50 protein-coding genes (2 of these 50 running past the window's edge) are annotated in these 57671 nt (G+C 72.7%); 25 read left to right on the forward strand and 25 right to left on the reverse strand.

The window, feature by feature from the left end; translation table 11 throughout:
* From CMN_RS08005 to CMN_RS08025, 5 genes are all read left to right on the forward strand, one after another.
* A protein-coding gene (locus CMN_RS08005) for a proteasome assembly chaperone family protein (protein WP_015490322.1) crosses the window boundary here: on the forward strand, window positions 1–906 show its 3' portion. It extends 15 nt beyond the left edge of the window; only the last 906 of its 921 coding nucleotides appear in the window; the start codon falls outside the window, past its left edge; its stop codon occupies window positions 904–906.
* A 73-nt stretch (window positions 907–979) separates the two neighbouring features.
* Complete coding sequence (locus CMN_RS08010) at window positions 980–2302, forward strand: MFS transporter (protein WP_015490323.1); 1323 nt, start codon at window positions 980–982, stop codon at window positions 2300–2302.
* Between the two features lie 247 nt (window positions 2303–2549).
* Window positions 2550–4007 (forward strand): RNA polymerase sigma factor, encoded by a 1458-nt coding sequence (locus CMN_RS08015; RefSeq protein WP_015490324.1) that lies wholly within the window; start codon window positions 2550–2552, stop codon window positions 4005–4007.
* Between the two features lie 3 nt (window positions 4008–4010).
* Window positions 4011–5291 (forward strand): Mur ligase family protein, encoded by a 1281-nt coding sequence (locus tag CMN_RS08020; protein ID WP_015490325.1) that lies wholly within the window; start codon window positions 4011–4013, stop codon window positions 5289–5291.
* The gene (locus CMN_RS08025; protein WP_015490326.1) at window positions 5288–6022 is read left to right on the forward strand and encodes a type 1 glutamine amidotransferase; all 735 of its coding nucleotides are present in this window, start codon (window positions 5288–5290) and stop codon (window positions 6020–6022) included. Before CMN_RS08020 ends, CMN_RS08025 begins: the two co-directional genes overlap by 4 nt.
* A 102-nt stretch (window positions 6023–6124) precedes the next feature.
* Here CMN_RS08025 and CMN_RS08030 read toward each other — a convergent pair whose 3' ends face one another.
* Window positions 6125–6352 carry a DUF7455 domain-containing protein gene (locus tag CMN_RS08030; protein ID WP_012038337.1) on the reverse strand — a complete coding sequence of 76 codons (228 nt, stop codon included), beginning with the start codon at window positions 6350–6352 and terminating at the stop codon, window positions 6125–6127.
* Window positions 6353–6566: 214 nt separating this feature from the next.
* Between CMN_RS08030 and CMN_RS08035 the strand changes: the two genes are divergently transcribed.
* Window positions 6567–8645 (forward strand): DNA gyrase/topoisomerase IV subunit B, encoded by a 2079-nt coding sequence (locus tag CMN_RS08035; RefSeq protein ID WP_015490327.1) that lies wholly within the window; start codon window positions 6567–6569, stop codon window positions 8643–8645.
* Between the two features lie 81 nt (window positions 8646–8726).
* Here the strand turns inward: CMN_RS08035 and CMN_RS08040 are convergent, their stop codons facing one another.
* The gene (locus tag CMN_RS08040; protein WP_015490328.1) at window positions 8727–11273 is read right to left on the reverse strand and encodes a DNA gyrase/topoisomerase IV subunit A; all 2547 of its coding nucleotides are present in this window, start codon (window positions 11271–11273) and stop codon (window positions 8727–8729) included.
* An 85-nt stretch (window positions 11274–11358) separates the two neighbouring features.
* Here CMN_RS08040 and CMN_RS08045 point away from each other — a divergent pair, with 85 nt between their 5' ends.
* Window positions 11359–12498: an alkaline phosphatase family protein gene (locus tag CMN_RS08045; RefSeq protein WP_015490329.1), complete on the forward strand. Its 1140-nt coding sequence runs from the start codon at window positions 11359–11361 to the stop codon at window positions 12496–12498.
* 60 nt (window positions 12499–12558) lie between these two features.
* Here CMN_RS08045 and sepH read toward each other — a convergent pair whose 3' ends face one another.
* The gene (sepH, locus tag CMN_RS08050; RefSeq protein WP_015490330.1) at window positions 12559–13749 is read right to left on the reverse strand and encodes a septation protein SepH; all 1191 of its coding nucleotides are present in this window, start codon (window positions 13747–13749) and stop codon (window positions 12559–12561) included.
* A 325-nt stretch (window positions 13750–14074) separates the two neighbouring features.
* On the opposite strand from sepH, the gene CMN_RS08055 reads away from it, so the two are divergent.
* Window positions 14075–14368, forward strand: a complete 294-nt coding sequence (locus tag CMN_RS08055; protein ID WP_012038342.1) for a DUF4193 domain-containing protein — start codon at window positions 14075–14077, stop codon at window positions 14366–14368.
* A 49-nt stretch (window positions 14369–14417) separates the two neighbouring features.
* On the opposite strand, the gene CMN_RS08060 is transcribed toward CMN_RS08055, so the two are convergent.
* A complete protein-coding gene (locus CMN_RS08060; protein WP_015490331.1) occupies window positions 14418–14867 on the reverse strand; it encodes a DUF3093 domain-containing protein in 450 nt (149 codons plus the stop codon).
* A 38-nt stretch (window positions 14868–14905) separates the two neighbouring features.
* On the opposite strand from CMN_RS08060, the gene dut reads away from it, so the two are divergent.
* The 5 genes from dut to dxs all read left to right on the forward strand — a co-directional run bounded on the left by dut (window position 14906) and on the right by dxs (window position 21952).
* A complete protein-coding gene (gene dut, locus CMN_RS08065; RefSeq protein WP_015490332.1) occupies window positions 14906–15376 on the forward strand; it encodes a dUTP diphosphatase in 471 nt (156 codons plus the stop codon).
* Window positions 15373–16062: a DUF3710 domain-containing protein gene (locus tag CMN_RS08070; RefSeq protein WP_015490333.1), complete on the forward strand. Its 690-nt coding sequence runs from the start codon at window positions 15373–15375 to the stop codon at window positions 16060–16062. The genes dut and CMN_RS08070 overlap by 4 nt, the downstream gene beginning before the upstream one ends.
* A gap of 2 nt (window positions 16063–16064) precedes the next feature.
* The gene (locus tag CMN_RS08075; protein WP_015490334.1) at window positions 16065–16856 is read left to right on the forward strand and encodes a DUF3159 domain-containing protein; all 792 of its coding nucleotides are present in this window, start codon (window positions 16065–16067) and stop codon (window positions 16854–16856) included.
* A 215-nt stretch (window positions 16857–17071) separates the two neighbouring features.
* On the forward strand, window positions 17072–19885 hold the full coding sequence (acnA, locus tag CMN_RS08080) for an aconitate hydratase AcnA (protein ID WP_015490335.1): 2814 nt from the start codon (window positions 17072–17074) through the stop codon (window positions 19883–19885).
* A gap of 114 nt (window positions 19886–19999) precedes the next feature.
* Window positions 20000–21952, forward strand: coding sequence for a 1-deoxy-D-xylulose-5-phosphate synthase (gene dxs / locus CMN_RS08085; protein ID WP_015490336.1), 1953 nt, complete (start codon window positions 20000–20002; stop codon window positions 21950–21952).
* A 63-nt stretch (window positions 21953–22015) separates the two neighbouring features.
* Here dxs and CMN_RS08090 read toward each other — a convergent pair whose 3' ends face one another.
* The 7 genes from CMN_RS08090 to CMN_RS08120 all read right to left on the reverse strand — a co-directional run bounded on the left by CMN_RS08090 (window position 22016) and on the right by CMN_RS08120 (window position 29697).
* Entirely contained in the window at window positions 22016–24145 is a 2130-nt protein-coding gene (locus CMN_RS08090; RefSeq protein WP_015490337.1) for a 3-hydroxyacyl-CoA dehydrogenase NAD-binding domain-containing protein, read from the reverse strand.
* Window positions 24142–25350 carry a thiolase family protein gene (locus CMN_RS08095; protein WP_015490338.1) on the reverse strand — a complete coding sequence of 403 codons (1209 nt, stop codon included), beginning with the start codon at window positions 25348–25350 and terminating at the stop codon, window positions 24142–24144. The genes CMN_RS08090 and CMN_RS08095 overlap by 4 nt, the downstream gene beginning before the upstream one ends.
* A gap of 71 nt (window positions 25351–25421) precedes the next feature.
* Entirely contained in the window at window positions 25422–26918 is a 1497-nt protein-coding gene (locus CMN_RS08100; protein WP_015490339.1) for a ribonuclease D, read from the reverse strand.
* Window positions 26915–27511: a DUF3000 domain-containing protein gene (locus CMN_RS08105; RefSeq protein ID WP_015490340.1), complete on the reverse strand. Its 597-nt coding sequence runs from the start codon at window positions 27509–27511 to the stop codon at window positions 26915–26917. The genes CMN_RS08100 and CMN_RS08105 overlap by 4 nt, the downstream gene beginning before the upstream one ends.
* A gap of 94 nt (window positions 27512–27605) precedes the next feature.
* Entirely contained in the window at window positions 27606–28352 is a 747-nt protein-coding gene (locus tag CMN_RS08110; RefSeq protein ID WP_015490341.1) for a dihydrofolate reductase family protein, read from the reverse strand.
* Window positions 28349–28789, reverse strand: a complete 441-nt coding sequence (locus CMN_RS08115) for a SufE family protein (protein WP_015490342.1) — start codon at window positions 28787–28789, stop codon at window positions 28349–28351. Before CMN_RS08115 ends, CMN_RS08110 begins: the two co-directional genes overlap by 4 nt.
* Complete coding sequence (locus tag CMN_RS08120) at window positions 28786–29697, reverse strand: sulfurtransferase (protein ID WP_015490343.1); 912 nt, start codon at window positions 29695–29697, stop codon at window positions 28786–28788. Before CMN_RS08120 ends, CMN_RS08115 begins: the two co-directional genes overlap by 4 nt.
* Window positions 29698–29865: 168 nt before the next feature.
* On the opposite strand from CMN_RS08120, the gene zapE reads away from it, so the two are divergent.
* From zapE to CMN_RS08160, 8 genes are all read left to right on the forward strand, one after another.
* A complete protein-coding gene (gene zapE / locus CMN_RS08125) occupies window positions 29866–30930 on the forward strand; it encodes a cell division protein ZapE (protein ID WP_015490344.1) in 1065 nt (354 codons plus the stop codon).
* A 253-nt stretch (window positions 30931–31183) separates the two neighbouring features.
* Complete coding sequence (locus CMN_RS08130) at window positions 31184–32470, forward strand: ammonium transporter (protein WP_015490345.1); 1287 nt, start codon at window positions 31184–31186, stop codon at window positions 32468–32470.
* A gap of 238 nt (window positions 32471–32708) precedes the next feature.
* Window positions 32709–33548, forward strand: coding sequence for an aldo/keto reductase (locus tag CMN_RS08135; protein ID WP_015490346.1), 840 nt, complete (start codon window positions 32709–32711; stop codon window positions 33546–33548).
* Window positions 33549–33743: 195 nt separating this feature from the next.
* Window positions 33744–34175, forward strand: coding sequence for a winged helix DNA-binding protein (locus tag CMN_RS08140; RefSeq protein ID WP_015490347.1), 432 nt, complete (start codon window positions 33744–33746; stop codon window positions 34173–34175).
* 243 nt (window positions 34176–34418) lie between these two features.
* Window positions 34419–35030: a methyltransferase gene (locus CMN_RS08145; RefSeq protein WP_309485172.1), complete on the forward strand. Its 612-nt coding sequence runs from the start codon at window positions 34419–34421 to the stop codon at window positions 35028–35030.
* Between the two features lie 187 nt (window positions 35031–35217).
* Window positions 35218–36474: an endo-1,4-beta-xylanase gene (locus CMN_RS08150; protein WP_015490348.1), complete on the forward strand. Its 1257-nt coding sequence runs from the start codon at window positions 35218–35220 to the stop codon at window positions 36472–36474.
* Between the two features lie 170 nt (window positions 36475–36644).
* Entirely contained in the window at window positions 36645–38642 is a 1998-nt protein-coding gene (locus tag CMN_RS08155) for an endo-1,4-beta-xylanase (protein WP_015490349.1), read from the forward strand.
* A gap of 143 nt (window positions 38643–38785) precedes the next feature.
* A complete protein-coding gene (locus CMN_RS08160; RefSeq protein WP_080605995.1) occupies window positions 38786–39193 on the forward strand; it encodes an NmrA family NAD(P)-binding protein in 408 nt (135 codons plus the stop codon).
* A 53-nt stretch (window positions 39194–39246) separates the two neighbouring features.
* Here the strand turns inward: CMN_RS08160 and CMN_RS08165 are convergent, their stop codons facing one another.
* From CMN_RS08165 to CMN_RS08175, 3 genes are read right to left on the reverse strand one after another with little or no spacing between them, the layout of a single operon-like run.
* On the reverse strand, window positions 39247–39720 hold the full coding sequence (locus CMN_RS08165) for an NUDIX hydrolase (RefSeq protein WP_015490350.1): 474 nt from the start codon (window positions 39718–39720) through the stop codon (window positions 39247–39249).
* The gene (locus CMN_RS08170; RefSeq protein WP_015490351.1) at window positions 39717–41804 is read right to left on the reverse strand and encodes a S9 family peptidase; all 2088 of its coding nucleotides are present in this window, start codon (window positions 41802–41804) and stop codon (window positions 39717–39719) included. Before CMN_RS08170 ends, CMN_RS08165 begins: the two co-directional genes overlap by 4 nt.
* Window positions 41805–41843: 39 nt before the next feature.
* Window positions 41844–42623 carry an SDR family oxidoreductase gene (locus CMN_RS08175; protein WP_015490352.1) on the reverse strand — a complete coding sequence of 260 codons (780 nt, stop codon included), beginning with the start codon at window positions 42621–42623 and terminating at the stop codon, window positions 41844–41846.
* 177 nt (window positions 42624–42800) lie between these two features.
* On the opposite strand from CMN_RS08175, the gene CMN_RS08180 reads away from it, so the two are divergent.
* Genes CMN_RS08180 through CMN_RS08190 form a run of 3 tightly spaced genes read left to right on the forward strand, consistent with a single transcriptional unit; the run spans window position 42801 to window position 44326 of the window.
* Window positions 42801–43115, forward strand: a complete 315-nt coding sequence (locus CMN_RS08180) for a hypothetical protein (protein WP_015490353.1) — start codon at window positions 42801–42803, stop codon at window positions 43113–43115.
* Window positions 43112–43900 (forward strand): glycerophosphodiester phosphodiesterase family protein, encoded by a 789-nt coding sequence (locus tag CMN_RS08185; protein WP_015490354.1) that lies wholly within the window; start codon window positions 43112–43114, stop codon window positions 43898–43900. The genes CMN_RS08180 and CMN_RS08185 overlap by 4 nt, the downstream gene beginning before the upstream one ends.
* Before the next feature lie 60 nt (window positions 43901–43960).
* Window positions 43961–44326: an RNA polymerase-binding protein RbpA gene (locus tag CMN_RS08190; protein WP_012038371.1), complete on the forward strand. Its 366-nt coding sequence runs from the start codon at window positions 43961–43963 to the stop codon at window positions 44324–44326.
* A gap of 81 nt (window positions 44327–44407) precedes the next feature.
* Here CMN_RS08190 and lnt read toward each other — a convergent pair whose 3' ends face one another.
* The 9 genes from lnt to CMN_RS08235 all read right to left on the reverse strand — a co-directional run bounded on the left by lnt (window position 44408) and on the right by CMN_RS08235 (window position 54826).
* Window positions 44408–46006 (reverse strand): apolipoprotein N-acyltransferase, encoded by a 1599-nt coding sequence (gene lnt / locus CMN_RS08195; RefSeq protein WP_015490355.1) that lies wholly within the window; start codon window positions 46004–46006, stop codon window positions 44408–44410.
* Window positions 46003–48474 carry a DEAD/DEAH box helicase gene (locus CMN_RS08200; protein ID WP_015490356.1) on the reverse strand — a complete coding sequence of 824 codons (2472 nt, stop codon included), beginning with the start codon at window positions 48472–48474 and terminating at the stop codon, window positions 46003–46005. Before CMN_RS08200 ends, lnt begins: the two co-directional genes overlap by 4 nt.
* A gap of 95 nt (window positions 48475–48569) precedes the next feature.
* Complete coding sequence (gene tatC / locus CMN_RS08205) at window positions 48570–49322, reverse strand: twin-arginine translocase subunit TatC (protein WP_015490357.1); 753 nt, start codon at window positions 49320–49322, stop codon at window positions 48570–48572.
* A gap of 54 nt (window positions 49323–49376) precedes the next feature.
* Window positions 49377–49724 carry a Sec-independent protein translocase subunit TatA gene (gene tatA, locus CMN_RS08210; protein ID WP_015490358.1) on the reverse strand — a complete coding sequence of 116 codons (348 nt, stop codon included), beginning with the start codon at window positions 49722–49724 and terminating at the stop codon, window positions 49377–49379.
* Window positions 49725–49922: 198 nt separating this feature from the next.
* Window positions 49923–50912, reverse strand: coding sequence for a helix-turn-helix transcriptional regulator (locus CMN_RS08215; RefSeq protein ID WP_015490359.1), 990 nt, complete (start codon window positions 50910–50912; stop codon window positions 49923–49925).
* Window positions 50909–51916, reverse strand: a complete 1008-nt coding sequence (locus CMN_RS08220; RefSeq protein WP_015490360.1) for a helix-turn-helix transcriptional regulator — start codon at window positions 51914–51916, stop codon at window positions 50909–50911. The genes CMN_RS08215 and CMN_RS08220 overlap by 4 nt, the downstream gene beginning before the upstream one ends.
* Before the next feature lie 48 nt (window positions 51917–51964).
* Window positions 51965–53008 (reverse strand): FKBP-type peptidyl-prolyl cis-trans isomerase, encoded by a 1044-nt coding sequence (locus tag CMN_RS08225; protein WP_015490361.1) that lies wholly within the window; start codon window positions 53006–53008, stop codon window positions 51965–51967.
* Between the two features lie 61 nt (window positions 53009–53069).
* Window positions 53070–54134 carry a tRNA (adenine-N1)-methyltransferase gene (locus CMN_RS08230; RefSeq protein ID WP_015490362.1) on the reverse strand — a complete coding sequence of 355 codons (1065 nt, stop codon included), beginning with the start codon at window positions 54132–54134 and terminating at the stop codon, window positions 53070–53072.
* A complete protein-coding gene (locus CMN_RS08235; RefSeq protein ID WP_015490363.1) occupies window positions 54131–54826 on the reverse strand; it encodes an HAD family hydrolase in 696 nt (231 codons plus the stop codon). Before CMN_RS08235 ends, CMN_RS08230 begins: the two co-directional genes overlap by 4 nt.
* A 92-nt stretch (window positions 54827–54918) precedes the next feature.
* Between CMN_RS08235 and CMN_RS08240 the strand changes: the two genes are divergently transcribed.
* On the forward strand, window positions 54919–55869 hold the full coding sequence (locus CMN_RS08240; RefSeq protein ID WP_015490364.1) for a PAC2 family protein: 951 nt from the start codon (window positions 54919–54921) through the stop codon (window positions 55867–55869).
* A 27-nt stretch (window positions 55870–55896) separates the two neighbouring features.
* Here CMN_RS08240 and mshC read toward each other — a convergent pair whose 3' ends face one another.
* Both mshC and CMN_RS08250 read right to left on the reverse strand, forming a co-directional pair.
* Window positions 55897–57180, reverse strand: coding sequence for a cysteine--1-D-myo-inosityl 2-amino-2-deoxy-alpha-D-glucopyranoside ligase (gene mshC / locus CMN_RS08245; protein WP_015490365.1), 1284 nt, complete (start codon window positions 57178–57180; stop codon window positions 55897–55899).
* A gap of 4 nt (window positions 57181–57184) precedes the next feature.
* Window positions 57185–57671, reverse strand: partial view of an undecaprenyl-diphosphate phosphatase gene (locus tag CMN_RS08250; protein ID WP_015490366.1) — the 3' portion only. The gene runs 332 nt beyond the window's last position; the window shows 487 of its 819 coding nt (coding positions 333–819); its start codon lies off the right edge, out of view; the stop codon is at window positions 57185–57187.

Genomic DNA, 57671 nt, shown 5'->3' on the forward strand with positions numbered 1-57671 from the left:
GGACTGTACGAGATCGACACCGACATCGGCGAGGTCCCGACCGGCCTGCCCCTGGTCGCCGTGCTCACCGGGTTCTCCGACGCGGGATCCGGCGTGTCCCAGGTCAGCGAGTACCTCCTGAGCACCCTGAGCCACCGCGACGTGCTGCGCTTCGACACCGACACGCTCCTCGACTACCGCGCGCGCCGCCCCACCATCCACTTCGACCAGGACCACCTCGCCGACTACCGCCCGGCGCGGCTGGCGCTCTACCTGGCGCACGACGAGATCGGGCAGCCGTTCCTCCTGCTCACCGGGTTCGAGCCCGACTTCCGCTGGGAGGCGTTCACCGCCGCCGTCCTCGGGATCGTCGACCACTACCGGGTCTCGACGACCACGTGGGTGCACGCCATCCCCATGCCCGTGCCGCACACGCGCGACATCAACGTCACGGTGAGCGGGAACCGCACCGAGCTCATCGACGCGCTCAGCGTGTGGAAGCCGAACACGCAGGTGCCGGCGAACGCGCTGCACCTGGTCGAGCACCGCCTGCACGATGTCGGGCACCCCGTCGCGGGATTCGTGCTCCTCGTCCCGCACTACCTCGCCGACACGGAGTTCCCCCTCGCCGCGGTCGCCGCGCTCGAGAGCATCAGCGCCGCCACCGGTCTCATCTTCCCGACCGACCGGCTCCGCGAGGAGGGCCGCGACTTCGTCGGCCGCATCGACGAGCAGGTCGCGGGCAACCAGGAGCTGGCCCGCCTCGTGACGACGCTCGAGGAGCGCTACGACAGCTACATGGAGGACACGCCCCTCAAGTCCCCGCTCACGGACGAGGACGGCGCCCTGCCGACGGCCGACGAGATCGCGGCGGAGTTGGAGAAGTTCCTCGCCCGCCGCCGCCCCGGCGACGGCGACGCGGTGTGACGCCCTCGAGCTGATCGGCCAGGTACACCCGGACGCGCCGGGTGACGCGCGTTGGGTCGGTATCCTCGTGCCGATGAGCACCCGCCGCGCCCGCATCGTCCTCGGCGTCGCCATGGTCGCGTACCTCTCGTCCGTACTCCAGCGCGGGTCCCTCGGCATCGCCTCCGTCGAGGCGGGAGAACGGTTCCACGCCTCGGCGTCGTTGCTCTCGACGCTCGCGGTGACGCAGCTCGTCGTGTACGCGGCCCTGCAGATCCCGGTCGGCGTCCTCATCGACCGGATCGGCCCGCGCGCCCTGCTCGCGACCGGTGCGCTCCTCATGGTGGCCGGGCAGGTCACCCTGGCGCTCTCCACGACGCTCGAGGTCGCGATCCTGGGTCGCATGCTCGTGGGCGCCGGCGATGCGATGACGTTCGTGTCCGGACTGCGGCTCATCAACTCCTGGTTCTCCGGCCCGCGCGTGCCGGTGCTGTCGCAGTGGTTCGCCAACGTCGGCCAGCTCGGGCAGGTGCTGTCGGCCATCCCGCTCTCGCTCGTGTTGCACACGGCGGGGTGGACGCCGGCGTTCCTGGGTTCGGCCTCCGTCGCGGTCGTCGCCCTCGTCGCCGTCGTCGTCGCCGTGCGCGATCGACCCACGGGGGATGCGCCGCCTCCCCGCGTGCCCTGGGGCGACTCCATGCGGGAGCTCGGACGGAGCGTGCGCCGGCCGGGGACGCAGCTCGGCTTCTGGTCCCACTTCGTCACGCAGTCCTCGGGAGTGGTCTTCAGCCTCCTCTGGGGCTTCCCGTTCCTCGTCGACGGCCTGGGGTACAGCCCCGCGCTCGCGTCCGGTCTCCTGATCGTGATCGTGGCGTCGGGCATGGTCGTGGGGCCCGTGATCGGGATCCTCACCGGGCGCTTCCCGTTCCGCCGCTCCAACCTCGTGCTCGGCGTCGTCGCGATGATGGGCGCGGCCTGGGCGGTCCTGCTCCTCTGGCCAGGCGTGCCGCCGCTGGCCGTCGTGATCCTGGTGGTCGTCGCCATCGGCATCGGCGGCCCCGGCTCGCAGGTGGGTCTGGACTTCGCGCGCACGTTCAACCCTCCCCGGAGCCTCGGCGCGGCGTCCGGCATCGTGAACGTCGCGGGGTTCACCGCGAGCTTCACCATGATGCTGCTCATCGGGATCGCCCTCGACGTGCAGGACGGGATCCGCGTCGCCGGCGGTGCGCCCAGCGACCTCTACGCGTTCGACTCGTTCCGCGTGGCATTCGCCGTGCAGTACCTCGTGGTGGGCTTCGGGGCGCTGATGCTGGTGCGGACCCGCCGACGGACACGGCGCCTGCTCGCCGACGAGGGAATACGCGTGGGGCCCCTCTGGGTTGCCTACCTCGACAGGCGACGCCGACGCCGGGCGTGACGCCGGCCCGTACTGGGCGCATTGGCTCGCCCCCGCGCCCATCCGTGCAATAATCAGGTACGGACCCGTTCATGTCCTGCATCTCACGCCACCTCGGTGGCGGCATCACCTCGGTGGTGTTCGAGCAGCGGACTTGACATGGGTCCTAGCAATGTCCGAAAACAACCCCGACCCACCTCCGGCAGGTCACCCCGCAGCGTCACCGCGGAGCGCACGACCGGTCGTCGTGGGGACGAAAGGTGTTCGCATGGCCACCCCCTCCACCCCGTCCGCCACCCTGGACGCGGCCGCCGCGACCGGCACGGCCGACGACGCCGCGACGGGTGAGGCGAAGGCACCCGCGAAGCGCGCGCCCGCCAAGAAGGCCGCAGCGCCGAAGACCACCGGGACCGCCAAGGCCCCGACGAAGGCCGCCGCCGCCAAGGCCGCCGCCGCCGCCGACGACGACGCCGTGGCCGAGGACGCGCCCGCCGCTCCCGCCAAGGCGCCCACCGCCCGGGCCAAGGCCGCCGCCGCCAAGAAGGCCGCCGCGGCGTCGGGTGACGCCGCGCCCGCCAAGGCGCCGCGCAAGACCGCCGCGAAGAAGACCGCCGCCGCCGACTCCGGCGAGCCGTCCGACGACGACGCCGAGGAGGTCGTGGTCCCGGTCGCCGAGGAGGACACCGACGACGAGGTCGTCGAGGACGGCGCGGCCAAGGCACCCGTCGTGCTCGAGCCGCTCCCCACCGGGGCCATGGTGCTGTCGAACAAGGAGGAGGACGAGGACGTCCCCGTCTACTCGACGACCATCACCGGCGCCACGGCGGACCCCGTCAAGGACTACCTCAAGCAGATCGGCAAGGTCGCGCTGCTCAACGCCGCTGAGGAGGTCGAGCTCGCCATGCGCATCGAGGCGGGCCTGTTCGCCGAGGACAAGCTGGCGAACACCCCCGGCATCTCCCGCGAGCTCGAGCGCGAGCTGCGCTGGGTCGCGCGCGACGGCCAGCGCGCCAAGAGCCACCTGCTCGGCGCGAACCTCCGCCTCGTGGTCAGCCTGGCGAAGCGCTACACGGGTCGAGGGATGCAGTTCCTCGACCTCATCCAGGAGGGCAACCTCGGCCTCATCCGCGCGGTCGAGAAGTTCGACTACACCAAGGGCTTCAAGTTCTCCACGTACGCCACGTGGTGGATCCGCCAGGCCCTCACGCGCGCCATGGCCGACCAGGCCCGCACTATCCGCATCCCGGTGCACATGGTCGAGGTCATCAACAAGCTGGCCCGCGTGCAGCGCCAGATGCTCCAGGACCTGGGCCGCGAGCCCACGCCCGAGGAGCTCTCGCGCGAGCTCGACATGACGCCCGAGAAGGTCATCGAGGTCCAGAAGTACGGCCGCGAGCCCATCTCGCTGCACACCCCCCTCGGCGAGGACGGCGACAGCGAGTTCGGCGACCTCATCGAGGACACCGAGGCGGTCGTCCCGGCCGACGCGGTGGGCTTCACCATGCTGCAGAAGCAGCTGGAGTCGCTCCTCGACTCGCTGTCCGAGCGTGAGGCCGGCGTGATCCGCATGCGCTTCGGCCTCGGAGACGGCATGCCGAAGACGCTCGACCAGATCGGCGACACGTTCGGCGTCACGCGCGAGCGGATCCGCCAGATCGAGTCGAAGACCATGGCCAAGCTCCGCCACCCGTCGCGTTCGCAGTCGCTGCGCGACTACCTCGAGTAGGCCGTGCCCCTGCGCCTCGCCGTCGCCGCGGGACGGGCCGCCCGCTGGGCCGCCCGTCTCCGCGGCGGCGGCTCCGCCGTGCCCGGCGTCGTCGCCCTCCGCATCGACCCCCGCTTCCTCGAGCGCACGATCGCCGACCTGCCGCACGGCGTGGTCGCGGTCACCGGCTCAAACGGCAAGTCGACCACCACCCACATGCTCACCGCCGTCCTCCGTGCGCACGGCTTCCGCGTATTCACGAACCCGTCGGGCGGCAACCTGCCACAGGGCATCGCGTCCGCGGTGCTCGCGGACGCCGACGCGTCGGGTCGGCTGGACGCCGACGTCGCCGTGCTGGAGATCGACGAGGCCTACGGCGTCGCGCTCTCCGCGCTGCTGACGCCGCGCACGGTCCTGCTGCTCAACATCCAGATCGACCAGCTCAACCGGTTCCACGAGCCGGACCGCGTGGTCGGCATGTTGGAGCGGATCGCCGACACGGCGACCGAGGCCGTCGTCGCCAACCGGGACGACGCGCACGTCAACGCCATCGCCGCGCACACCGCGCGTGCAGGTCGCGCCGCCGTGGACTGGTTCGGCGTGTCCGAGGAGCTCCTCGGCGACAGCAAGCACGGACTGGCGTCCGCCCCCCGGTTCGGCTCCGAGGACCCCGACACGGTGCACGTGGCCGCGGGCGTCGAGGCCGTGGCGCTCTCCGGCCGTGACGCCGTGTTCCGCCTGGCGTCCGGGGACCTCCCCGTGACGCTCCCGTCGCGCGGCCTGCACTACGCCGTCGACGCCGCGGGTGCGCTGGCGACCGCGCGCCGGGTGCTCGGCGACCGCTTCGACCCGGCGCGTGCCGCGACGGGTCTCGGCTCCGTCGCCGCCGTCTACGGGCGCGGCGAGATGCTGCGCGCGGGCGACGAGGACATCGAGATCATCATGATGAAGAACCCGGCCAGCCTGCAGATGAACCTCGACGCGCTGGGCGATCCGCCCGAGCAGGTGCTGCTCGCCGTCGACGACGGCACGCCCGACCCCTCGTGGATCTACGACACCGACCTCTCCGCGCTCACGCACGCCGACGTCGTCTCCGGCACGAAGGGCTACCAGCTGGCCGTGCGCTTCGGATACGAGGGCCTCGAGGTCGGCCGGGTCGAGCCCGACCTGCGTCGAGCCGTGCAGGCGTTCCTCGCCCTGGAGAAGCCGTCCCGCGGCGTCAAGACCATGATCGTGAACTACGAGCAGATGATGGCGATCCGTCGCATCCTCGGCTACACGGATCTCGAGGGAGGACCCGCGTGAGCGACGCGCTGCGCATCCTGCACCTCTACCCCGAGGAGCTCGGCATCAACGGCGACCGCGGCAACGTGACCGTGCTGGTCGAGCGCGCGCGCATCCGCGGGATCCGCACGGAGGTCGTCCGGCACGCGCCGGGCGGCGGCGACCCGAGTGACGCCGACCTGGTCGTGGTGGGATCCGGGCCGCTCACGGCGCAGCGCGCCGTCCTGCCCGACCTCGTCGCGCACGCCCCGCGCCTCGTCGCGCTCCGCGAGGCCGGCGTGCCGATCCTCGCGGTGGGCGGCGGCCTGCAGCTGCTCGGGGAGTCCGTGCGCCTGGTCGACGGCGGCGAGCTCGTGGGCGCCGGCGTCCTGCCGGTCCGCACCATCCTGACGGCCGAGCGACGCGTCGGCGACCTGGTGCTCGACACGCCGGAGGGGGAGGTCGTCGGCTACGAGAACCACGGGTCGACCCTCGACATCGGCGAGCACGCGCCCCTCGGGACGGTACGGGCCGGCTTCGGCAACGGCGGCCAGGGCGGGGGCGAGGGCGTGCGCGTCGGCGCCTCCATCGGCACCCACCTCGGCGGCCCCGTGCTCGCGCTCAATCCGCAGCTCGCGGACGAGCTGCTGGCGTCGTCGCTCGCACGGCACGGCCGAGAGCTGCCCGCGGACATCTCGGGCACGCTGGAGCGGCTCGACGGCTGGGCGCGCGAGGCGCGCGCGACCGTGATGGCCCGACCCGCGCACTACTGACACGGCGCGGGCGGTCGTCGACGGCCCCGGACGTGACGAAGGGCGCATCCCCACAGGGGATGCGCCCTTCGGCGTGCACCGGCGATGCCGGCGCGGGTCGTCCTAGGCGCGCTCGTCGAGCAGGCGGCTCGACTCGTCGTGCCAGCTCGTGGCGATGGCCGACAGCTTCTCCTGGTACTTCTTGCCGTGGTGGGCGCAGAAGAGGAGCTCGCTGCTGTTCACCTCGACGCGGATGTAGGCCTGGGCGCCGCAGCTGTCGCAGCGGTCGTTGGCGGTGAGCTGGTGGTTGTCGAGCTCGTCCACGGGACGCTCGGTCGCGGTCGGTGTCATGTGATGCTCCCCTCCGGGTCGGATCTGGGTCGAGCCGAATGGATCAAGTAGACCACGTGCTCCCGGCACTCGACCCGACCGTGGACGCCTGTTTCGCTCTGCGCGTAGGGGGCAGGGCGGTGGACGGCGATTCGGAGGGGGAGGCGGCGGGCGACGGTTAAGCTCGATGTCGGCTCGCGTCCCGCGAATGCCGGACGCACATGGAGGACAGCACGTGGCAGCATCCGATTATTCCGCCCGTCACCTCTCCGTCCTCGAGGGCCTCGAGGCGGTGCGCAAGCGGCCCGGCATGTACATCGGATCGACCGACTCGCGCGGTCTCATGCACTGCCTATGGGAGATCATCGACAACAGCGTGGACGAGGCTCTCGGCGGCCACGGCGACCTGATCGACGTGCGGCTCCATCCGGACGGCAGCGTCGAGGTCCGCGACACCGCACGCGGGGTGCCCGTCGACATCGAGCCCAAGACCGGCCTCTCCGGCGTCGAGGTCGTCTTCACCAAGCTGCACGCCGGCGGCAAGTTCGGATCCGGCTCCTACGCCTCCTCGGGCGGACTGCACGGCGTGGGCGCCTCCGTCGTCAACGCCCTGTCGGAGCGCCTCGACGTCGAGGTCGACCGCGGCGGCAAGACGTACGCCATGTCGTTCCGCCGCGGCGAGCCGGGCATCTTCGACGACCCGGGCGAGGCGACCCCCGACTCGCCGTTCCGCCCCTTCACGTCCGGCAGCGAGCTGCGGGTCGTCGGCAAGGTGCGCAAGGGCGTCACCGGCACGCGCATCCGCTACTGGGCCGACCGGCAGATCTTCACCCGCGGCGCGTCCTTCCTCACCGAGGAGCTCCTCGGCCGCGCGCGCCAGACCGCCTTCCTCGTGCCCGGGCTCCGCATCGACATCGAGGACCTGCGCGGCGACCAGCCGGTGCGGGAGTCGTTCCGCTTCGACGGCGGCATCGCCGAGTTCGTCGACCACCTGGCGGTCGACGCGCCGCTCACCGACACGTGGCGGCTCGAGGGATCCGGCACCTTCACCGAGACGGTGCCCGTCCTCACCGACGGCGGCGCCATGGTGCCGACCGAGCTCACGCGCGAGTGCGCCGTCGACATCGCGCTGCGCTGGGGCACGGGCTACGACACCCGCTTCAAGTCGTTCGTCAACATCATCTCGACGCCCAAGGGCGGCACCCACCAGGCCGGCTTCGAGGCGGGCCTGCTCAAGTTCGTGCGCGCGCAGGTCGAGGCCAACGCGCGCAAGCTCAAGGTCGGCACCGACAAGCTCGAGAAGGACGACGTGCTCGCCGGCCTCACCGCCGTGCTCACGGTGCGCTTCCCCGAGCCGCAGTTCGAGGGTCAGACCAAGGAGGTGCTGGGCACGCCCGCGGTGCGCGCCATCGTGTCCCAGGTCGTGCAGAAGGCCATGGCCGAGCGCTTCGCGTCGACGCGCCGCGAGGACAAGGCGCAGACCGCCGTGCTCCTCGAGAAGGTCGTGGGGGAGATGAAGTCGCGGATCTCCGCGCGCACCCACAAGGAGACGCAGCGCCGGAAGAACGCGCTCGAGAGCTCGTCGCTGCCGGCGAAGCTCGTGGACTGCCGGTCCAACGACGTCGCCAACAGCGAGCTGTTCATCGTCGAGGGCGACTCGGCGCTCGGCACGGCGAAGCTCGCGCGCGACAGCGAGTACCAGGCGCTGCTCCCCATCCGCGGGAAGATCCTCAACGTCCAGAAGGCGTCGCTGCCCGACATGCTCTCCAACACGGAGTGCGCTTCGATCATCCAGGTGCTGGGCGCGGGTTCCGGCCGCACGTTCGACCTGTCGGCGGCGCGCTACGGGAAGATCATCATCATGAGCGACGCCGACGTCGACGGCGCCCACATCCGCACGCTGCTGCTCACGCTCTTCTTCCGGTACATGCGGCCCATGATCGACGAGGGCCGCGTGTTCGCCGCCGTGCCGCCGCTGCACCGGGTGGTGGTCATGAACCCGGGGTCCAAGCCCAACGACGTGATCTACACCTACTCCGAGCGCGAGCTCGCGGCGGTGCTCGCCCAGGCCAAGCGGCAGGGCAAGCGCTACCAGGACCCCATCCAGCGCTACAAGGGCCTCGGGGAGATGGACGCCGACCAGCTGGCGACGACCACGATGGACCGCCGGAACCGCACGCTCCGCCGCGTGCGCGTCGACGACGCCGAGGCCGCCGCCCGCATGTTCGAGCTGCTCATGGGCAACGACGTCGCGCCCCGCAAGGAGTTCATCATCGACGGCGCCGGATCCGTGCGGGACCGCATCGACGTGTGACGCGCCGGCCACGAGCCGGATGCGCGGACGGCCGCGGACCCTCCTGGTCCGCGGCCGTCCGCGTCCGTGGCGCCGACGCGCCTACGTCTCGAGCGGCGCGGAGCCGTCCTCGGCCGACGGCTCGACGACGCCCGCGGCCGCGCCGGACGCGGCGTCGGGCGCCTCGGCGGGGGTGACCGCCTGGCCGACGCTCCCGATCGCCTTCTCCAGCGGGATGCCCGACCCGTCGCGCTTCATTCCCGTGGGCGGGAGCTGCCGCACCTCGCCGGCCGGCCCCACCGCGAGGGCGGGCCCGGGGCCGACCCAGGCGAGGGCGAGGTGGTCCTCGCCCTTGAGGTACGCGTGCGCGCGGACGCCGCCCGTGGCGCGGCCCTTGCGCGGGAAGTCGCCGAACGCGCTGACCTTCGCCCGGCCGGGATCCACGCCCGTGATGGTGGCGGAGGACGCCGAGACCGTCACGACCTGGGCGCCCTCGGGGGCGACGGAGGAGAAGAACAGCACGCGTGCGCCGGACGCGAGGTTGACGCCGGCGACGCCGCCCGCCTGGATGCCCTGGGGACGCACCGACACCGCGGGGAAGTGCAGCAGCTGCGCCTCGCTCGTGACGAACACGAGCTCGTCCGTCTCCGCGCCCTGTCGCGCGCCGACGACCTCGTCGCCCTTCTTCAGCGCGATGACCTCGAACTCGGGCTTCGCGGGCAGGGCGGTCGGGGCGATGCGCTTGACGACGCCCTGGCGAGTGCCGAGCGCGATCGCCTCCTCGGTGCCGAGCGCCACGAGCGCGACGACGCGCTCCTTCTTGTCCGTGAGGCCCAGGTAGTCACGGATCCGGACGCCGGCGCCGAGCTGCACGCTCGCGACGGGGACGACGGGCAGGTCGACCGGCGTCATGGTGATGAGCCGGCCGGTGTTCGTGATGGCGCCGATGCGCGTGCGGCTCGTGGTCTCGATCGCGGTGAGGACCGCGTCATGGGAGCTGCGGCGGACGGTCTGCAGGGGCGTTCCCGGCGCGTCGGCCGGCAGGTCGACCCGCACCGCGCGGCCCGTGGTCGACAGCAGCACCCGGCACGGGACGTCGGCGATCTCGAGCACGGGCGCCGACCGACGGCTCGCCGCCCCCGCGACGCTCGGCGCGGCCTCGGTGAGCAGCGTGCGGCGCGGCGTGCCGAAGCGGTCGGCGACCTCCTGCAGCTCGGTCGAGACGAGGGCGCGGAGCCGGCGGGGATCAGCCAGGATGGCCTCGAGCTCGGCGATCTCTGCCTGCAGGCGGTCGCGCTCCTCCTCCAGCTCGATGCGGCTGAACCGCGTGAGCCGGCGCAGGCGGAGCTCCAGGATGTAGTCGGCCTGCAGCGTCGAGAGGTCGAAGACGTCCATGAGCCGCGCGCGCGCCTGCTCGGTGTCGTCGCTGCCGCGGATGACCTGGATCACCTCGTCGATGTCGAGGATCGCGATCAGCAGGCCGAGGACGAGGTGCAGCCGTTCCTGCCGCCGGGCGAGCCGGTAGCGCGTGCGCCGCGTCACCACGTCGAGCCGGTGCGCCACGTAGACCTGCAGCAGCTCCTTCAGCCCGAGCGTCTGCGGGCTGCCGTCGACGAGCGCGACATTGTTGATGCTGAACCCGTCCTCCAGCGGCGTGTAGCGGTACAGCTGCTCGAGCACCGCCTCCGGGTTGAAGCCCGTCTTGATCTCGATGACGAGCCGCAGGCCGTGCGTGCGGTCGGTGAGGTCGGTGACGTTGGTGATGCCCGACAGCTTCTTGTTCTGGACGCCGTCCTTGATCTTCTCGATGACCTTCTCGGGGCCGACGAGGTACGGCAGCTCGGTGACGACGAGCCCCGACTTCCGCGGCGTGAGGCTCTCGACGGAGACGCGCGCGCGGGTCTTGAAGCTGCCGCGGCCCGTGAGGTAGGCGTCCTTGACGCCCGAGAGGCCGATGATCGTGCCGCCCGTGGGGAGGTCGGGCCCCGGCACGAAGGCCATGAGGTCGTCGAGCGTGGCGTCCGGGTGGTCGATGAGGTGACGCGCGGCGCCCACGACCTCGATGAGGTTGTGGGGCACCATGTTGGTCGCCATGCCGACGGCGATGCCGCTCGCGCCGTTCACGAGCAGGTTCGGGAAGGCCGCCGGGAGCACCGCCGGCTGCATGAACGCGTTGTCGTAGTTCGGGACGAAGTCGACGACGTCCTCGTCGAGCCCCTCGACCATCGCGAGGGCGGAGGCCGCCAGCCGGGCCTCCGTGTAGCGCGGCGCCGCGGGTCCGTCGTCGAGCGACCCGAAGTTGCCGTGCCCGTCGATGAGCGGCACCCGGAGCGTGAACGGCTGCGCCATGCGCACCATCGCGTCGTAGATGGCCGAGTCGCCGTGCGGGTGGAGCTTGCCCATCACCTCACCCGTGACGCGCGCGGACTTCACGTGCCCGCGGTCGGGACGGAGGCCCATCTCGCTCATCTGGTAGAGGATGCGCCGCTGCACGGGCTTGAGCCCGTCGCGCGCATCCGGCAGGGCTCGGGAGTAGATGACGGAGTAGGCGTACTCGAGGAACGAGTTCTCCATCTCGGTGGAGACGTCGACGTCCTCGATCCGCTCGGCGGGCTCGTCGGGCGTGGTGTTCGTGGTGGAGGGACTCATGGACTCTCTAGGTCGGGATCGGCGCTGCGCCTGATCGGCGTCGTGACGCGGATGCGCGCCCGGCCGCTGTGGCAGACTGGGCCGGATGGCCCCCATGCTACCGGCGTCCGGATCCCGCCGGATGAGCCTCACCGCGGTCATGCCCGGCTGCCTCGCGGCCCTCGCGGGGGAGGAGTCGGAAGCCGGCCTCCCGCCCGTCGACCGTGCCGTGGTCGTCCTTGTGGACGGGCTCGGCTCCGCCGCCCTCCGCGCCCGCGCCGGCCACGCGCGCCACCTGGTGCAGCGCTGGGGGAAGAAGGACGTCGTCGACGTGGGCTTCCCCACCACGACCGCCGCCAGCATCACCTCGCTCACCACCGGCGTGCGCGCGGGAGAGCACGGCCTCGTCGGCTACGCCGCGCTGGATCCCGCGCACGACCGCGTCCTCAAGCTGCTGTCCGGATGGGACGCGCGCAGCGTGCCGGAGGAGTGGCAGCCGGTGCCGACCGTGTTCGAGCGGGCGGTCGCCGCGGGCGTCCCCGCCTTCGTCGTCGGGGCAGCCCGCTACGCCGGATCCGGGTTCTCCCGCGCGGCGCTGCGGGGTGCGACCTACGTCGCGGCGGAGTCGATCGCCGAGCGCTTCGCGACCACCCGCGCGCTCCTGGACCGGGAGCCGCGCGCGCTCGCCTACCTCTACGTCCCCGAGCTCGACCAGGTCGCCCACTCGCACGGCTGGGAGTCGGACCGCTGGCTCCGGTCCCTCGAGGAGCTCGACCAGGCGGCGGGTCCCTTCCTCGACCGCCTCGGCCCGCGCGAGGGCGCGCTGATCACCGCCGACCACGGCATCGTCGACGTGCCCGCCTCATCCCAGGTCCTGTTCGACAGGGTGCCGGAGCTGGTCGCGGGCGTCCGGCACGTGGCAGGGGAGCCGCGCTGCCTGCACCTCCACGTGGAGCCCGGCGCCGATGCCGGCGCCCTGGCCGACGCCTGGCGCGCCTCGGAGGGGACGCGGGCCCACGTCGCGACGCGCGCCGAGGCCATGGCCGCGGACTGGTACGGACCCGTCCGCGAGGGCGTCGCGGCGCGCATCGGGGACGTGGTCGTCGCGACGCGTGCGCTCATCGCCTACTACGACGGCCGCCCGCGGGACCAGGGCGCCCGTCGGATGGTCGGCCAGCACGGGTCGTCCTCGGACGAGGAGCGCCTGGTGCCGCTCATCCGCGCCGGCGCGTTCGCGCGCGGCTGAGCCGCCGGACGCCGACGGCCGGGCCGCCCTCGGGGCGATCCGGCCGGATGACGCGGGTGGTCAGGCCAGGTGGTCGTCGTCGCTGCGGGCGCCGAAGACGATCTCGTCCCAGCTCGGCATCGCCGTGCGTCCGCGTCGTCCGGAGGGCTTCCCGGACCCGCGGCCCTCGCCGGTGCCGGGCGTGCGCAAGCCCTCGTCCTCGGCCTCGTCGCGCGGCAGGTCGCGGCCCGCGTCGACGCGGCCGATGCCGGGGATCACCGCGGACCGCAGCGGCGGCACGGAACGCTGGCCGCCGCGCGGCCGGGACAGCGGCTCGTCGCGCCGGGCGGCAGGCGCGGGCGCGTCCTCGGCGACGTCGTCGCCCTCGTCCTCGCGCGGCACGGACTCCCGCTCGCCCCGTCGGCGCCGGAGCGCCTCGAGCAGGTCCGCGGTCTCGTTGAGCTCCACCTGGGCGACCCGCGCCGGCTGCTGCGTGCCGGCGGGGTGGTTGCCCTGTCGCCCGAGGTGCGAGACGAACGCACCCTCATCGCGGCGAGGCGCCTCCCACAGCTGGGGAGCGGTGTCCTGCGTGCTCGACGCCGTCGGCTCGGGCAGGCGGAAGGCCCCGCTGTCGAAGCGCGTGACCCCGGCCTCCTCGTGCGTGTCGACGGCCTCGGGCGGCAGCGCCCGCAGGCGGGGGATGAGGACGCCGCGGATCTCGCCCTGCTGCGAGAGGGTGATCGCCTCGTTGTTGGCGGGGGAGAGCGCGTGCTTCTTCGCGTCGTAGGACCAGCGCGCGTCGTGCTCGATCTCCTCGCTCGTGAAGGCGACCTTCACGACCCAGCCGCCGAGCTGCTCCTTCCAGCTGCTCCAGCGCACCTCCTGCGCGCCGAGCGACTCGAGGCGCTCCTCGATGACCTGGCCGAACAGCGTGCCCTGGCCCATCGGGTCGACCTCGATGGCGGTGTGCACGGGCACCTTCATCGCGCTGCGGACGACGTGCTCGCGCTCGGCGACGACGGGACCCTCGAACTTGCGGACGTACTCGACGGACGCGCCGGTCTCCCGCGCGACGTCCTCGGCGCTCATGCCCTGGCGGATGAAGGACTGGATGATGCGCGGCGCGGCCTTGCGCGTGGCACCGCCGTCGGTGGACTGGCGGCGCAACGCGGAGCGGAACGCGTCGTCCATCACGAGACGGTGCCGGTCACCGCCCGCGGCCTCGACGACGAGGGCGCCGTCCTCGACTCCGACGATCTTCAGATCCTGCATGTGTTCCACGCCTCTCGCGCTCACTGGACGATTCACGATGACACGAGTCGGCCCCTCTTCCGGGGAATACGCGTGGCGCGCCGCGACTTGTGTCGGACGAGAGCGCACGGACGCGGGATCACGGCGGCGGATGGCACTCAGTTTGTGCGCGAACGGTGTACCGTGTGAGTCCGCATCCGCGGTCCGGGGACGGGCCGGCTCCCCGCATCCAAACCGCCGATCAGGAGGCCTGACAGGGGCCTCAGGACGGTTTGCTATCCGGATGCGATTCATGCAAACTGTGCCCGCCGATTCCGTTCGGCGGTTATTCGAGAAGTGGACAGGAATGGCAACTGATTACGACGCCCCGCGCAAGACGGAGGACGACTCCGACTCGATCGAGGCTCTGAAGGAGCGCGTCCCGGACCGCATGTCCGGGGTCGTGGACGTCGACGATGCCGACAACCCCGGGAGCTTCGACCTCGCCGGAGCCGACCTCTCCGACCTCGAGCTCGAGACGGTGGTGCTCCCGCCCCAGGCGGACGAGTTCACCTGCGTGAGCTGCTTCCTCGTGAAGCACCGCTCGCAGATCGACCACCAGGAGAAGCTCGGGCCCATCTGCCAGGAGTGCGCCGCCTAGAGCGACGCCGGGTGAGAGCCCTCCCGCAGGCCCCGCGCCTGACAGCACGTCATGATCGCCGCGATCCCCGGATCGCGGCGATCAGTCGTTCCGGCGTGCGCGTGGACAGCAGCCAGTAAGGAGCGGGATCCGACGCGTCCAGCAGCGGCACCCGCACCACCGGGTCCACCCATCCGCGGATGACCAGGTACGCCCGCGCGTGCAGCCGCGTGCCGCGCTCGGCCGTCGCCTGCGCGCCCCTGGACCCCTCGGGCTCGCCGAGCTGGTCGACGTCGATCGACGCGCGGCCGGCCCGCAGCCGCCCGTCGGCCACCTCGATGACGGGGCTCGTGAGCACCAGCGTGGCGACGACGCCCGCGTACAGCACGATGGCGACGATCACCCCGGCGACGACGCTGATGGGGAGGAACACGAGCAGGCTCGCGGGGATGACGAGGGCGGTGGCGACGAAGAGCCAGGGAGCCGGCCACAGCCGCTCCCTGTAGGGGGACGCTTGCATGCGCCTATTCGATCAGATTCCTGCACTAGCCTCGGACCGTGCCCGATCCCGTCGACGTCCTCATCGCGGGCGACGCCCCGATCCCGGCCTACGCGCATCCCGGCGACGCCGGCGCCGACCTCGTGAGCGCGGAGGCCCTGCGGCTCGAGCCCGGCCAGCGGGCCACCGTCGGCACCGGCGTGTCGATCGCCCTGCCGGACGGCTACGCCGCGTTCGTCCTGCCCCGCAGCGGCCTGGCCGCGCGCCACGGCATCACCATCGTCAACGCACCCGGCACCGTCGACGCGGGATACCGCGGCGAGATCCGGGTCACCCTCCTCAACACCGACGCCGACGCCGCGTACGATGTCGCGGTCGGCGACCGCATCGCGCAGGTCGTCGTCATGCCGGTCAGCCGGGTGCGCTTCGTGCCCGTCGAGAAGCTGCCCGGGAGCCACCGCGGCACGGGGGGCTTCGGCTCCACGGGCACCGGCGCCCTCCCCGCCCGAGATCCAGGAGACCGAACATGACCGACGAGAACGCGAACCAGCCGGACGACGCCGTCGCGGACGACGCCGAGCACGTCCTGGACGCCAAGTCCGCGCCCGACGACCGGGCCGACGAGGGGCCGCTCGACGAGACCGAGGCGAACCCCGTGCGTCCGTACGTCGACCTCGGCGGGATCAAGATCCTGCCGCGCGAGGGCCTCCACCTGCGTCTCGAGGTGGCCGAGGGCACGCAGCAGGTCGTCGCGATCGGCCTCGACTTCGCCGAGTCGAGCCTGCAGGTGCAGCCGTTCGCCGCGCCGCGCTCCAGCGGGCTGTGGCACGAGATCCGTACGACGATCGGGGAGCAGATCCAGCGCCAGGGTGGCACGACCCGCCTGGCCGACGGACCATTCGGCCCCGAGCTCCACGCGGTCATCCCGGTCGTGCAGCAGCCCGGCCAGTCGGCGGCGAGCACGCGCGAGGCCCGCTTCATCGGGGTCGACGGCCCGCGCTGGTTCCTGCGCGGCGTCATCACCGGCCGCGCCGTGACCGACCCCGAGGCTGCGGCCGCCGTCGAGGACCTCTTCCGCAGTATCGTCGTGGTGCGGGGATCCTCGCCCATGCCCCCGCGCGACCTCATCCCGCTCAAGATGCCCGCGGCCCAGGTCGGCACGGCGCCGGGCGCGGCTCCGGTCGGCGAGAGCCCGGCCCCCGCGCTGGGCGCCTGAGCGTGTCGGGGGAGGGCCCGGTCGGGAGGGATCCCCAGCGCCCCAAGCCCGCCGACGGAACGCACGCGCCCGACGGCACGTCGCGCGCGCCCGCGACCGCCCCGGGTGAGGCGATCGGCGCGAGCATGGCCCAGGCCGCCGAACGAGCGGGCCTCGGGCAGGCGGCGCGCGGCGAGACCATGACCGCCGCCGCCCTCCTCGCCGCGATGGGCGGCATCCGGGGCGTCCTCGAGGCGATCGTGCCCGGTCTCCTCTTCCTCGTCGCCTTCACGCTCACGCGCGACATCGTCCTCTCGGTCGCGGTCCCCGTCGTCGTCGCCGTCGCCGCGGTCGTGGCCCGGCTCGTGCAGCGCTCGGCTGTCGCCCCCGCGGTGGGCGGGCTCGCCGGCATCGTCATCTCGGCGATCCTGGCTCTCCGCTCGGGCGAGGGACGCGACTTCTACGCCCTCGGCCTGTGGACGAACGGCGCGTACTTCGCGGTGCTCCTGGTCTCCGTCGTGGTCGGGTGGCCCCTCGTCGGCGTCGCCGTGGGCTTCCTCACGGGAGACGGCACGGCGTGGCGGCAGGACCGCAGGAAGGCCAGGGCCCTCCGCCTCCTCACGCTCGTGTGGGTCGGCTTCTTCGCCCTGCGCCTCGCGGTGCAGGTCCCGCTCTACCTCTCCGACTCCATCGACGCGCTCGGCGTCGCCCGCCTCGTGATGGGCACGCCCCTCTACGGCGTGCTCCTCGTCCTGTCGTGGCTCTTCGTGCGCGCCGTGTACGCGAAGGACCCGGCGACACGCGTCACCGACTGACCTCAGCCCCTCTCGACGGCACCGCGCGCCGCGGCGTCCGGCGCGGTGGCGCGATGGTAGATTCATCTCGACGTCGAGATACATCGGCGCCGTCCCGCCTCGCGTCGGCGTGCCCGATCAGGGTCGCCTTACTGGACCCGGCCGCGGCGGGCGACCAAGATCGGATGACGGGCGGAATCGACTTCCGCGCCCATCCAGCGAGGGAAGAGGGCCACGTGTCTGCAATCAACAGCTTCGGCGCGAAGGACACACTCCGCGTCGGGGACACCGACTACGAGATCTACCGCATCGACACCGTGGCGGGCCACGAGCGTCTCCCGTTCAGCCTCAAGGTGCTGCTCGAGAACCTCCTCCGCACCGAGGACGGCAAGAACGTCACCGGCAGCCAGATCAGCGCCTTCGGCGACTGGGCCCCGGACTCCGAGCCCGACACCGAGATCCAGTTCACGCCCGCGCGCGTCGTGATGCAGGACTTCACGGGCGTCCCCTGCATCGTCGACCTCGCCACCATGCGCGAGGCCGTCGGCGAGCTGGGCGGAGACCCCACCAAGATCAACCCGCTGGCACCCGCCGAGCTCGTGATCGACCACTCGGTCATCGCCGACCTCTTCGGCTCCGAGGACGCGCTCGAGCGCAACGTCGACATCGAGTACGAGCGCAACGGCGAGCGTTACCAGTTCCTCCGCTGGGGCCAGACGGCGTTCGAGGACTTCAAGGTCGTCCCGCCCGGCACCGGCATCGTCCACCAGGTCAACATCGAGCACCTCGCGCGCGTCACCATGACGCGCGAGGTGGGCGGCGTCCTCCAGGCCTACCCCGACACCTGCGTCGGCACCGACTCGCACACCACCATGGTCAACGGCCTGGGCGTGCTGGGCTGGGGCGTCGGCGGCATCGAGGCGGAGGCGGCCATGCTCGGCCAGCCCGTCTCGATGCTCATCCCCAAGGTCGTCGGCTTCAAGCTCTCGGGCGAGATCCCCACGGGCGTCACCGCGACCGACGTGGTGCTCACTATCACGCAGATGCTCCGCCAGCATGGCGTCGTGGGCAAGTTCGTGGAGTTCTACGGCACGGGCGTCGGCGCCGTCCCGCTCGCGAACCGCGCCACCATCGGCAACATGAGCCCCGAGTTCGGCTCCACCGCGGCCGTCTTCCCCATCGACGACGTCACCCTCGAGTACCTGCGCCTCACCGGCCGCAGCGAGGAGCAGGTCGCGCTCGTGGAGGCGTACGCCAAGGAGCAGAAGCTCTGGCACGACGCGGACGTCGAGCCGTCGTTCAGCGAGTACCTCGAGCTCGACCTCTCCACGGTCGTCCCCTCCATCGCCGGCCCGAAGCGCCCGCAGGACCGCATCGAGCTCACCGACGCCAAGTCGCAGTTCGAGCGCGACCTCAACGACTACGCGACCGTCGACCACGACATCGTCGACCTCACCACGGCCATGAGCTTCCCCGCGTCCGACCCGGGCGAGCTCCAGCCAGAGGACGAGCACTCGTCGCACGAGCACCACCACGCGTCGCAGAGCCCCGCCTCGGTCACGAAGCCCACGCGCGTCACCCTGCAGGACGGCAGCGACTTCACGCTGGACCACGGCGCGGTCGCCATCGCCGCCATCACGTCGTGCACCAACACGTCGAACCCGTCGGTCATGCTCGCGGCCGGGCTCCTCGCCCGCAACGCCAGCAAGAAGGGCCTCAAGGCCAAGCCGTGGGTGAAGACCACGCTGGCGCCCGGATCCAAGGTCGTCACGGACTACTACGAGAAGTCCGGCCTCACCACGTACCTCGAGGCCCTCGGCTTCTACACGGTCGGCTACGGCTGCACCACATGCATCGGCAACTCGGGCCCGCTGATCGACGAGATCTCCACCGCGGTGCAGGACAACGACCTCGCCGTCACGGCCGTCCTCTCGGGCAACCGGAACTTCGAGGGCCGCATCAACCCCGACGTGAAGATGAACTACCTCGCGAGCCCGCCGCTCGTGATCGCGTACGCGCTGGCCGGGTCGATGAACTTCGACTTCGACTCCGACGCGCTCGGCACCGACAGCGACGGCAACGACGTGTTCCTCAAGGACATCTGGCCCGACGCGGCCGAGGTCCAGTCGACCATCGACAGCTCCATCGACACGGGCATGTTCACGCACCAGTACGCCGGCGTCTTCGACGGCGACGAGCGCTGGCGCTCGCTCCCCACCCCCACGGGCGCGACGTTCGAGTGGGACGCCGAGTCCACCTACGTGCGGAAGCCCCCGTACTTCGAGGGCCTCACCATGGAGATCACGCCGGTGTCCGACATCCAGGGCGCGCGCGTCCTGGCGAAGCTCGGCGACTCGGTCACGACCGACCACATCAGCCCCGCCGGCTCCATCAAGGCGGACAGCCCCGCGGGCCGCTACCTCGACGAGCACGGCGTCGGCCGCAAGGACTACAACTCATACGGCTCGCGCCGCGGCAACCACGAGGTCATGATCCGCGGCACGTTCGCGAACATCCGCCTGCGCAACCAGCTGCTCGACGGCGTCGAGGGCGGGTACACGCGCGACTTCACGCAGGAGGGCGGCCCGCAGTCGTTCATCTACGACGCGTCCGAGAACTACCAGGCGGCGGGCACCCCGCTCGTCATCCTCGGCGGCAAGGAGTACGGCTCCGGCTCGTCGCGCGACTGGGCGGCGAAGGGCACGAGCCTCCTGGGCGTCAAGGCGGTCATCACGGAGAGCTTCGAGCGGATCCACCGCTCCAACCTCATCGGCATGGGCGTCGTCCCGCTGCAGTTCCCGGCGGGCGAGTCCTGGGCCTCGCTCGGGCTCGACGGCACCGAGCAGATCAGCATCACCGGGCTCGAGGAGCTGAACTCGGGCACGACGCCGCGCACGGTCCACGTGGTCGCGGCGCCCACCGCCGACTCGCCCGCGGGCAAGCAGACGGTGGAGTTCGACGCGGTCGTGCGCATCGACACCCCCGGCGAGGCGGACTACTACCGCAACGGCGGGATCCTGCAGTACGTGCTGCGCAGCCTGGTGGCGTAACGGCGACCTGAGGAGGCCGGGCGGCGACGCCCGGCCTCCTTCGCGCATGCAGGGCCCTGCGTACACTCGATGAGGCGGAGGCCTGCGCATGGCTCCCGACGGAAGGCGGTCAGCATGGGAATCCTCGAGACGATCACGGGACCCCGGGACCTCGACCGGCTGAGCCGCGAGCAGATGCTCGAGCTCGCCGCCGAGATCCGGCAGTTCCTCGTCGCGGAGGTCTCCAAGACGGGCGGCCATCTCGGGCCGAACCTCGGCGTCGTCGAGACGACGCTGGCGATCCACCGGGTCTTCGACTCGCCGAAGGACCCCATCGTCTTCGACACCGGGCACCAGTCGTACGTGCACAAGCTGCTCACGGGCCGACAGGACTTCTCCCGGCTCCGCGGGTCGGGCGGCCTCGCCGGGTACCCGCAGCGGTCGGAGTCCGAGCACGACATCGTCGAGAGCTCGCACGCGTCGAGCTCGCTGAGCTGGGCGGACGGGATCTCGCGGGCCTTCGGCATCACCGGCCAGACCGACCGGCACGTGGTCGCCGTGGTGGGCGACGGCGCCCTCACCGGCGGCATGACGTGGGAGGCGCTGAACAACATCTCCGACGACAACACGCGGAAGCTCATCATCGTCGTCAACGACAACGGCCGCTCCTACGCGCCGACCATCGGCGGCATGGCCCGCTTCCTCAACACGGTGCGCACCCGCCGGACCTACCGCGGCCTCTACGAGACGAGCCAGCGCGTGTTCGGCGTCTTCGGCGCCCCGGGGGACAGCCTGTACCGCGGCCTCCGCGGCGGGCTCCACGGATTCCTCACGCGCGTCACCGACAACGAGGCGCTGTACTCGAACCTCGACATCAAGTACCTGGGCCCGATCGACGGCCACGACCAGCAGGCGATGGAGGAGGCCCTCGAGCAGGCCCGCGACTACGGCGCGCCCGTCATCGTCCACGCCATCACGGAGAAGGGCCGCGGCTACGAGCCCGCCCGGCGGGACGTGGCCGACCAGTTCCACGCGGTGGGGCAGATCGACCCCGAGACGGGCGAGCCCATCGACCCGTCGCAGGCCGTGAGCTGGACGAGCGTGTTCGCGGACGAGATCCTGGCCCTCGCGGACGAGGATCCCCGCATCGTCGGCATCACCGCCGCGATGCTCCGCCCAGTGGGCCTGCACAGGTTCGCCGAGAAGCACCCCGACCGCGTGCACGACGTCGGCATCGCGGAGCAGCACGCCGTGACGAGCGCCGCGGGCCTGGCGTACGGCGGACTGCACCCGGTCGTCGCGCTCTACGCGACCTTCGTCAACCGCGCCTTCGACCAGGTGCTCATGGACGTCGCCCTGCACCGCGCGGGCGTGACCTTCGTGCTCGACCGGGCCGGCGTCACCGGTCCCGACGGTCCGAGCCACCACGGCATGTGGGACCTGGCGCTGCTGCAGATCGTGCCCCACATCCGCCTGAGCGCCCCGCGCGACGCGACGCGGCTCCGCGAGGAGCTGGGGGAGGCCGTGAAGGTCGACGACGCACCCACCGTCGTGCGCTTCTCCAAGGGCAACGTGGGCGACGAGCTCGAGGCCGTGCGGCGCCTCGACGACGGCGTCGACGTGCTGCACGAGTCGGCGTCCCAGGACGTGCTCATCGTCACGGTGGGCCCCATGGCGACGATGGGCATCGAGGTCGCGGAGCGCCTCGCCGCGCAGGGCATCGGCGCGACCGTGGTGGATCCCCGGTGGGTCGTGCCCGTGCCGCGCAGCGTCGTGGAGCTCGGCGGAGAGCACCGCCTCGTCGTGACCATCGAGGACGGCGTCGTGGTCGGCGGCATCGGCACGCGGATCCGCCAGGACCTGCGCGAGGCCGGCATCGACACCGGCGTGACGGAGCTGGGCCTCCCCGACGAGTTCCTCGACCACGGCACGCGATCGGAGATCCTCGAGCGCGTCGGCCTCACCCCGCAGCACATCGCGCGTGACGTCGTCGCCCAGGTGCTCGGGAGCCGCGTGCCCTCCGCTCGGCCGCTGCCGGAGGACGAGGAGCGCGTGTCGATGCGCGCGGAGGACGACGAGCAGGGCTAGCGGGCACGACGACGGAGGAGCCCGACCGCAGCGCGGTCGGGCTCCTCCGCCGCGAGCGGGTCGCTACTCCACGCCGCGGATCGGCGGGTGGTGGAACGTGTCGCCGAACGCCCGGTCGCTGGCCCCGACGCGGTCGAGGTAGGGCGTGAGGCCGCCCATCTGGAACGGGTAGCCGGCGCCGAGGATGAGGCACAGGTCGATGTCCTCGGCCGCGTGCACGACGTCGTCCTCGAGCATGCGGTGCACCTCGTCGGCGAGGCCGGTCTCGACGCGCTCGCGGATCTCCTCCGCCGTCATGGGCGACTTCCCGCCCTTGACGATGCGCACGGCCTCCTTGTCGAAGCCCGTCGGCCGGCCCTTCGCGTCCCGCGCGTAGATGCGCCCGAGATCGGCGAGCCGGTGCAGGTTCGGGCTCTCGAAGAACCGGTCCGGGAAGGCGGCGTGGTGTGTGTCGAGCACGTGCGCGCCGACCTTGAGGCCCACCAGCTCGAGCAGCTCGAACGGCGTCATGGGTAGGCCGAACGGCGCGAGGGAGCGGTCGACCACCTCGAAGGGCGTGCCCGTGTCGACCGCGTGCATGGCCTCGCCGAGGACCTTCGCGAGGATCCGGTTCACCACGAAGCCCGGGGTGTCCCGGGTGATGACGGCGTTCTTGCGCAGCTGCTTCGCCACCTGCATCGCGGTCGACAGCGTCTCGTCAGTGGTCTGCGGGGTGCGCACGACCTCGATGAGCGGCATCACGGCGACGGGGTTGAAGAAGTGGAAGCCCACCACGCGCTCCGGGTGCCGCAGGCGCTCCGCGATGCGCTCGACCGAGAGGCTCGACGTGTTCGTGGCGAGGATCGCGGTCTCGGAGACGTGCTGCTCGATCTCGGCGAACACCGCCTGCTTCACGCCGAGCTCCTCGAACACGGCCTCGATCACCCAGTCTGCGTCGGCGAAGTCGGCCTTGTCGGTCGTGCCCGTGACGAGCGCGGTCAGCCGGTTGGCCTCGTCGGGGGAGACGCGCCCCTTCTCGGCGAGCTTCCGGATCTCGCCGTGGATGCCGGCGACCCCCGCGTCCACGCGCGCCTGGTCGAGGTCGGTGATGACCACGGGGACCTGCAGCCGCCGGACGAAGAGGAGCGCGAACTGCGACGCCATGAGGCCGGCCCCGACGACCCCGACCTTGGTGACCTTCCGGGCCAGCGCCTTGTCCGGCGCTCCCGCGGGCCGCTTGGCGCGCTTCTGCACGAGGTCGAACGCGTAGATGCTCGCGCGGAACTGGTCGCCGGAGATGAGGTCGGCGAGGGCCTCGTCCTCGGCGGCGAAGCCTTCCTCGCGCGTGCTCCGCTTCGCGGCCTGCAGCAGGTCGAGGGCGCGGTACGGCGAGAGGGCCACCGTGCCGATGCGCTGCTCGAGCGACCTCCGGGCGATGCCGATGGCCACGTCCCACTTGGCGATGCGCTCGAGGCGGCCGGGTGCGTTCGGGCGCTTCACCTCGATCGCCCCGGAGATGACCCCGTCAGCCCACCGGATCGACTGCTCGAGGAAGGACGCGGACGGGAACGACGCGTCGGCGATGCCGAGCTCCATGACGTCCTGGGCCTTCAGCGTGCGGTTGTTCTTGAGCGGGTTCTCGATGATGACCTTGAGCGCGTTCTCGATGCCGATGAGGTTCGGCAGCAGCCACGCGCCGCCCCAGCCGGGGATGATCCCGAGGAACACCTCGGGCAGAGCGACGGCCGGGACGGACTCGTCGACCGTGCGGTAGTCGGAGTTCAGGCCGATCTCGAGACCGCCGCCGAGCGCGAGCCCGTTGACGAACGTGAACGACGGCACGCCGAGGCGGTGCAGGCGTCCGAGGGTGTCGTGCCCGAGCTGCGCCATCTGGCGGCCGACATCGCGGCTGGGGATCTCGCCGACCTTGCTGAGATCGGCGCCCGCGGCGAGGATGAACGGCTTGCCCGTGATCGCGACACCGCGGATCTCCCCGGCGGCCGCCCGGGTCGCCAGGCTGTCGAGCGCGTCCGCGAGCTCGAGCAGCGTGGCCGGGCCGAGGGTGGACGGCCGCGTGTGGTCGCGGCCGTTGTCGAGCGTGACGAGCGCGAGCACGCCGCCGGACGGCAGCGGCACGTCGCGGACGAACGAGTGCGTGACGACCTCGTCGGGATCGAGCGCCACGAGCTCCCGGAAGCGGCTGGTGTCGGTCACTTGTTCCTCTTCCTCGTGCCGGTGAAGTGCGGGTTCTCCCAGATGACGCTGCCGCCCTGGCCGAGGCCGACGCACATCGCCGTGAGGCCGTAGCGGACCTCGGGGTGCTGCTCGAACTGGCGCGCGAGCTGGTTCATCAGACGGACGCCGCTCGACGCGAGCGGGTGGCCGACGGCGATGGCGCCGCCGTACTCGTTGACGCGCGGGTCGTCGTCGTCGAGACGGAAGTGGTCGAGGAAGCTGAGCACCTGGATGGCGAAGGCCTCGTTGAGCTCGAACAGCCCGATGTCGTCGATGGTGAGCCCGGCCTTGCGGAGCGCCTTCTCGGTGCTCGGCACGGGGCCGATGCCCATGATCTCGGGCTCGACGCCCGCGAACGCGAAGGACACCAGGGTCATCTTCGGGGCGAGGCCGAGCTCCTTCACGGCGTCGCCGCTCGCGAGGAGGGCGGCGGTCGCGCCGTCGTTGAGGCCCGACGAGTTGCCGGCCGTGACGCGGCCGTGCGGGCGGAAGGGGGTCCGGAGCCCGGCGAGGCCCTCGAGCGTCGTCTCGGGGCGCATGGCCTCGTCGCGGGTCGCGAGGCCCCAGCCCTGGTCGGACCGGGTCGCGACGGGCACGAGGTCCGGCTGGATGTCGCCGTTCGCGTAGGCGAGCGCGGTCTTCCGCTGGCTGGCGAGGGCGTAGCGGTCGGCCCGCTCGCGGGTGAGCGCCGGGAAGCGGTCGTGGATCCGCTCGGCCGTGTTCCCCATGTTGAGGGCGTCATGGCTCACGAGGCGCTCGGCGAGGAAGCGGGGGTTCGGATCCGCGTCGAAGCCCATGGGGTGGCGGCCCATGTGCTCGACGCCGCCCGCGATCGCGAGGTCGTACGCGCCGAAGGCGATGCCGCCCGCGGTGGCCGTGACGCTCGTCATGGCGCCGGCGCACATCCGGTCGATGGCGAAGCCGGGGACGGAGCGGGGGAGCCCGGCGAGCAGAGCGGCCGTGCGGCCGAGGGTGAGGCCCTGGTCGCCCGTCTGCGTCGTGGCCGCGATGGCCACCTCGTCGATCCGGTCCTTCGGCACCTGGGGGTTCCGCTCGAGCAACCCGATCATGGCCTTGACCACCAGGTCGTCGGCGCGGGTCCGCCAGTACATGCCCTTCTCACCCGCTCGTCCGAACGGGGTGCGGACCCCGTCCACGAAATGGACTTCGGCTCTCTCGACCACTGACGCCTCCTCGCATCGATTTCCCCCACCCTAGGAAGAACCCGGACGGGGGCAGAATCCGTTGACTGTTCCTACGAGGCCCCGTCGTCGGTCGCGTCGTCGGCTTGGCCAGCATCGACAAACGCCGCGGCCACCGGAGCGGCCGTCGCCTCGATCTGCCAGGGTCGCGCACCCCATGAGGCGAGCGCCTCCGCGACGGCCTCGGGCGCGAGGTCGGCGGGCGGCGTCCAGGCGACGCGGCGCAGCACCTCGGGGGTCAGCAGGTTCTCCTGCGGCACCCCCATCCCGTTCGCGACCTCCTGCACGGCGACGCGGGCGAGCTTGAGGCGGCGGTCGGCGGCGGGGTCCTTGTCGGCCCAGGCCTTGGGCGGCGGCATGCTCTCGCCCGTGCCGCGCAGCTGCGGGAACTCGGTCGCGGCGAGCCCCCGCTCGACGGCCGCCCACCAGCGGTCGATCTCGCTGCGGCTCGCGCGCCCGGAGAACTCGCGCGCGGCGGCGAGGTCCCGCTTGGTCTGCGGCAGGATCCGGGCGACCGCGACGAGCGACCCGTCGGGGACGAGGCGGCCGGGGCTCGTGTCGACCTCGCGCGCGTACGCGTCGCGGGCCTCCCACAGCTCCTTGGCGACCGCGAGGCCGCGGCCGCCGCGCACCCCGTGCAGGCCGCTGAGCCGACGCCACGGCTCGACCCGGGCGGGCTTCGCCTCCTTGGCGATCGTCGCCGCGAACTCCTGCTCGGCGATGCCCGTCTTGCCCTGCTCCTCGAGGCGGCGCGCGATCTCGTCGCGCACGTCCACGAGCAGCTCGACGTCGAGCGCGGCGTAGACGAGCCAGGCGCGGGGGAGCGGGCGGGTCGACCAGTCGGCGGCCGAGTGCTCCTTGGCCAGGTGGATCCCGAGCAGCTCCTCCACCACGGTGCCGAGGCCCACGCGCGGCAGGCCGAGCAGGCGCGACGCGAGCTCGGTGTCGAAGATGCGCCGCGGGTCGAGGCCCACCTCGCGGAGGCAGGCGAGGTCCTGGCTGGCGGCGTGCAGCACCCACTCCACGTCCCGGATCACGTCGTCGAGCTCCGAGAAGTCGCCGACGGCGGGCGGGTCGAAGAGGAAGGTGCCGGCGCCGCGGCGGAACACCTGGATGAGGTACGCGCGCTGGCTGTAGCGGAACCCGGAGGCGCGCTCGGCGTCGACCGCGATGGGACCGGTGCCTGCCGCGATGGCCTCGACCGCGCGCAGGTAGTCCTCCCGCGTGTCGATGACGGTGAGGTCGCCCGTCGCCGCGGCCTCGCGGAGGGGCGGCCGGGCGGGAGCGTCGTCGGCGACGCGCTCGACCGCCGCCGCGGGGGCGTCCGGCACGGGGGCCACGGCGGCCGGTGCGAGGTCGGCGACCCGCTGGGGCGCGGTCCGTCGGGTGCGCCTGCGGGTGCGGGCGGCGACCGCGTCGGTCGCGGTGGATCCCGGCACGTCGGAGAACAGGGACGTCCCCATGGCGGGCCGGGTCAGGCCGGTGGGCGGCGAGACCAAGGCGTCCACGCCGGTCGCGTCGGGGTCGGGGGTGTCGGACGGGGCGTTCACGTCCGGGTGCGTCGCGCTGATAGCAGTGTCACTCCTTCGCCCGCGGGAGGGAGCCCTGCGAGCATGCACAGTAGTTCCCCCCAGCCTTCCACATGGGCGGTCACGTCGGAGTCCGCGGGTGTCCACGACGCGCGCAGCTCGATCTTGGCACCGCTGCCCTGGCGGGCGAGCTCGCCGTAGCCGGTGGAGATGATGCGGGTGGCGGTGCCCGACGGCGAGGAGTACCGGGCGCCGCGGGAGGCGAGGCCGTCGACGAGCCAGGACCACGCGACGTCGGCGAGGAACGGATCCGTCCCCATGTCGGTCTCGAGCGGCGCCTGCGCGAAGCAGACGACGCGGAAGGCGCCGCCCCACGCCTCCGGCTCCTCCGGGTCGTGCAGCAGGATGAAGCGGCCGGTGCCGAGCTCCGAGTCGGAGGCGTGACCCGAGGGCGAGACGTCGGCAGCGAGCGCCACGGCGTTCGGCGCCAGGCTGCTCGAGGGCGAGGGGATCTCCGTCAGCACGAGCTCGGATCGCGTGGTCGCGCGCCGCAGCGCGTCCAGCGCCGCGCGGAACTCGGGCGGATCCTCGGCACTGTCACGGGTCTCTACCACGTGTGCAGACTATGGTGCGCCGGTCGACGCACCGGGAGCCACGCCGCGGCGGGGGACGGGCGGCACGGCCCCCGATGGCGGCGCGACCAGGGGATCAGCCCCGCCGCACCGCCCAGCGCGCGTAGGTGCGGTGGTCGTCGTCGACGAGCAGCTGGTCGAGCCGCATCGGGGAGTGGATGCCGGAGCCCGCCGGCACGAGCGGCGTGAGCGGCGTCACGAGCTCGGGCGAGGTGGTGAGGCAGAGCTCGTCCACTCGACCCGCCGCGAGGAGCGATGCGGCGAGCGCGGGCCCGCCCTCGCACACGACGTGGACCAGCCCGTGACCGCGGAGCGCGTCGACGACGTGGTCGCCGCCCATCCGCCCGTCGGCCGCGGCACCCAGCGGCACGGAGACGATCTCGGCGGGCACGCCTGCCAACGTCGCCACCGCGCGGTCACGCGCCTCGGGCGGGCACAGCACGAGGAGGCGGCCGGCTCCGGCGTCGGGGTCGAAGCGGTGCCCCTCCAGATCGCCCGAGGATGTCGCGACGGCCAGGGGTGTGCGGCGGGGGAGCACGTAGCGCTCGGCGCGCACCGTGCCCGCGCCCACGAGCACGACGTCGGCGAGCTCGCGGATCACGCCGAGGATCCGCCGGTCGACGACGCTCGAGAGGCTGTCGGACGTGCCGTCGGCGCCGATGACGCTGCCGTCGACGGACGCCACGAAGTTGAGGCGGACGTGCTCGGCGGATCCCGGACGGTAGAGGTCCTCGAGCCACTCCCTCGTGCCGTCGTCCTCCAACCCGCGCGAGGAAGCAGCGTCGGCAGGACCGGTGACGGACAGGACCCGGGTGATCCTCACCCGGCGAGCCGCTCGCGCACCTGGCGCTTGACCCGCCCGAGCATCGCCGTCATGCCGCGCATGCGCAGCGGCGACACGGCGGCGTCGAGGCCGATGGTGGACGGGTAGTCGTCGGGCACCGCGAGCACCTCGTCGGCCGGCAGCCCGTCGAGCCCCTGCGCGAGGATCGACGCGAACCCGCGGCTCGTCGGCGCCTCGGCCGGCGCCTGGGCGTGCACGTGCACGTCGCCGTCGACGACCTCCACGAACATGAACACGGGCGACTGGCACTCCTCCACGCGCTCGAGGAGGTCCGGGTGCTCCGCGTAGCGTGCGGGCAGCTCGGGCAGCTCGTTGCTGAAGTCGAGCAGGAGCAGGAGCCGGTCGCGCTGCTCGAGCGCGAGGAAGTCGTCGCGGATCTCGGCGAGCGCCGCGGGCAGCGCGGGGGATCCGGTCATCGGGCCGGCAGCTCCCCGGGCTCGTCGCCCTGGACGATCGGGACGCGCACGGCGGAGCCCCACTCGGTCCAGGAGCCGTCGTAGTTGCGGACCCCCTCGAAGCCCAGCAGGTGCGTGAGCACGAACCACGTGTGGCTCGACCGCTCGCCGATGCGGCAGAGGACCACGACATCGTCGCCGTCGGAGAGACCCGCGCCGTCGCGGTAGACCGCGTCGAGCTCGGCGCGCGTCTTGAAGGAGCCGTCCTCGGCCGCGGCCTTCGCCCACGGGACGTTCTGCGAGGTGGGGATGTGGCCGGCGCGGAGCGCGCCCTCCTCGGGGTACGCGGGCGCGGTGGTGCGCTGGCCGGTGTACTCCTCGGGGCTGCGGACGTCGATGAGCGGGTTGCCGAGGTGCGCGAGCACGTCGTCCTTGAACGCGCGGATCTCCTCGTCGCGGCGCTCGACGACGGGGTACTCGACGGGGATGGCCTCGGGGCGGTCGGTGGTGGTGGGGCGCCCCTCGGCGATCCACTTGTCGCGGCCGCCGTCGAGCAGGCGCACGTCCTCGTGGCCGAACAGGGTGAAGACCCAGAGGGCGTACGCGGCCCACCAGTTGCTCTTGTCGCCGTAGATGACGACCGTGCTGTCGCGCGCGATGCCGCGCTCCGACATGAGCTGGGCGAACCGCTCGCCGTCGACGTAGTCGCGCTGCACGGGGTCGTTGAGGTCGGTGTGCCAGTCGAGCTTGACCGCGCCGGGGATGTGGCCGGTCTCGTAGAGCAGCACGTCCTCGTCGGACTCGACGACCACGAGGCCCGGGGTGAGGGCGCCGTCGGCGAGGCGCTCCTGCAGCCAGTCCCCGCTGACGAGGCGCTCCGGGTGGGCGTACTCGGCGAACCTGGGGGTGGTGTCCGGCTCGACGGCCATGGGGCTCTCCTGATCTCGCGGCCGCGGGGGCCGCGCTGGGTGGGACGCGGATTAGTCTGGTGGCTGTCCCGCGGGCACGGAGTGCCGCGCGTCGACAACCATCCACGGTAACGGTTCGCCCTGCGCGGGACTTCCCGACACCGCCATATGACAGCCGGAGACCCACCTGTGACGAACGCCGACATCGGATCGCGGAGCCACGACGCGGAGGGCACGGGACCCGGTGCCCTCGTCGGCCGCTCGCCGAGCATCACGGGCGCGGAGATCGCCGCGCACCTCGTGCCGCCGCGCCAGTTCGACGAGGCCCGGTTCGACACCTACCGGCCCGACCCCGAGCACGACACGCAGGCGCAGGCGGTCGAGGTGCTGCGCGCGTTCTCGGGCGATCGCGCCGGCTCCCGCGGCGGCCTGTTCTCGCGCAAGAAGGCGCCCGCCCTCAGGCCCGGCGTCTACCTCGACGGCGGGTTCGGCGTCGGCAAGACCCACCTCCTGGCGTCGCTCTGGCACGCCATGCCGGGTCCGAAGTACTTCGGCACCTTCATCGAGTACACGGCGCTCGTCGGGGCGCTCGGCTACCAGGGCGCCGTCGGGATCCTGCGCGGCGCGACGCTCGTGGCCATCGACGAGTTCGAGCTCGACGACCCGGGCGACACGATGATGATGACGCGCCTGCTCTCCGACCTGGTGGCCACGGGCACCCGCATCGCCGCGACGAGCAACACGCCGCCGAACGCCCTGGGGGAGGGGCGCTTCGCCGCGGCCGACTTCCTGCGCGAGATCCAGGCCATGAGCGACCGCTTCGACACCATCCGCATCGACGGGCTCGACTACCGGCGCCGCGCCTTCGAGGGCCACGCGGTCACGGTGGACGCCGCCGACCTCGACGCGCGAGCGGATGCCGCGCACGCCGCCGGCCGGACCGTGACCGTCGACGGGTTCCCCGAGCTGGTGGCGCACCTCTCGCGGCTGCACCCCTCCAAGTACGTCAAGGTCATCGAGGGCGTGGACGCCATCGCGCTCCGCGGCGTGACCCAGCTGCAGGGCCAGACCGACGCCCTCCGCTTCGTCGCGTTCGTCGACCGGGTCTACGACGCGCAGATCCCGCTGCTCGCGTCGGGCACGCCGTTCGACGAGGCGTTCTCGGCCGAGATGCTCGCGGGTGGCTACCGCAAGAAGTACCTGCGCGCGATCTCGCGGCTCATCTCGCTCACCGCGGCCGGACGCGACATCTAGCCCACGACGCTCCGTCGTCCCTGGATCGGGGGCCGTCATGGGCATCCCCGCTGCGCGCGGAAACACGATGTTCACATTCCCGCCATCCGTGTAACGAGCCGGAAACACGTCCGGCGAGCCGGCGAAACCTCGCCCCCCGACACTGGACGCGTACCCGGCACACGGCTCGCGCCGAACCACCCGACCACACGGGCGGCCGCTCGCCCTCCAGTCCGGTGCGACCCCCTGCACGATCTACGAGAGGTGAAACACCATGGACCAAGGCAACACCGCCTTCCTCCTGATCGCCGCGGCGCTGGTCCTCCTGATGACGCCGGGTCTGGCGTTCTTCTACGGCGGGCTCGTCAAGGCCAAGAGCGTCATCAGCATGATGATGATGAGCTTCGGGGCCATGGGCCTCATCGGGCTCCTCTGGGTCCTGTACGGCTACGCTATCGCGTTCGGCAACGGGCCCGACGGCGCGGCGGGCAACCCGCGCTTCGTCGGCATCGACGGCGTCCTCGGCATCGACCTCGGCCAGCTGGGCCTCGGCGACGCGTACACCGCGGCGCTCGGCGACCAGACGTCCTCGTACCCGACGCTCGCCTTCGCGGCCTTCCAGGCCACGTTCGCGATCATCACGGTCGCCCTCATCTCCGGCGCCATCGCCGACCGCGCGAAGTTCGGCGCCTGGATGGTCTTCGCGGGCGTGTGGGCCACCGTCGTCTACTTCCCGGTCGCCAGCTGGGTCTTCAACTTCACGGTCGCCGACGGATCCACGGTCGACGGCGGGTGGATCGCCTACAACGTCGGCGCCATCGACTTCGCCGGCGGCACAGCGGTCCACATCAACGCGGGTGCCGCGGCCCTCGCCCTCTCGCTGGTCCTCGGCAAGCGCGTCGGGTTCGCCAAGGGCATGCACGTGCCGCACAACCCGCCGTTCGTGCTCCTCGGCGCCGGCCTCCTCTGGTTCGGCTGGTTCGGCTTCAACGCCGGCTCCGAGCTCGCCGCCGACGGCATCGCGGCCATCGCCTTCCTCAACACCATCGCCGCCCCCGCCGCCGCGATCCTCGGCTGGCTCGTGGTCGAGAAGATCCGCGACGGGAAGCCCACCTCGGTGGGCGCCGCGTCCGGCGCGGTCGCGGGCCTCGTCGCCATCACCCCGGCGTGCGCCGCGCTCTCGCCGACCTGGGCGATCGTCCTCGGCCTCGTCGCCGGCGCCGTCTGCGCCGTCGCGATCGAGCTCAAGTTCAAGCTCGGCTTCGACGACTCGCTCGACGTGGTGGGCATCCACCTCATCGGCGGCCTCATCGGCACGCTGTACATCGGCATCTTCGCCACGAACGTCGGCCTCATCTACTCGGGCTCGCTCGAACAGCTCGGCAAGCAGGCCCTCGCCGCCTTCGCGGTGCTGATCTACTCGTTCGTGCTCTCGTACGTCATCGGCACGATCATCCAGAAGACCATGGGCTTCCGGGTGAAGAACGAGGACGAGATCGCGGGCATCGACACGATCGTCCACGGCGAGGAGGGCTACGTGCTGGAGACCTCCGGCCGCTGACCCGCTCCGCCGATCGACCCGACGGGCGCCGCACCTCGCGAGAGGGCGGCGCCCGTCCGTCGTCCCCGCCGGGTCGACCGGCCAGCGGGCGACACGACCTGTTCGCCCTGCGCGGAGCGGGCGTCCGAGCCGGTCGGTCGGGTGCGGCCCGGGCGTACGGTGGGACGAGCCGATGAGGTGCGCACGACGGCGCCTCCCGCACCCGACGTGACCATCGAGACGAAGAAGACGAGAGCACATGGCATCCCCCCTCATCACCCTGAACAACGGCGTCACCATCCCGCAGCTGGGCTTCGGCGTCTTCCAGACCCCGCCCGCCGAGACGCAGCAGGCCGTGGAGCAGGCCTTCGAGGCCGGCTACCGCCACATCGACACCGCCGCCGGCTACTACAACGAGGAGGGCGTGGGCGCCGCCATCAAGGCGACGGGCATCCCGCGCGAGGAGCTCTTCATCACCACCAAGCTCCGCAACGGCGACCAGGGCGCGGACAGCGCCCGCACCGCGTTCGAGGACAGCCGCCGCAAGCTCGGCGTGGACGCGGTGGACCTCTACCTCATCCACTGGCCGTACCCGAAGCACGGACTGTACGTCGAGACCTGGAAGACGTTCGAGGCGCTGCACGCCGAGGGCGTCATCCGCGCGATCGGCGTCTCCAACTTCCTCCCGGAGCACCTGGAGGAGCTGGCCGCCGAGAGCGACGTCGTGCCCGCCGTGAACCAGATCGAGGTGCACCCGACGTTCCAGCAGCACGACCTCTCCACCTTCTCGGTGGAGCGCGGCATCGAGGTCGAGGCGTACAGCCCGCTCGGCCAGGGCGCCGACCTGGAGTCGGAGATCGTCACGCGCGTCGCGAAGGACCACGACGCCACGCCCGCGCAGATCGTGCTCGCCTGGCACCTCGCGCAGGGCCGCATCGTGATCCCCAAGTCGGTCACGCCCGAGCGCATCGTGCAGAACTTCCAGAGCGTCGAGGTCGAGCTCTCGGTCGAGGAGCTCGCCGAGATCGACACCCTGGAGACCGGCACGCGCCTCGGCGCCGACCCGGCGACGGCGGACTTCACGCAGTTCCCGTCCTGATCCACCCGCCGGCACGCCGGCACCACGACGCCCGCCCGGCCCCTCGCCGCGGCGGGCGTCGTCGCGTCGGTGCGCCCGAGCCACGTCGCAGTCCCATCGGGGCGCGAGGGGGCTAGCGTGAGCGATACGACGCTCCCTCAGGCCGGAGGCGAGAGCCTCGGACCCACCGGAGCCCGCCCCACCGTCAGGAGCATCGTGACCGATCCCACCGTCCCGCACACCCGCCTCGCCGACGCGCTCAGCTCCGTGTCCGAGCGCATCGACGCGTCCGTCGACCCGAGCTGGGACGGGCTCACCGGCGTCCAGATACTCATCCTCCGCCGGCTCTCCGGCACCGAGCGCATGGACCGGGCGTCGCTCGCGCTCGACACCCGCACCGCCCGCGCGGCCACCGTGCCGAGCCTCGCGTCGCTCATGCAGAAGGGCCTCGTAGTGGAGTCCGAGGACCCCGTCGGGTCCTACCTGCACCTCTCCGACGGCGGCCGGGCGCTCCTCCTGGGCGTCCGGACGGCCCGCGCCGAGTGGCTGGAGCAGGCGGCCCGGCAGGCCCGCCCGCCCGTGCACGGCGACGACCTCCTGCGCGCCGCGGCGCTGCTCGAGCACCTCCGCGCCACGGACGACATCTGAGCGCGCCCGCCGCGGCCCGCGACGGGCGCGACCAGGACCTGGTCGCGCGCCTGCGGGCCGCGGGGTGCGTGTTCGCCGAGGAAGAGGCCGCGCTGCTCGTCGCGGAGGCCGCAGGACGCCATCCGGACGCCGGGGGAGACGCCCGCGCCGCCGCGCTCGAGGGGATGACGGCGGCCCGCGTGGCGGGGGGAGCCCCTCGAGACCGTCCTCGGCTGGGCGGCGTTCGCCGGGCGCCGGATCATCGTGCGGCCCGGGGTCTTCGTCCCGCGTCGCCGCACCGAGCGCCTGGCGCGTGCCGCCGTGACCGCGGCGCGCACGGTCGACCACCCCGTCGTGGTGGACCTGTGCTGCGGATCGGGCGCCATCGCCGCGGTGATCGCGGACGAGGTGCCCCGGGCGGTCCTCCACGCCGCCGACCTCGATCCCGTCGCCGTGGCGTGCGCGGCGGAGAACCTCGTCCCGCGCGGCGTCGACGTGCACCGCGGCGACCTGCTCGACGCCCTGCCGGACGCCCTCCGCGGGCGGATCGACGTCCTGGTCGCCAACGTGCCCTACGTGCCGCGTGCTGCCCTCGAACTCCTGCCGCCCGAGGCCCGCCTGCACGGGCCGGAGGCCACGCGCGACGGCGGCGGCGACGGGCTCGACGTGCTCCGGCGCGCGGCGCTCCAGAGCGGCTCCTGGCTCGCGCCCGACGGTCTGCTCCTCGTCGAGGTCGCGGACGCGCAGCTCCCCGTCGCCCTCGACGCGCTCGCCGTCGCCGGCCTCGAGGCGCGAGCCGACCCCTTCGCCGCGCCCGCGGACGACACGGATGACGACGACGGCACCCGGGTCGTGTCCGGCCGACGCCCGCGATGACCGATCGACCCCGCGTACCGGGCCCCGGTGACTCGCGGACGTTCCTGTGACCGCCGCGGATCTCGTTGCCTCCTGTCCACAAGCCGCTCGGCGACCGGACCGACCTCCCTAGGGTCCAGGTGTCCCATCCACCGCACGAGAGGCGCCAGTGCCCCCCACCCCTCCCCGTCCCGGGGCGTCCGTCCGCATGACGCCGTCCCTCTCGGAGCGCGACGCGCGCCGTCGCCCCCGTCGCGGCCTCGCCGCCCTCGCGTCCGCCGCCGCCGTCCTCACCGCCGTCGCCGTGGGCGTCCCGGCGGTGTCCGCATCCGCCGCCGCACCGAGCACGCCCGTCCCCGGCATGCAGGTCCCCGCGCTCAAGGACGTCCTCGGCGACGCCGGCATCGAGCACGTCGGCGTCGCGATGGGCAGCGGAGAAGTGCAGGGCACCTCGGCCGACCTCATCGCCCGCCACTTCAACGCCATGACGCCGGAGAACGAGGGCAAGGCCGACGCCATCCAGCCCGTCGAGGGGCGGTTCGACTTCAGCGGCATCGACAAGCTGCTCGACTTCGCCGACGCCCACGGCATGAAGATGTACTTCCACGTCGACTTCTGGATGCCGCAGACGCCCGCGTGGTTCTTCCTCGACCACGGGCGTCCGCTCACGAACAGCCCGGCCGACCAGGCGCTGCTCAAGGCCCGCATGGAAGCCCACGTCAAGGCGATCTCCGACCACATCGCGTCCCGCTACCCGAAGGGGAACAGCCCCATCTGGGCGATGGACGTCGTCAACGAGGTCATCAACGACGGCCCGAACGCCAACCCGCACCACATGAAGGACACGCGCTGGTTCCAGGTGCTGGGCGAGGGCTTCGTCGACGAGGGCTTCCAGCTCGCGAAGAGGTACTTCCCGGGCGTCAAGCTCTTCATCAACGAGTACAACACCGACTCGCCGAGCAAGCGCGCCGACTACCTCGGGCTGATCTCGGCCCTCCTCCAGCGCGGCATCCCGGTCGAGGGCGTGTCGCAGCAGACCCACATCGGGCTCCGCAGCGACATCGAGGAGCTGAGGAAGACGATCCACGCGGTGAAGGCCCTCGACCCGGACCTCGTCGAGGCCATCTCCGAGCTCGACGTCAGCGCCTCGAAGGCCGCCGCGACGAGTAACAGCCAGAATCGGGCCCACACGGAGCCGATCTACTCGAACCCGGACGACACCGCCGCGGCCGTGGGCTGGGTCTACAAGGACCTGTTCACGATGATCCGGCAGGAGGCCGGGAACCTCGACTCGGTCACCTTCTGGGGCTCGGACAACTCGCGGACCTGGCTGCACAGCCCGTCGATCGACCAGCCCTGGGACCAGCCGCTCCCGTTCGGGACCCACCAGGAGGCCATGCCCGCGTACTGGGGCATCGTCGACCCGTCGAAGCTCCCGCCGCGTCCGCCGCTGCCGAAGGGCTGATCACCGCCCGAGCCACCACCGCGGCCCCCGTCCTCGTCGAGGACGGGGGCCGCTCGGCGTTCGTTGTCCCGCGCAACAAAGGTTTTCGAATACCTTGCCCCCCGTAGGGGAGGGTGCCTACGGTTCGAGCATCCGACAGAGAAGTCGGAACACATGGAAGGTGTTCGACGATGAGCATTCCCCGCACCGACACGTCCGCGCTCGCGGACGTCAGCCCCCCGCGCTTGGGCCGCAGCAGGTTCGCGCCCCGCCCGCGACGCGACCGCCGCCGCGGCCTCGCCGCCCTCACGGCCCTCGGCCTGATCGCCGGGGCTGGCGCCCTCACCGCCCCCGCCGCGCAGGCCGCCGACGCCGCAGCTCCCGCCGGCATCGGATCCGACTTCGAATCCGGCACGGGCGCATGGGCGCCGCGCGGGGACGGCGTCCGCATCGCCCCGAGTACCGAGGCGCGCACCGGATCCGGCAGCCTGCTCGTCACCGACCGGACGCAGGAGTGGCACGGCGCCGCGCTGGACGTCACGGGCGCGCTGACCGTCGGCCAGCAGGTCGAGGTCACGGTGTGGGCGCGCCTGGCCGCGGGGGAGGAGCCCGCATCCCTCAAGGTCTCCGTGCAGCGCGACACCGGCGGCGGCAGCGGCTACGACGGCGTGGCGGGAGCCGCCGCGCGCGTCACCGCCGACGCCTGGACGGAGCTCACGGGCACGTACACGCTCGGCGGCCCGGTCGACAAGGCGCAGGTGTACGTGGAGGGGACCGTCGGCGCGGACTTCCTCCTCGACGACTTCCAGTTGGGCGAGGCCGTTTCCACGCCCGTGCAGACCGACATCCCGGCGCTCCAGGACGTCCTCGGCGCCCGCGGCATCGAGCACGTGGGCGTCGCGATCGACGGCCGCGAGACGGTCGGCGCCGGGGCGGATCTGGTGGGTCGGCAGTTCAACGCGTTCACGCCCGAGAACGCCGGGAAGCCCGAGAGCGTCCAGCCGGAGGAGGGCCGCTTCACGTTCGCGCAGATCGACCAGCTGCTCGACTACGCCGACAGGACCGGCACGAAGGTCTACTACCACGTGCTGTTCTGGCACTCGCAGACCCCCGCGTGGTTCTTCCTCGACGGCGACCGGCCGCTCACCGACAGCCCCGCCGACCAGGCGCTGCTCCGGGCGCGCATGGAGGCGCACGTGAAGGGCATCGCGGACCACGTGGCGGCCCGCTACCCCGACGGCGGCAGCCCGATCTGGGCGATGGACGTCGTGAACGAGGTCATCGACGACGGCCCCAACGACAACGCGCACGACATGCGCGACAGCCGCTGGTACCAGGTGCTGGGGGAGGGCTTCGTCGACGAGGGCTTCCGCCTCGCGCGCGCGTACTTCCCGGGGGTGAAGCTCTTCATCAACGACTACAACACGGAGCTGCCCACGAAGCGCGCCGACTACCTCGAGCTGATCTCCGCCCTCGTGGCCCGCGGTGTGCCGATCGACGGGGTGGGCCACCAGGCGCACGTCGACTTCGCCCGGCCCGTCTCGTGGCTGCGCGACTCCATCCGCGCGGTCGAGCGCATCGACACGCGCCTGCTGCAGGCGATCACCGAGCTCGACGTGAACGCGTCGAACCAGAACGAGGGCGCGGACGTGAGCGGCGCTCCGCAGGATCCGTACACGCCCGTGTACGCGGACGACGCCGACGCGGGCGCCGAGGTCGGGCACTACTACCGCGACCTCTTCCAGATGATCCGCCAGCAGGCCGCGTCCATCGACTCGGTCACCTTCTGGGGCGTGAGCAACGCGCGCAGCTGGCTGCGCACGTGGCCGATCGCGCGTCCGTGGGAGCAGCCGCTGCCGTTCGACGACGACCTGCAGGCGGCTCCCGCCTACTGGGGCATCGTCGACGCGAAGCGCCTCCCGGCACGACCGGCCGACCTCTCGGCGCCGCGCATCGCGGACGTCGACGACATCACGGCGGTCGCGACGAAGGCAGCGGGGGTCCGCGTGCCGTACGCGCTGCCCTCGGCGATCGACACGCGCGACGGCAACGTGCGCGTGCTGTGCGCGCCGCCCCGCAGCGGGATCTTCCCCGTCGGCACCACCACGGTCACCTGCACCGCGAAGGACCGCGCCGGCAACGTCCGGACGAGCGAGTTCGACGTGATCGTGACGCGCGCCGGCTCGTGATGCGCTGACGACCGTCACGACGCGGCCCCCGCCTCCTCGCGAGGCGGGGGCCGCGTCGCGCGCCGGGATAGGGTCGGACGATCGCGCGGCGCACCGGATCCCACCCGCATCGGCGGCACCCGTCGCCCGGAGGGGACAGCACCATGACCACGCAGACCATCTCGATCGGCATCACCGGCGTCACGGGCGCCGTCGGGGGAGCGGTGGCCCGCCGCCTCGCCGACGCCGGGCTCCCGCAGCGCCTCCTCGCGCGGTCGCCCGACCGAGCACCCCGGCTGCCCGGCGCCACCGTGCACGCGGTGGCCTGCGGGGATCACGATGCCTCGGTGGCCGCGCTCACCTGCGTGACGACGCTCCTCATGGTGTCGGCCGCCGAGGACGAGCACCGCCTCGCGCAGCACGTCGACTTCGTCGACGCGGCGGCCGAGTCGGGCGTCCGTGACGTGGTCTACACGTCCTTCGCGGATGCGTGCGGCGGAGGGCCTGCGGATCGAGTGCACGTCGGGCATTCGTGCGAGCCACGCGCCCGTCATCAGCTCTACATAACATAATGTGAATTATCGGCGGCACGGATCGACCCCGAGAGGGGCGCGAGACGACCGCCTCACGACCTCCGGGACAGCACCTCGCGGGCGACATCCACGAGCTCGGCCGGTTCGATCGGATCCTCCGTCGCGGCGAGCTCGTCGAGCCCGAACCAGCGGTGCGCGTGGATGTCGTCGAACTCGTCGGGCATCCAGTTGTCCGAGACGGGCGCGAACGCGTCGACCCGCACCAGGTAGAACGTCGAGTGCCCGGTGTCGAGGTCGCCGTCGACGCGACGACGCTCGTAGTCGTGCTCCCAGACGGGATCCCCGACGGAGTCGACGCGGAGCCCGGTCTCCTCGAACAGCTCGCGGCGCGCCGCCTGAGCGGGCGTCTCCCCCAGGTCGATCCCGCCGCCGGGCGTCAGCCAGCGCGGCGGCAGGTCGACGTTCACGGAGTAGTTCGTGAGGAACAGCAGGAGCCGGTCGCGCTCGTCGACCAGCAGGATCCGCGCGGTGTCGCGGACGTGCCGCACGACCTCGCCGTCGGTCATCGCGCGCCGCCGGCGACGGGCAGGTGCCGGTCCCACCAGTCGAGGATCGCCTCGAACCGCTGCACGCGGTGGCGCGGCCGACCGGAGCGGCTGAGCTCGTGGTCCTCGCCCGGGAAGACGAGCATCTCGGTCTCGACGCCCGCGCGCACGAGCGCCAGGTGGTACCGCTCGGCCTGCGACAGCGGGCAGCGCAGGTCGTCCTCGGAGTGGACGACGAAGGTCGGCGTCCGCACCTGGTGCGCGAACGCCTGCGGGCTCTGCGCGCGACGCGTCTCCTCGTCGTGACCCGTGTACTCCTCGCCGAAGAACGTGCCGATGTCGGAGGTGCCCGTGAACAGGTCCGGGTCGAGGAAGCCGCGCTCGACGATCGCGCCCTGGAACCGGTGCTCGTGCGCGATGGTCCAGGCCGTGAGGTAGCCGCCGTAGGAGCCGCCCATGATGCCGGCGCGGGATCCGTCGATGGCGTCGTGCACGGCGATCGCGCCGTCGAGGAAGTCGAGCACGTCGTGCATGTCGACCGTGCCCATGCGCTCCTTGATGACCCGGCCGTGAGCCTGACCGTAGCCGGCGGCGCCGCGCGGGTTGCACAGCAGCACCGCGTAGCCGGCGTCGGCGTAGACCTGCGCCTCGTCGAAGAGGTGCACGCCGTAGGCCGCGTAGGGCCCGCCGTGGATCACCAGGAGGACCGGGTGCGGCCCCTCCCCCTCGGGCAGCACGACCCAGCCGTGCACCGGGTAGCCGTCGCGACCCTCGACGACCAGCTCGTGCAGCGGGCGGATCCCCGCCTCCCGCAGCGGCGCGGAGAAGTCGGTGAGCGGCACGAACGCGGAACCCGCGTCGGACGAGCGGTCGGTGCGCACGAGCGCGAGGTCGCCGTGCGTGCGCGGGTCGGTGAGGGCGACGACGACGGCCCCTCCCCCGACTCCGACGCCGGTGACCTCCACCTGGTCGTCGACGAGCGCCTCGACGGCGCCGTCCGCGGTGACCCGCAGCAGCTGCACCGTGCCGCGCGATCCGTTGAGCACGAGGACGGCGTCGCGGTCCTCGACCGTGATGCCGCTGCCGCCGAGGTCGACGGTCTCGGCGTCGGTGAGGACGCGCGGCGCGGCGTCGTCGGCGTCGAGCACGTAGAGCGCGGTGTTGCGGGCGACGAAGTCGACGCCCGACTCCCCCAGGCCCTGCGCCAGCAGGTAGATCCGACCGCCCTCGACGGAGGCGACCTCGGCGACGCCGAGCCCGGCCTCGTGCGAGACGACCGTGCGGACCTCGGGCATGCCGACCGCCGCGTCGCCGCGGGCGGGGACGGCCACGGCGTAGGCGCCGGAGAGCAGGTCGTCGTCGCGGCCCTCGTGACGCGAGGCGACGAACAGCACCTCGGATCCGTCGGCGGAGAAGCGCGGCGCGTCGTGGTCGACGGGCTCGTCGGTGAGGCGGACCGCCTTCGGCACGCCCGCGCGCTCGGCGGCCGACGGCGTGGCCTCGGCTCCGTCGCCGCGCACGGCGGGATCCGCGGCGTCGGGGTAACCGGACGGGACGGCGGCCACGAACGGCTCCGCATCCAGCTCGGGCAGCTCGACGAGGGAGAGCTGCGTGTGCCGGTCCATGGACCAGCCGAGGCCGTTGGCGAGGTACTTGGTGGTGGTGATCCGGCGCGCGGGCTCGGCCGCGGCGGCCACGCCCTCGACGCTCCCGTACCGTCCCGGCTCCGCGACGCGCGAGGCGTAGACGATGCGGGATCCGTCGGGCGACCAGTCGAACGCGCCGACCCCGAGCAGCTCGTCGGTGAGGGCGACGGGCTCGCCGCCCGTGGCGCGCACCACGTGCAGCTGCGGCGGGCCCTTCGGCTCGGCGCGGAGGAACGCGATGACGCGGCCGTCCGGGGAGAGCCGCGGCGCCGTGTCGCGGAAGCCGCGCGTGATGCGGCGCGGGGCCGCGGATCCGTTCGTCGTCACCTCCCACAGCTGCCCGGTGTACGCGTCGGCATGCACCCGCGGGCGCGTCACCGAGACGACGGCCAGACGGCCGTCGGGCGAGACGGCGGGACGGGAGACGGAGGTGAGCAGGTCGAGATCCGTGGTCTTCATCGGCTCGAGCCTAGCCCCGGGCCGTAGCCCGCCCGCGGGTCACTCCGGCTGGAAGCTGCCCGTGTCGCCCACCAGGCGCGTGTGGTCGGCGGGGATCGGGTCGACCACCGCGCGCGCGACCTCGGCCGCGAACTGCGAGACGTTGTAGAGGCCGCCGGACGCCTCCTTGCGCTGCTGGATCGCCTCCGGGTTCATGCGGCCGAGGAGCGTGGCCGTGATGGTGCCCTCGATCATGTCGCCGGAGACGACGACGAAGCCGATCCCCCGCTCGTCGAGCTCCGGCAGCAGCTCGCGCAGGGCGTCCTCCCCCGCGCGCTTGCTGCGGGCGACGCCCTCGTACTCGGGCATGGTCGGCGTGGTGCGGATGAAGTGGGCCTGGTGGCTCGTGACGAAGACGACCCGGCCGCCCTCGGACAGGAGCGGCAGCGCGCTCCGCAGGACGTTCAGCTGGGCGTCCCGGTTGAGGGTCATGGCGTAGTCCTCGGCCATGCCGCTCTCCATGCCTCCCGACGCGTTGAGCACCAGGACGTCGAGGCCGCCGAGCTCGGCGCGGACGGTCTCCATCAGCCGGTCGACGGACTCCGGGTCTGTGAGGTCGGCGCCCACCGCAACGGCCTTCGCGCCGCCCTCGATGAGCTTCGCGACGAGCTTCTCGGCCCGCGCGGCCTTGTTGCGGTAGTTGACGACGACGTCGGCCCCCGCCTCGGCGAGGTAGGCGACCGTGTCGGCGCCGATGCCGCGGGAGGACCCGGTGACGAGCGCGCGGCGGCCGCGGAGCTCGTCGGGGGCGAAGGGGCGGATCTCGTCGACGGTGCTCACAGCGGTACTCCTCCAGGTGTGCGCGCCGTTCACGCGCGACGGGTCGTCCGGCGAGGGACGTATCGGGACGGGCCGCGCGGGCGGGACACCACGCTGACGGCCAGGAGAGCCTATCGCCCGCCGTCCGGGCGGTGGGCTAGGTTCGGGGCATCCGGTCCACGGAGCGAGGGAGCAGCGGTGACGGTCCTCCTCGACGACCACGCGTGGGTCGCCTGGCTCGCGCTGATCGTCACGGCGGTCGTCGTGGAGATGCGGCGGCTCGACCTGAGGGGCCTCTGCGGCGGCGTCGCGGCGCTCGCGGCCCTGCTGTCCGGCCTCGTCGGCGCTCCCTGGTGGCTCCAGGCGCTCGTTGCCGTGGTGGTGGTCGCCCTGCTCCGCACGGCGCGCCCGGCGCTGCTCCGCGCGCTCCCGATGGAGACCCCGCGAGCGGATGACGACCCCGGATCGGGCGACGCCCGACCCATGCCCGCCGACGACGACCGGCCCGCGTGACCCGCGGCGCCTGGTTCTCCGGCGACGTGCCCCGCGTCCTGGCGCACCGCGGGTGGACCGGGTCCGGAGCCGTGGAGAACACGCTCGACGCCTTCCGCGCGGCGTGGGAGCTCGGCGTCACCCACCTCGAGACCGATGTGCACGTCACGGCCGACGGCGCGTGCGTGCTCTGGCACGACGCCGACCTCCGACGCCTCACCGGCCGGCGCGGCCGCGTCCGCGACTCGACGCTGGCGGAGCTCCGGGCCATCGACCTCGGATCCGGGGCACGCGTCGCCACGCTCGCGGAGCTGCTGGCGGACCTGCCCGACGCCCGGCTCAACATCGACGTGAAGGGCGCGGACGCCCCGGCGGCCGTCGCCCGGGCGATCCGCGCGGCCGACGCCGTCGACCGCGTGCTCGTCACGTCGTTCTCGGGCTCCCGGCGGCGACGCGCGCTGGCCCTCCTCCCCGGCGCCGCGACGTCAGCGGACGCCGGGCGGCTCGTGCTCGCCGTCCTCGGTGCGCGGCTGGGTCTCGCCCCGGTGGTCCGCCTCGCCCTCCGCGGCGTCGACGCCGTGCAGATGCCCTGCCGGGGGCTCGGTATCCGCACCGTCTCGCCCGCGACGGTCGGCCGGTTGGCACGCGCCGTCCGCGAGGTGCACGTCTGGACGGTGGACGACCCGTACGAGATGATCCGCCTGGTCAGGGCGGGTGTGCACGGCGTCGTGACGGATCGGTCCGATCTCGCCCTCGCCGCCCTCGGCGGCAGGGACTGGGATTCGCCTGGGAACCGAGGGTCCTGAGAAAGGATCCTCACAGCCGCGCGGTTTACAACGGGGAGTGCATCGCGAGAGGAGACAACCATGGCAGATCGCAGCTTGCGCGGGATGCGGCTCGGGTCCACGAGCCTGCAGAGCGAGGAGGGCGTCAGCTTCTCCCCCCGGCAGAGGAAGACGTACCGCACGACCGACGGCACCACGTTCGAGGTCGTATTCTCGGCCGACGCCGAGGTCCCCGAGGTCTGGGAGTCGCCGAAGAGCGGCCTGGAGGGGCGCCTCCTCGACGCCGAGGGCGCACCCGTCGCCCACGACGAGGTCGAGGCGAAGGTCCCCCGGAGCCACTGGGACATGCTGCTCGAGCGCCGGACGCGCGCCGAGCTGGAGGAGCTCCTCGAGGAGCGCCTCGCCACCCTCCGCGCGCGGCGCGGTCAGCACCGCATCGGCGCCTGACCCGACCCCTCCGCTCGCGAACCACCGGAGCACCCCGCGGCATCGCCGCGGGGTGCTCCTCTGCGTGCGGCCTGTCGGCGGTCAGCGGGCGGCGCGTCGGCCACGGCGGCCGAGCGCCAGCCCGGAGACCGCGAGCGCACCGAGGCCGAGCCCGGAGACGAGCCACTCGATGTCGCGCCCGACGAGGATCGCCGGCGTGACGACGTCGGCGGTCGGCACGTCGACCACCATCGACCCGGCGGTGAACCAGGGCAGACGGTCGAGGTCGCGGCCGTTCGGGCCGACGATCGCGCTGGTGCCGACGGTCGAGATGTTCACGACGCTGCGGCCCGTCTCCAGCGCCCGCATCCGGGCGATCGCGAGCTGCTGCACGCTCTCGTCGGTGCGGCCGAAGTCGGCGTTGTTGGACTGGGCGAGGATGAGACCCGCGCCCTCGTGCACCATGTCGGTCGTCAGCTGGTCGTCGACGATGTCGAAGCAGATGGCGATCCCGGCGGTCACGCCCGCGACGTCCATCACCTGATCCGTCGTGCCCGGCGTGTACTCGCGCTGGATGAGGCCGATGAGGTCGGGCGCGAACGGCTCCCAGAACGCGCGGTCGGGCACGTACTCGCCGAACGGGACGGGGTGCTTCTTGTCGTAGTGGTCGGTCGCCCCTCCCCCGGTCCAGACGAGCGACTCGTTGTAGTAGCGGCCGTCGCGCTCGGTGACGGTGCCCACGACGAGCGGGGCGCCGAGGCGCGCGACCACGCGGTCGAGCGCGGCCGCCGAGCCGGGGTCGCGCAGCGGATCCGCGTCGGCCGCGTTCTCCGGCCACACCACCATGTCGACGCCGGCGTCCGACGGGATCTCCGCCGTGGCGGCCAGGTGGGCACGCAGGATGTCGCCGTAGCGCGCGCCGTCGAAGTACCCGGCCTTGGCGTTCCCCTGCACGGCCGCGACGCGGGTGGTCCCCGTGGTCGCGACCGGGAAGGTGGGGACGACGAGCACCAGGGCGACCGCGATCCCCGCGACGAGCGCCCGGGACGACCGACGCACGCGCTCCTCCGCGGCGAGCTCCAGGAGCAGGGCCACGAGGAGCACGAGCACGAAGGAGAGCCCCGAGAGGCCGAGCCACGTCACCAGGTGGGCGAAGGGGCTCTCCGACTGGGACAGGGACACCCTCCCCCACGCGAACCCGCCGTAGGGCCAGACCGCCGAGATCGCCTCGCGCGCGGTCCACAACCCGGCGACCGCGACCGGTAGCAGGACGACGCGGCCGGCGGCCGTGGGGAACGCGCGCGGGATCCAGCGGGTCGCCGTCGCGATGGCGACCGCCCCGACGCCGACGAACAGCGACTCCAGGGCCGACAGCGCGATCCACGGCACCGGCCCGAGGTAGAGCGACGCCCACTCGATGTGGGTGAGGTAGAAGGCCAGCCCGGCCACGAGCCCGATGAGGAACGCCGGCCCCGCGCGCCTGCCGCGCAGCGCGAGGAGCACGAGCGCGACGCCTAAGAAGACGAGCGGCCACAGCCCGCGGTCGGGGAACGCGGCGTCCATGACGGGTCCCGACGCGGCGGCGGCGAGGAGCGCGCCCCACAGCGGCAGCGGCGGCCGGACGGGCTCGACGGACGCGAGCGCTGTCTGCGGCGCCGGGGCGGGACGCTCCCGTCGGGGAGCGCGGGCGAGCCCGGTCACACCGACGAGTACGCGACGATGCCGCGCCGGATGCTGTCGAGCGCCGTGCGGGCGTTCCGGGATACGGGACCGTCGGCCACGATCGAGAGCTGGTCGAGCAGATCGATCGTCTGCTTCGTCCAGCGCACGAAGTCGCCGGCGGCGAGATCGGCCTCGTCGAGCACGACGTCCAGGCTGCCGCCGCGCGCCCAGCGGTGCATCGGCGCGCACAGCCCGGTGGACAGCGGGTCGGTCGTCGGCAGGCGGCGCTCGCGCTCGACGTCGTCGAGGCGCGACCAGATCTCCTCCGTGCGCTCGAGCGCCGCGCGGAACGGGCCGCGCGGCAGGTTCCGGTCGTTGCGGTCGCCCTCGTCGCGGCGCGGCTGGTAGACGAGCGAGGCGGCCATGGCGGCGAGGGCGGCGGGGTCGAGGTCCACCCACACCTGCGTGCGCAGGCACTCGGCGACGAGGAGGTCGCGGTCGCCGTAGATGCGCTTGAGCATCCGGCCGTTGGGCGTCGGCGCGACCTGACCGTCGGCGGCGCGCTTGAGGTAGCCGAGCGAGAGCAGCAGCTCGGTTATCCGGTCGAAGACCTTGGCCACCGCGTTGGTGCGCGTGCGGATCTGCTGGCCCAGCGCATCCGTCTGCCGCTTGAGGCGCCACCAGCGCTCGGCCCAGCGCGCGTGCGACTCGCGGTCCTTGCACGCGTGGCAGGGGTGCGCCTTCATCCGGCGGCGGAGGTCGGTCAGCTGGCGCTGCCGCTTGTCCCGCTCGCCGTGCTGGCCCGGCTGCTGCATGTCGGCGCGGGCCGCGGTGGCGCGCTCGAGGTCGCTGAGCTCGCGGCGGAGGCCGGAGTACTCCCGGAAGTCGCCGAGGTGGCAGACCATCGCCTTCTCGTAGCCGGCGAGCGACTCCTCCTGCGTGCGCACCTTGCGCGCGAGGTCCACCACGGCGCGGTCGGCCTGGAACTGCGCGAACGACGACTCCAGCACCTCGCGCGTGCGCTCCCGGCCGAACTGGTCGATGAGGTTGACGGCCATGTTGTAGGTCGGCCGGAAGCTCGAGTTGAGCGGGTACGTGCGGCGGGAGGCGAGCGAGGCGACGGCCTGCGGATCCAGCCCGTCCTTCCACTGGATGACGGCGTGACCCTCGACGTCGATGCCGCGGCGGCCGGCGCGTCCGGTGAGCTGCGTGTACTCCCCCGGCGTCAGCGGCACGCGCGCCTCGCCGTTGAACTTCTCGAGCTGCTCCAGCACGACCGTGCGCGCGGGCATGTTGATGCCGAGCGCGAGGGTCTCCGTCGCGAAGACGGCCTTCACGAGCTTCCGCTGGAACAGCTCCTCGACGACCTCCTTGAACGCCGGCAGCATGCCCGCGTGGTGCGCCGCGACGCCGCGCTCCAGGCCCTCGAGCCACTCCCAGTAGCCGAGGACCGCGAGGTCCTCGTCGCGGAGCGTGCGGCAGCGCTCCTCCACGACGGCGCGGATCTCGTCGCGCTCGTGCGCGTGCGTGAGCCGGACGCCCGCACGGAGCACCTGCTTGACGGCGGCGTCGCAGCCGGCGCGGCTGAAGATGAAGAAGATGGCCGGGAGCAGGTTCCGCTCCTCGAGGAGGGCGACGACCTCGGGGCGGTCCATGCGGCCGCGGTCCCACGGCCCGGGGGCCTTGCGGCCGGATCCGCCGCCCGCCCCCGCGCGACCGCGCGAGTGCCCCTGGCCGCCGCGCACGCGCACGGCTTCGCGTCCGCCGCCGTGCGTCATGCGCACCAGCTCGGGGTTGACGCGGTGCGTCGCGGCGAGGCCCGACGAGTCGAAGAGGTCGACCATGCGGTGCCGCACGATCACGTGCTGCTCGAGGGGCACGGGTCGCTCCTCGGAGACGATGACGTCCGTCTCGCCGCGCACCGCCTGCAGCCAGTCGCCGAACTCCTCGGCGTTCGAGACCGTGGCGCTCAGTGAGATCATCCGCACGGTCTGCGGGAGGTGGATGATGACCTCCTCCCACACGGCGCCGCGGAAGCGGTCGGCGAGGTAGTGCACCTCGTCCATGATCACGAACGCGAGGTCGCGGAGCAGGTCGGAGTCGGCGTAGAGCATGTTGCGCAGCACCTCGGTCGTCATGACGACCATGCGGGCGCGGCTGTTGACGTTGGTGTCGCCCGTGAGCAGGCCCACCTCGTCGGGGCCGTACTCGGCCACGAGCTCGGCGTACTTCTGGTTGCTCAGCGCCTTCATCGGCGCCGTGTAGAAGATCTTGGCGCTCGGCCGCTGCATCGCGAGGTAGACGGCGAACTCGGCGACGACCGTCTTGCCGGCACCGGTCGGCGCCGCGACGAGCACGCTGCGGCCGTTCTCCAGCGACTCCGCGGCGGCGCGCTGGAACGGGTCGAGGTCGAAGCGCAGGCCGCTCGCGAACGACTCGAGGAGCGGGAGGCTGCGGCGGCTGCGGGAGGCCGCGTAGCGTTCCGCGGGCGAGAGCTGGTCTGTCACGATGCCGCCATCCTAGGCTCCGGATCCGGGCGCCGGCCGGGCGCGGACGCGACGACGCCCGCCCCTCGCGGGACGGGCGTCGTGGTCGGCCGGAGTCAGGACAGCAGGTCGTCCGTCATCGCCGCGGCCTTGCGCGCGCGCCGGCGGTCGTTGAGCAGCGAGATGCCCGCGGCCACCAGGTAGAGCACCGTCATCGGGACGGCCAGCAGGAACATCGACATGACGTCGGCGGCGGGCGTCGCGATGGCGCAGAACAGGATGATCAGCAGGATGGCGATGCGCCAGGACCGGATGATCGTCGCGCCGCTCAGGATCCCCATGAAGTTGAACAGCACGAGGAACACCGGCAGCACGAACGCGATGCCCACCGCGAAGACGAGCTTCAGCACGAAGTCGAAGTACTCGCGGGCCGTGATGAACGACGAGTCGCCCGCGCCCGCGAACTGCGTGAGCAGCGCGACGATGTGCGGCAGGACGAACCACCCGGCCGCGCATCCCGCGAGGAACAGCGGCACGGCGGAGAAGAAGAAGCCGAACGTGTAGCGGCGCTCCGTCTTCGTGAGGCCCGGGACCAGGAACGCGAACACCTGGTAGAGCCACACGGGGCTGGAGATGATGAGGCCCACGTACAGCGCGATCTGCAGGCGCAGGTCGAAGGCCGACGTGATGGTCGGGAAGTTGAGGCTGGCGTTCCGCCCCTGCTCCTGGTTGATCGTCTCGATGGGCTGGCGCAGCGCCTCGAGGACGAAGGACGACAGGAACCAGCCCACGACCATCGCCAGGATGATGGCCACGCCGGCGATGAACAGGCGCTTCTTGAGTTCCAGCAGGTGCTGGACGAGGGACATGCGTCCCTCCGCGTCGCGCTTCTTCTGGCGGGGACGCTCGGTGGTGCTCACGGATCAGGCGCGGGGGCGGGAGTCCCCGCCGTCGCGCGGGGAGTCGTAGCGCGGGGCGTCGTAGCGGGGCTCGTCGACGCGGGAGTCGCCGGGGCGGACGAAGTCGCGCGGGGTGGCGTCGCGGTCGTCCGCGCGGTATTGCTCCTCGTCGCGGCGGCGGTTCTCCTCGCGGGTGTCGTCCCGGCGGTCGGAGCCGCTCTCCTCCTTCATCGTCTTCACCTCGCCCTTGAAGATGCGCATGGACTGGCCCACGCTCTTGGCGAGCGCCGGAAGCTTCGTGGAGCCGAAGAGCAGGACGATGACGACGAGGATGATCACGAGGTGCCAGCCGCTGAAGGCGTTTCCGAGCATGTGGTTCACATTCCTTAGGTCAGGGGGCCGGACAGTCGTTGTCGGGATTTACGGAGAGTGTACCTTCCGACCCGTCAGGAGACCCTGCTCGGCAGTGCGGTTCACCCGGATTTCCCCGAAGACGGCCACTGGTCCGCATCGGCGCTCTCCCGATGCAGGTCCTTCGGAGCTCGACCCCGGAACGCTCGGTGGCGCGGCTCAGTCGGCGTCGTCGTATGCCGCCGCGGCACGCTCGGCCCACTCGGCCACCGCCGCCCGGGCCTCCGGCGGCGACGTGACGACCACGACGCCGGCCATGCCCGCGACCAGGCGCACGAGGCCCTGGTAGTGGGCCACGCGGACGGTGACGGCGACGCGGCCGGGCCGGCCGGCGACGGGCTCCGGCCGCTCGTCGCCCACGAAGTCGCCGAGGAGCGGCAGCGTCGACTCCTGGACCTCGAGCGTGACGCGGAGGTCGTCGGGGCTCGGCTCGAACAGGGTGTCACCGAGCACGACGTCCTGCGGCCGGTGCTCCGGCGGGCGGTCGGTGACGACGAGCTCGTCGAGGCGGTCGAGGCGGAACGTGCGGACGGCGCCGCGAGCCAGGTCCCAGCCGCGCAGGTACCAGTCCTCGTCCATCGACTCCAGCCGCAGCGGATCCACCACGCGACGCTCGGTGCCGCCTCGCGGGCTGCGGTAGTCGAACTCGACGCGGCGCTCGTCGGCGATGGCGCGGCGGAGGTCGTCGCGGGTGCCGTCGCCCGCCCCGGCGGCGACGGCCACCTGGCTGGGGCTGGCCGAGGATCCGCGCGCGAGCTTCGCCATGAGCTGCCCGACGAGGTCGAGGTCGCTCGCGTCCGCCTGGGAGGAGACGTACTGGAGCCCGGCTATGAGGGCGGCCGCCTCCCGCGCCGAGAAGCGCGGCGAGTCGTCGATGGCGACCATGTGCGTGATCACGATCTGGTCGTTGTCCTCGAAGTCGTCCCAGGCGATGTCGAACAGGTCGCCGTGCTGGTACGAGGCGGTGGATCCGGGCACGCCCGAGACCGCTATCAGGCGCACGGCCTGGCGGATCTGCTCGGGCGGCACCCGGAAGTGGGCCGCCGCCTGGCTGACGCTGACGCGACCGTGGTCGGTGAGGTAGGGCACGAGGGCCAGCAGGAACGCCAGCTTGTCCTGCGCCTGGAGCGGCGCGGCGCGGTCGGTCATGATGCGTCCTCCCGGTGGGCGGCGACGGTCTCGGCGAGCCGGGCGCGCACGGCGTCCCGCAGCTTCGGCGGCGCGATCACCCGCGCCTCCGGGCCGAAGCCCGCGACCTCGTCGGCGAACAGGTTGGTGTCGGAGTAGTGCACGCGGAGGCGCCCGTCGCCGAGGTCCTCCGTGCCGCGGCGGCGACGCAGGCGGATCTCCGCGTCGGATCCTCGGACCACCGTGACCTCCCCCACGCCGTTCGCCCACACGCGGTCGAGGTCGGCGAGGGCGCGCTCGGCGTGGTCCTCCCCCTCGGGCACGAAGCCGCGGCTCGTGACGCGCACGCGGTCGACGATGCGGGACAGGAGGAACGTGCGCGGTCCGTCGGCGTCCTGGTCGATGCCGTGGAGGTGCCAGCGGCCCTGGTGCTGGACGAGGGCGAGCGGCGCGACCGTGCGGATCCGGGCGGTCCGCTCCCCCGGCTTGAGGTAGCCGAAGGAGACGAGGACGTGCCGTTCCAGCGCCACGCTCAACGGCGCGAACGCGGCGTCCCGCGTGCGCAGCCGCGGGGCGTAGCCGATGACCGGGTCGTCGGACTCGACGCCGAGCGAGCGCAGCTTGATGAGCGCGCGACGCGACTCCCCCGACAGCGACCCCTCGCGCCAGACCATGGCCGCGAGGTTGAGGAGGGTCGTCTCCTCCGGCGTGAACGACAGGTCGGCCGGGAGCTCGTAGGCGCCGCGCGGGATCCGGTAGCGCAGGAGCTGGTTGTTGCCCTCCTGGCCGGGCGCCTCCACGGTCTCCAACGGCACGCCGAGGTCGCGGATCTCGTCCTTGTCGCGCTCGAACTGGCGCTCCAGGTTGGCGTTGTCGCCGCCGGCCCGATAGCGCTGCCGGTACCCCTGGACGCTCGAGAGGACCTCGTTCTTGGTCAGCCCCTGCTCGGTGGCCAGCAGCGCCAGCACGAGGCTGAACAGCCGCTCCTCCACGGGCACGGTCGGTCGGCGGGATGTCTCGGGCACGCGGTGGTCCTCACGTCGGTGCAGCCCCCGGCCGGTGGCGATGCGTCGTTACTTGGTGGTGCTTGTCCCGAGGATATCCACCACGTAGACGAGCGTGGACCCCGCGGGCACCTTGGCCGAGCCCTGGTCGCCGAATCCGTCGGCCGGCGGCACGACCGCGATGACCTGGTCGCCGACGTGCTTGCCGACGAGGGCCTTGGCGAGGCCCGGCGTGACGACCAGCGAGGAGGCGGCGCCCGTCGAGGGCGCGGTGGTGGTGGCGGTGGCGGGCACCTGCAGCGGTCCGCCGCCGGTCCAGCTGGATCCGAACACGGCCTGCTTCTCGGCCGACGTGCTCGTGCCCCACACCACGCCCGTGTACTGCAGCGTGACCGTGTCGCCGTCGCCGACCTCGGCGCCGTCGCCCGCGCGGAGCAGCGCGTCGCGGTACTCGGTGGGCGGCGTGCTCGGCGGGATCGTGATGCCGGGGACGCCGTCGTCCGTCGTGACGACGGACGGGAAGCCGGCCTGGGCGGGCCGCGGCTCGCCGGTGGCCTTCTCAGGGAAGGAGGACGTGATGTCGACGATGAGCACGAGCCCGTCGGTGGCGTCGAGGCCCTGGGATGAGAGGTCCTGGCCGGGGAACACCGTGGACACGGGGACCGTCACGGCGAGGCGCGAGCCGACGGGCATGCACGTCATCGCGTCCTCGAGGTACGGCAGCGACTCGTGCAGGGAGGCCGGGGTGAACAGCGGAGAGCCGGTGGTGCGCGCGTTGGGCGCGATGCGGGCGTAGTCCGCGAGGTCCTTGCCGGTCTTCCCGTCGACGATGGACGCCGCGGCCGTGATGCCCTGGTGGGGCTGCACGGGCGCGCCGTCGCCCTCGACGATCGTGGAGACCTCGACGCCCGTGGGCTTGAGCGGCGTGGGGAACGCGACCGAGGCGGGCGCGCTGCCGACGTCGCCCGTGGCGGTGACCGTGCTCGACGACGAGCCGGCCTGGGCGAGGGGCGTGCAGCCCGCCGCCGCACCGGATCCGGAGCCGGACGGGCTGCAGGCGGCGAGCGTCAGGACGAGGCCTGCGCAGACGATGAGCGCGGCGGAACGGCGCACGTGACTCCTCTTTCGATGGTGGGGGCGGCCGGCACGCACCCGCGTGATCGGCCCTGTCATCCTAGGCGGTGGGGTCGCCGGGCTCCGGCGCATCGGCCGCGTCGTCGGGGTCGACCGCGTCGCCCGCCTCCGCCTGGTCCCGGGCGCCCGCGAGCTGGGCGCCGTGCTCCGCGATGCGGACGCGCTTGCGCAGGACCTTGTCGCTGACCTTGCGCTCGCCCAGGGACCCGGGGGTCCAGGCCTCCATGTCCTCGTCACTGAAGTCGGACTTGGACGCGCGGCGCTTGAGCTGCGGCAGGACGGATCCCGGGGCGAGCCGGCGGGCGGTGATGAGGAAGCCGGTGTGCCCGATCATGCGGTGCTCGGGACGGACGGCGAGCCCCTCCACATGCCAGCCGCGGATCATGGTCTCGCTCGCGTCGGGGTTCGTGAAGAGCCCGGAGTCGCGGAGCGCCTCGGCGACGCGCGACAGCTGCGTGACGGTGGCGACGTAGCAGAGCAGGACGCCGCCGGGGGTGAGCGCCTCGGCGACCGCGTCGACGCACTCCCACGGCGCGAGCATGTCGAGGATCACGCGGTCGACGGAGTGCGGCTCGGTGACGGTCGGCAGCGCGTCCGCCAGGTCGCCGAGGGTGATGGACCAGTTCTCCGGGCTGTGCCCGAAGTAGCTCGAGACGTTGCCGCGGGCGACGTCCGCGAACTCCTCGCGGCGCTCGAAGGACAGCAGCGTGCCGGTCGGCCCGAGGGCCCGCAGCAGCCACATCGAGAGGGCGCCGGATCCGACGCCCGCCTCCACCACCGTGGCGCCCGGGAAGACGTCGGCGAGGCCGAGGATCTGCGCGGCGTCCTTGGGGTAGATGATCGCGGCGCCGCGGGGCATCGACATGACGACGTCCGAGAGCAGCGGCCGGAGCGCGAGGCACTCGATGCCCGCGCTGTTCGTCACGACGCTGCCGTCGGGCAGGCCGATGAGGTCGTCGTGGTCGATCATGCCGCGGTGGGTGTGCAAGACCTTGCCGGGCTCGAGCAGGATCGTGTTCAGGCGGCCCTTGGGGCCCGTGAGCTGCACGCGGTCGCCCGCGCGGAACGGTCCGCTGAAGCGGGCGGCGGCGGCGTCGACGGTCACGCGTCCACCTCGTCGCGGATCGGGGCCGCGGCGCGGCGGTCGGCGTGGACGGCCTCGAGGTCGGCGAGCGTGCGGCCCGCGAGGGTGTCCCAGAGCACGTAGGCGTCGTCGGCCGGGAGCGGGACGTGGTGCGGCACGGCGATCACGGTGGCGCCCGACGCGGTGGCGGAGGCGACGCCCGGCGCGGAGTCCTCGATGGCGACGCAGTCGCGGATGTCCACGCCGAGCAGGTCGGCGGCGGCGAGGTAGGCCTCGGGGTGCGGCTTGCTGCGGGCGACGTCGTCGCCGGCGACGACGTGGTCGAACGCGTCGAACGGCACGGCGTCGGCGACCTGGCGCGCCATGCGGCCAATGCTCATGGTGACGAGGGCGGTGGGGATGCCGGCCTCGCGGATCCCGCGGAGGAGCTCCCGGGCGCCCGGGCGCCACGGCACCTCGACGAGGATCTGCTCCATGACGCGGTCGCTCAGCCGGTCGATGATCTCCGCGGCCGGCAGGTCGACGCCCGCCTCCTGCAGGATGCGCGCCGAGTCGTCCAGCCCGTTGCCGACGAGCCGGAGCCCGTCCTCGTGGGTCCACGTGCCACCGAAGGAGCCGACCAGGGCCTCCTCCGCCACCATCCAGTAGGGCTCCGTGTCCACGATGGTGCCGTCCATGTCCCAGAGGACGGCCGCGGGTCTGTTGCTGATCACGGGGAGCGAGTCTACCGGCGGGGCGGCGCGTCCTAGGATCGTACGATGACCGCCGACCGGGCGGTCCGAGGGCGAGACGAAACGGGAGTCACGTGGCGGATGCCGAGAGGTTCGTGAGCGGACGGCTGCTGGTCGTCGCCTTCGAGGGCTGGAACGACGCGGGCGAGGCCGCCAGCGGAGCGGTCCGGGCGCTGAAGGAGCTCCTCGACCTCGAGGCGGTGTCGTCGGTGGATCCCGAGGACTACTTCGACTTCCAGTTCAACCGCCCCACCATCGGCTTCGCGGAGGACGGCACCCGCGAGCTCGAATGGCCGGGTGCCACGCTCTACGGCCCGAAGGACCCGCGCCGTCCCGCCCAGGACCTGGCCGCCGACGCGCAGCTCGGCGTGAGCGGCGACAACGGCGGCAGCATCCACCTCCTGCTCGGCGTCGAGCCGTCCAGGCACTGGACGGCGTTCACCGCCGAGGTGCTCGACGCCGCGCGCGCCGCCGGGGTCGAGGGCGTCGTGCTGCTCGGCGCGCTGCTGGCCGACGTGCCGCACACGCGCCCCATCTCCGTCTACTCCACGAGCGAGAACGCGGCCGTGCGCACCGAGCTCGGCATCGAGCGCAGCACGTACGAGGGCCCCGTCGGGATCCTCAGCATCATCGCCCAGCGCGCCGAGGAGATGGGCATGCCCACCGTCTCGCTCTGGGCCTCCGTGCCGCACTACGTCCACAGCGCCCCGTCGCCGAAGGCCACGCTCGCGCTCATCGACAAGCTCGAGGAGATGGTCGACGTGGTGATCCCGCGCGGCGAGCTGATCCAGGAGGCCGCGACGTGGGAGGCCGGCATCGACCAGCTCGCGGGCGAGGACGAGGACATGGCGTCCTACATCCAGCAGCTCGAGCAGGCCCGCGACACGGTGGACTCCCCCGAGGCGAGCGGCGAGGCCATCGCGCAGGAGTTCGAGAAGTACCTGCGCCGAGGAGACGGGCCGCGCGGGCGCGGCGACGACCGGCCCGACGAGCCCTGGCGGCCGAAGGACCCCAAGGACCAGTAGGCCCCGAGGGCGGTGCGGTCCGGCCGATCAGGCCGCCCGGCTCCCGAGCGCCACGCCCAGGAGGGCGTCGACCGCGGCCACCTCGACGGGCGTCGCGGGGACGCCGGTCGCGACGCGGAGGTCGAGCACCAGGATCGCGCCCGGCGTGTCGAGGTCGTCGGCGAGGCGCTCGCGGACGAGCTGGACGACCTCGCCCGGCTCCCCCGCCTCGGCGCCGGCGTCCGCCGCGGCACCGGCGGCCCACGCGTCCCACGCGGCGAGACGCGCCACGGACTGCGCGAGGAGCGCGTCCGTCCACTCCCAGTCCGCGCGGTAGTGCTGCGCGAGGAGCGCGAGGCGGATGGCGCGCGGATCCACGCCCGCGGCCCGCAGGCGCGACACGAGCACGAGGTTGCCGAGCGACTTGCTCATCTTCTCGCCCTGGTACGCGACCATGCCGCTGTGCGCGTACACGCACGCGAAGTCCTCGCCCGTGAGCGCCGCGGCGTGGCCCGCCGACATCTCGTGGTGCGGGAAGATCAGGTCGGATCCGCCGCCCTGCACGGTGACGGGCCGGTCGAGCTTCCGGAGCGCGATGACGGCGCACTCGATGTGCCAGCCGGGTCGGCCGCGGCCGACCGCGCTGTCCCACGCGGGCTCGCCGGCGCGCTCGGCGCGCCACAGCAGCGGATCCAGCGGGTCGCGCTTGCCGGGGCGCTCCGGGTCGCCGCCGCGCTCGGCGGAGAGCGTGGCCATGGTGTCGCGGTCGTAGCCGCTCTCGTCGCCGAGGGCCCACGGGCCGTCCTCGCCGGCGCGGGCCACGTCGAAGTAGAGGTCACGGGCCCCGGCCTCGGCCGCGTCGGGCGTGGCGACCGGGTAGGCCGTACCGCGGCGGACGAGTTCGGCGACCGCGCCCGCGACCTCGTCGACGACCTCGGTGACGCCGACGTAGGAATCGGGCGGCAGGATCCGCAGCGCCTCCATGTCGGTGCGGAACAGCTCCACCTGCTCGGCGGCGAGGTCGCGCCAGTCGACGCCCGTGGCCGTGGCGCGCTCGAGCAGCGGGTCGTCGACGTCGGTGACGTTCTGGACGTACGCGACGTCGTAGCCGCGGTCGAGCCAGACGCGCTGGAGCGTGTCGAACGCGAGGTAGGTCGACGCGTGGCCGAGGTGGGTCGCGTCGTAGGGCGTGATGCCGCAGACGTAGAGGCCCACGCGACCGTCGCCCGTGCACTCGGCGGGGCGGACGGATCCGGCGCTCGTGTCGAACAGGGACGGGACGGGCGGCTCCCCCGCGACGGCGGGGACGGCGGGGCGTGACCAGGCGCGCACGGGATCAGGCCGCGATCGCGCCGGTGCCGAGCAGCACCAGGAGCACGACGCCGAGGGCGACGCGGTAGACCACGAAGGGCATGAACGTTCGGGTGGAGATGTACCGCATGAGGCCGGCGATGACCGCGAGGCCCACGACGAAGGCGATGAGCGTCGCCACCGCCGTCTGCCCGGCGCCCGCCTGGCCGGTCTCGTCGAAGCTCTTCACGAGCTCGTAGAGGCCGCTGCCGAACACGGCGGGCACCGCGAGGAGGAACGAGTACTCCGCCGCGACCGGGCGGGAGTAGCCGAACGCGCGCGCCGACGTGGTGGTGGCGCCCGAGCGCGAGACGCCGGGGACGAGGGCGAGCGCCTGCGCGATGCCGATGCTCACGCCGTGCCCGTACGTCATGTCCTTCTCGAGGCGGTCGCTGCGGCTGTAGCGGTCGGCGAGGCCGAGCAGGATGCCGAAGACGATGAGCACGATCGCGACGATCCAGAGCGAGCGGAAC

Source organism: Clavibacter nebraskensis NCPPB 2581, assembly GCF_000355695.1.
GTDB classification, from domain to species: domain Bacteria; phylum Actinomycetota; class Actinomycetes; order Actinomycetales; family Microbacteriaceae; genus Clavibacter; species Clavibacter nebraskensis.

Excerpts from the sequence above, each read along its gene's own strand:
- CMN_RS08010 (WP_015490323.1), top strand. The coding sequence starts at position 980 with ATGAGCACCCGCCGCGCCCGCATCGTCCTCGGCGTCGCCATGGTCGCG.
- CMN_RS08120 (WP_015490343.1), bottom strand. The coding sequence starts at position 29,697 with ATGGCCGTCGAGCCGGACACCACCCCCAGGTTCGCCGAGTACGCCCAC.
- dxs (WP_015490336.1), top strand. The coding sequence starts at position 20,000 with ATGGGAATCCTCGAGACGATCACGGGACCCCGGGACCTCGACCGGCTG.
- CMN_RS08215 (WP_015490359.1), bottom strand. The coding sequence starts at position 50,912 with ATGACCGACCGCGCCGCGCCGCTCCAGGCGCAGGACAAGCTGGCGTTC.
- CMN_RS08115 (WP_015490342.1), bottom strand. The coding sequence starts at position 28,789 with ATGACCGGATCCCCCGCGCTGCCCGCGGCGCTCGCCGAGATCCGCGAC.
- CMN_RS08045 (WP_015490329.1), top strand. The coding sequence starts at position 11,359 with ATGGCCCCCATGCTACCGGCGTCCGGATCCCGCCGGATGAGCCTCACC.
- CMN_RS08040 (WP_015490328.1), bottom strand. The coding sequence starts at position 11,273 with ATGAGTCCCTCCACCACGAACACCACGCCCGACGAGCCCGCCGAGCGG.
- CMN_RS08150 (WP_015490348.1), top strand. The coding sequence starts at position 35,218 with ATGACGCCGTCCCTCTCGGAGCGCGACGCGCGCCGTCGCCCCCGTCGC.
- tatA (WP_015490358.1), bottom strand. The coding sequence starts at position 49,724 with ATGCTCGGAAACGCCTTCAGCGGCTGGCACCTCGTGATCATCCTCGTC.
- CMN_RS08055 (WP_012038342.1), top strand. The coding sequence starts at position 14,075 with ATGGCAACTGATTACGACGCCCCGCGCAAGACGGAGGACGACTCCGAC.
- CMN_RS08030 (WP_012038337.1), bottom strand. The coding sequence starts at position 6,352 with ATGACACCGACCGCGACCGAGCGTCCCGTGGACGAGCTCGACAACCAC.
- CMN_RS08155 (WP_015490349.1), top strand. The coding sequence starts at position 36,645 with ATGAGCATTCCCCGCACCGACACGTCCGCGCTCGCGGACGTCAGCCCC.
- CMN_RS08135 (WP_015490346.1), top strand. The coding sequence starts at position 32,709 with ATGGCATCCCCCCTCATCACCCTGAACAACGGCGTCACCATCCCGCAG.
- CMN_RS08170 (WP_015490351.1), bottom strand. The coding sequence starts at position 41,804 with ATGAAGACCACGGATCTCGACCTGCTCACCTCCGTCTCCCGTCCCGCC.
- CMN_RS08130 (WP_015490345.1), top strand. The coding sequence starts at position 31,184 with ATGGACCAAGGCAACACCGCCTTCCTCCTGATCGCCGCGGCGCTGGTC.
- CMN_RS08190 (WP_012038371.1), top strand. The coding sequence starts at position 43,961 with ATGGCAGATCGCAGCTTGCGCGGGATGCGGCTCGGGTCCACGAGCCTG.
- tatC (WP_015490357.1), bottom strand. The coding sequence starts at position 49,322 with ATGTCCCTCGTCCAGCACCTGCTGGAACTCAAGAAGCGCCTGTTCATC.
- CMN_RS08165 (WP_015490350.1), bottom strand. The coding sequence starts at position 39,720 with ATGACCGACGGCGAGGTCGTGCGGCACGTCCGCGACACCGCGCGGATC.
- sepH (WP_015490330.1), bottom strand. The coding sequence starts at position 13,749 with ATGCAGGATCTGAAGATCGTCGGAGTCGAGGACGGCGCCCTCGTCGTC.
- CMN_RS08070 (WP_015490333.1), top strand. The coding sequence starts at position 15,373 with ATGACCGACGAGAACGCGAACCAGCCGGACGACGCCGTCGCGGACGAC.
- CMN_RS08015 (WP_015490324.1), top strand. The coding sequence starts at position 2,550 with ATGGCCACCCCCTCCACCCCGTCCGCCACCCTGGACGCGGCCGCCGCG.
- CMN_RS08160 (WP_080605995.1), top strand. The coding sequence starts at position 38,786 with ATGACCACGCAGACCATCTCGATCGGCATCACCGGCGTCACGGGCGCC.
- CMN_RS08060 (WP_015490331.1), bottom strand. The coding sequence starts at position 14,867 with ATGCAAGCGTCCCCCTACAGGGAGCGGCTGTGGCCGGCTCCCTGGCTC.